At 40.5% G+C, this 57,671-nt stretch carries 55 protein-coding genes (2 of these 55 cut by a window edge); 24 read left to right on the plus strand and 31 right to left on the minus strand.

All coding sequences use genetic code 11. The features are described from left to right. Both AC27JL_RS17680 and AC27JL_RS17685 read right to left on the minus strand, forming a co-directional pair. A protein-coding gene (locus AC27JL_RS17680; protein ID WP_039038180.1) for a tetratricopeptide repeat protein crosses the window boundary here: on the minus strand, window positions 1-164 show its 5' end (the start). Its footprint begins 988 nt before the window's first position; 164 of the gene's 1,152 nt are visible here — the first part of the coding sequence; it begins with the start codon at window positions 162-164; its stop codon lies off the left edge, out of view. A 48-nt stretch (window positions 165-212) separates the two neighbouring features. Then, on the minus strand, window positions 213-1,346 hold the full coding sequence (locus AC27JL_RS17685) for a PepSY-associated TM helix domain-containing protein (protein WP_375276937.1): 1,134 nt from the start codon (window positions 1,344-1,346) through the stop codon (window positions 213-215). 284 nt (window positions 1,347-1,630) lie between these two features. On the opposite strand from AC27JL_RS17685, the gene AC27JL_RS17690 reads away from it, so the two are divergent. From AC27JL_RS17690 to AC27JL_RS17705, 4 genes are all read left to right on the plus strand, one after another. Beyond that, complete coding sequence (locus tag AC27JL_RS17690; protein WP_487196228.1) at window positions 1,631-2,245, plus strand: SemiSWEET family transporter; 615 nt, start codon at window positions 1,631-1,633, stop codon at window positions 2,243-2,245. A gap of 64 nt (window positions 2,246-2,309) precedes the next feature. Next, on the plus strand, window positions 2,310-3,131 hold the full coding sequence (locus AC27JL_RS17695; RefSeq protein WP_487196229.1) for a hypothetical protein: 822 nt from the start codon (window positions 2,310-2,312) through the stop codon (window positions 3,129-3,131). Further along, a complete protein-coding gene (locus AC27JL_RS17700; protein ID WP_006792506.1) occupies window positions 3,128-3,601 on the plus strand; it encodes a pilin in 474 nt (157 codons plus the stop codon). Before AC27JL_RS17695 ends, AC27JL_RS17700 begins: the two co-directional genes overlap by 4 nt. A 16-nt stretch (window positions 3,602-3,617) precedes the next feature. After that, a complete protein-coding gene (locus tag AC27JL_RS17705) occupies window positions 3,618-4,406 on the plus strand; it encodes a PhzF family phenazine biosynthesis protein (RefSeq protein WP_487196230.1) in 789 nt (262 codons plus the stop codon). 65 nt (window positions 4,407-4,471) lie between these two features. On the opposite strand, the gene AC27JL_RS17710 is transcribed toward AC27JL_RS17705, so the two are convergent. Further along, entirely contained in the window at window positions 4,472-6,979 is a 2,508-nt protein-coding gene (locus tag AC27JL_RS17710; RefSeq protein ID WP_424073037.1) for a zinc-dependent metalloprotease, read from the minus strand. A gap of 288 nt (window positions 6,980-7,267) precedes the next feature. On the opposite strand from AC27JL_RS17710, the gene AC27JL_RS17715 reads away from it, so the two are divergent. Together AC27JL_RS17715 and AC27JL_RS17720 are read left to right on the plus strand one after the other, a co-directional pair. Then, window positions 7,268-8,446: an efflux RND transporter periplasmic adaptor subunit gene (locus AC27JL_RS17715; RefSeq protein ID WP_487196231.1), complete on the plus strand. Its 1,179-nt coding sequence runs from the start codon at window positions 7,268-7,270 to the stop codon at window positions 8,444-8,446. A gap of 11 nt (window positions 8,447-8,457) precedes the next feature. Next, window positions 8,458-11,601 carry an efflux RND transporter permease subunit gene (locus AC27JL_RS17720; RefSeq protein WP_138740925.1) on the plus strand — a complete coding sequence of 1,048 codons (3,144 nt, stop codon included), beginning with the start codon at window positions 8,458-8,460 and terminating at the stop codon, window positions 11,599-11,601. 71 nt (window positions 11,602-11,672) lie between these two features. Here the strand turns inward: AC27JL_RS17720 and AC27JL_RS17725 are convergent, their stop codons facing one another. Next, on the minus strand, window positions 11,673-12,125 hold the full coding sequence (locus AC27JL_RS17725; RefSeq protein ID WP_008129412.1) for a c-type cytochrome: 453 nt from the start codon (window positions 12,123-12,125) through the stop codon (window positions 11,673-11,675). 90 nt (window positions 12,126-12,215) lie between these two features. Next, complete coding sequence (locus AC27JL_RS17730; protein ID WP_276753420.1) at window positions 12,216-12,686, minus strand: DUF2721 domain-containing protein; 471 nt, start codon at window positions 12,684-12,686, stop codon at window positions 12,216-12,218. Window positions 12,687-12,922: 236 nt separating this feature from the next. Between AC27JL_RS17730 and AC27JL_RS17735 the strand changes: the two genes are divergently transcribed. Both AC27JL_RS17735 and AC27JL_RS17740 read left to right on the plus strand, forming a co-directional pair. Continuing rightward, window positions 12,923-16,390, plus strand: coding sequence for a S8 family serine peptidase (locus AC27JL_RS17735; RefSeq protein WP_487196232.1), 3,468 nt, complete (start codon window positions 12,923-12,925; stop codon window positions 16,388-16,390). Window positions 16,391-16,520: 130 nt separating this feature from the next. Beyond that, window positions 16,521-18,695: a S9 family peptidase gene (locus AC27JL_RS17740; protein ID WP_487196233.1), complete on the plus strand. Its 2,175-nt coding sequence runs from the start codon at window positions 16,521-16,523 to the stop codon at window positions 18,693-18,695. Between the two features lie 85 nt (window positions 18,696-18,780). On the opposite strand, the gene AC27JL_RS17745 is transcribed toward AC27JL_RS17740, so the two are convergent. From AC27JL_RS17745 to AC27JL_RS17760, 4 genes are all read right to left on the minus strand, one after another. Continuing rightward, window positions 18,781-20,262, minus strand: coding sequence for a sensor histidine kinase (locus AC27JL_RS17745; RefSeq protein WP_243532075.1), 1,482 nt, complete (start codon window positions 20,260-20,262; stop codon window positions 18,781-18,783). Between the two features lie 10 nt (window positions 20,263-20,272). After that, window positions 20,273-20,998 carry a response regulator transcription factor gene (locus AC27JL_RS17750; RefSeq protein ID WP_006792495.1) on the minus strand — a complete coding sequence of 242 codons (726 nt, stop codon included), beginning with the start codon at window positions 20,996-20,998 and terminating at the stop codon, window positions 20,273-20,275. An 89-nt stretch (window positions 20,999-21,087) separates the two neighbouring features. Next, the gene (locus AC27JL_RS17755) at window positions 21,088-21,810 is read right to left on the minus strand and encodes a spondin domain-containing protein (protein WP_487196234.1); all 723 of its coding nucleotides are present in this window, start codon (window positions 21,808-21,810) and stop codon (window positions 21,088-21,090) included. A gap of 10 nt (window positions 21,811-21,820) precedes the next feature. Further along, window positions 21,821-22,522, minus strand: a complete 702-nt coding sequence (locus tag AC27JL_RS17760) for a spondin domain-containing protein (RefSeq protein WP_006792493.1) — start codon at window positions 22,520-22,522, stop codon at window positions 21,821-21,823. 182 nt (window positions 22,523-22,704) lie between these two features. On the opposite strand from AC27JL_RS17760, the gene AC27JL_RS17765 reads away from it, so the two are divergent. Further along, complete coding sequence (locus AC27JL_RS17765) at window positions 22,705-23,070, plus strand: DUF4870 domain-containing protein (RefSeq protein ID WP_006792492.1); 366 nt, start codon at window positions 22,705-22,707, stop codon at window positions 23,068-23,070. Between the two features lie 69 nt (window positions 23,071-23,139). Beyond that, window positions 23,140-23,574, plus strand: a complete 435-nt coding sequence (locus AC27JL_RS17770; RefSeq protein ID WP_006792491.1) for a YqaA family protein — start codon at window positions 23,140-23,142, stop codon at window positions 23,572-23,574. Between the two features lie 12 nt (window positions 23,575-23,586). On the opposite strand, the gene folX is transcribed toward AC27JL_RS17770, so the two are convergent. The 7 genes from folX to ycaO form a co-directional block, all read right to left on the minus strand. Then, window positions 23,587-23,943 (minus strand): dihydroneopterin triphosphate 2'-epimerase, encoded by a 357-nt coding sequence (folX, locus tag AC27JL_RS17775; protein ID WP_006792490.1) that lies wholly within the window; start codon window positions 23,941-23,943, stop codon window positions 23,587-23,589. Between the two features lie 3 nt (window positions 23,944-23,946). Beyond that, the gene (gene folE / locus AC27JL_RS17780; RefSeq protein WP_010557916.1) at window positions 23,947-24,501 is read right to left on the minus strand and encodes a GTP cyclohydrolase I FolE; all 555 of its coding nucleotides are present in this window, start codon (window positions 24,499-24,501) and stop codon (window positions 23,947-23,949) included. 17 nt (window positions 24,502-24,518) lie between these two features. Then, window positions 24,519-25,238, minus strand: a complete 720-nt coding sequence (gene folM, locus AC27JL_RS17785) for a dihydromonapterin reductase (protein WP_487196235.1) — start codon at window positions 25,236-25,238, stop codon at window positions 24,519-24,521. Between the two features lie 135 nt (window positions 25,239-25,373). After that, complete coding sequence (nadE, locus tag AC27JL_RS17790) at window positions 25,374-26,204, minus strand: ammonia-dependent NAD(+) synthetase (protein WP_006792487.1); 831 nt, start codon at window positions 26,202-26,204, stop codon at window positions 25,374-25,376. 68 nt (window positions 26,205-26,272) lie between these two features. Further along, window positions 26,273-26,902 (minus strand): YceH family protein, encoded by a 630-nt coding sequence (locus AC27JL_RS17795; protein ID WP_203985432.1) that lies wholly within the window; start codon window positions 26,900-26,902, stop codon window positions 26,273-26,275. Between the two features lie 51 nt (window positions 26,903-26,953). After that, entirely contained in the window at window positions 26,954-30,310 is a 3,357-nt protein-coding gene (locus AC27JL_RS17800; protein ID WP_487196236.1) for an ATP-binding protein, read from the minus strand. Between the two features lie 111 nt (window positions 30,311-30,421). Continuing rightward, entirely contained in the window at window positions 30,422-32,182 is a 1,761-nt protein-coding gene (ycaO, locus tag AC27JL_RS17805; RefSeq protein ID WP_341219181.1) for a 30S ribosomal protein S12 methylthiotransferase accessory factor YcaO, read from the minus strand. A 147-nt stretch (window positions 32,183-32,329) separates the two neighbouring features. On the opposite strand from ycaO, the gene AC27JL_RS17810 reads away from it, so the two are divergent. The 4 genes from AC27JL_RS17810 (at window position 32,330) to AC27JL_RS17825 (ending at window position 37,456) form a co-directional block, all read left to right on the plus strand. Further along, window positions 32,330-34,612, plus strand: coding sequence for a penicillin acylase family protein (locus AC27JL_RS17810; protein WP_487196237.1), 2,283 nt, complete (start codon window positions 32,330-32,332; stop codon window positions 34,610-34,612). A gap of 57 nt (window positions 34,613-34,669) precedes the next feature. Next, on the plus strand, window positions 34,670-35,518 hold the full coding sequence (locus AC27JL_RS17815; protein WP_006792482.1) for an MBL fold metallo-hydrolase: 849 nt from the start codon (window positions 34,670-34,672) through the stop codon (window positions 35,516-35,518). An 88-nt stretch (window positions 35,519-35,606) separates the two neighbouring features. Then, window positions 35,607-37,139, plus strand: a complete 1,533-nt coding sequence (locus AC27JL_RS17820; RefSeq protein WP_008129436.1) for a bifunctional GNAT family N-acetyltransferase/carbon-nitrogen hydrolase family protein — start codon at window positions 35,607-35,609, stop codon at window positions 37,137-37,139. Further along, window positions 37,139-37,456, plus strand: a complete 318-nt coding sequence (locus AC27JL_RS17825; RefSeq protein ID WP_006792480.1) for a DMT family transporter — start codon at window positions 37,139-37,141, stop codon at window positions 37,454-37,456. The genes AC27JL_RS17820 and AC27JL_RS17825 overlap by 1 nt, the downstream gene beginning before the upstream one ends. Window positions 37,457-37,505: 49 nt before the next feature. Here the strand turns inward: AC27JL_RS17825 and AC27JL_RS17830 are convergent, their stop codons facing one another. Further along, window positions 37,506-38,201: a hypothetical protein gene (locus AC27JL_RS17830; protein WP_006792479.1), complete on the minus strand. Its 696-nt coding sequence runs from the start codon at window positions 38,199-38,201 to the stop codon at window positions 37,506-37,508. A 17-nt stretch (window positions 38,202-38,218) separates the two neighbouring features. Next, window positions 38,219-39,097: an EamA family transporter gene (locus tag AC27JL_RS17835; RefSeq protein ID WP_487196238.1), complete on the minus strand. Its 879-nt coding sequence runs from the start codon at window positions 39,095-39,097 to the stop codon at window positions 38,219-38,221. 255 nt (window positions 39,098-39,352) lie between these two features. Here AC27JL_RS17835 and AC27JL_RS17840 point away from each other — a divergent pair, with 255 nt between their 5' ends. Next, the gene (locus tag AC27JL_RS17840) at window positions 39,353-39,736 is read left to right on the plus strand and encodes an MAPEG family protein (RefSeq protein WP_006792477.1); all 384 of its coding nucleotides are present in this window, start codon (window positions 39,353-39,355) and stop codon (window positions 39,734-39,736) included. A 72-nt stretch (window positions 39,737-39,808) separates the two neighbouring features. Here AC27JL_RS17840 and AC27JL_RS17845 read toward each other — a convergent pair whose 3' ends face one another. The 3 genes from AC27JL_RS17845 to AC27JL_RS17855 all read right to left on the minus strand — a co-directional run bounded on the left by AC27JL_RS17845 (window position 39,809) and on the right by AC27JL_RS17855 (window position 42,199). Further along, the gene (locus AC27JL_RS17845) at window positions 39,809-41,020 is read right to left on the minus strand and encodes a M56 family metallopeptidase (protein ID WP_006792476.1); all 1,212 of its coding nucleotides are present in this window, start codon (window positions 41,018-41,020) and stop codon (window positions 39,809-39,811) included. Between the two features lie 9 nt (window positions 41,021-41,029). Beyond that, window positions 41,030-41,404, minus strand: a complete 375-nt coding sequence (locus tag AC27JL_RS17850) for a BlaI/MecI/CopY family transcriptional regulator (RefSeq protein WP_006792475.1) — start codon at window positions 41,402-41,404, stop codon at window positions 41,030-41,032. A gap of 102 nt (window positions 41,405-41,506) precedes the next feature. Further along, on the minus strand, window positions 41,507-42,199 hold the full coding sequence (locus tag AC27JL_RS17855) for a pseudouridine synthase (protein WP_006792474.1): 693 nt from the start codon (window positions 42,197-42,199) through the stop codon (window positions 41,507-41,509). 92 nt (window positions 42,200-42,291) lie between these two features. Here AC27JL_RS17855 and AC27JL_RS17860 point away from each other — a divergent pair, with 92 nt between their 5' ends. Both AC27JL_RS17860 and AC27JL_RS17865 read left to right on the plus strand, forming a co-directional pair. Next, the gene (locus tag AC27JL_RS17860; protein ID WP_006792473.1) at window positions 42,292-42,597 is read left to right on the plus strand and encodes a DUF6482 family protein; all 306 of its coding nucleotides are present in this window, start codon (window positions 42,292-42,294) and stop codon (window positions 42,595-42,597) included. A gap of 40 nt (window positions 42,598-42,637) precedes the next feature. Further along, complete coding sequence (locus tag AC27JL_RS17865; RefSeq protein ID WP_006792472.1) at window positions 42,638-43,045, plus strand: GNAT family N-acetyltransferase; 408 nt, start codon at window positions 42,638-42,640, stop codon at window positions 43,043-43,045. A gap of 37 nt (window positions 43,046-43,082) precedes the next feature. Here the strand turns inward: AC27JL_RS17865 and AC27JL_RS17870 are convergent, their stop codons facing one another. From AC27JL_RS17870 to lptM, 7 genes are all read right to left on the minus strand, one after another. After that, window positions 43,083-43,439 (minus strand): HopJ type III effector protein, encoded by a 357-nt coding sequence (locus AC27JL_RS17870; RefSeq protein ID WP_487196239.1) that lies wholly within the window; start codon window positions 43,437-43,439, stop codon window positions 43,083-43,085. A 47-nt stretch (window positions 43,440-43,486) separates the two neighbouring features. After that, a complete protein-coding gene (locus AC27JL_RS17875) occupies window positions 43,487-44,197 on the minus strand; it encodes an HAD-IA family hydrolase (protein ID WP_487196240.1) in 711 nt (236 codons plus the stop codon). Between the two features lie 9 nt (window positions 44,198-44,206). Then, window positions 44,207-45,151: a tyrosine recombinase XerC gene (locus tag AC27JL_RS17880; protein WP_008129459.1), complete on the minus strand. Its 945-nt coding sequence runs from the start codon at window positions 45,149-45,151 to the stop codon at window positions 44,207-44,209. Next, a complete protein-coding gene (locus tag AC27JL_RS17885) occupies window positions 45,148-45,759 on the minus strand; it encodes a DUF484 family protein (RefSeq protein ID WP_487196241.1) in 612 nt (203 codons plus the stop codon). Before AC27JL_RS17885 ends, AC27JL_RS17880 begins: the two co-directional genes overlap by 4 nt. Continuing rightward, on the minus strand, window positions 45,756-46,586 hold the full coding sequence (gene dapF / locus AC27JL_RS17890) for a diaminopimelate epimerase (protein WP_010557932.1): 831 nt from the start codon (window positions 46,584-46,586) through the stop codon (window positions 45,756-45,758). The genes AC27JL_RS17885 and dapF overlap by 4 nt, the downstream gene beginning before the upstream one ends. A 64-nt stretch (window positions 46,587-46,650) precedes the next feature. Continuing rightward, complete coding sequence (gene lysA / locus AC27JL_RS17895; RefSeq protein ID WP_487196242.1) at window positions 46,651-47,904, minus strand: diaminopimelate decarboxylase; 1,254 nt, start codon at window positions 47,902-47,904, stop codon at window positions 46,651-46,653. Continuing rightward, complete coding sequence (gene lptM / locus AC27JL_RS17900) at window positions 47,905-48,099, minus strand: LPS translocon maturation chaperone LptM (RefSeq protein ID WP_487196243.1); 195 nt, start codon at window positions 48,097-48,099, stop codon at window positions 47,905-47,907. 157 nt (window positions 48,100-48,256) lie between these two features. Between lptM and cyaY the strand changes: the two genes are divergently transcribed. From cyaY to add, 7 genes are all read left to right on the plus strand, one after another. After that, complete coding sequence (gene cyaY / locus AC27JL_RS17905; RefSeq protein ID WP_006792464.1) at window positions 48,257-48,580, plus strand: iron donor protein CyaY; 324 nt, start codon at window positions 48,257-48,259, stop codon at window positions 48,578-48,580. Next, complete coding sequence (locus tag AC27JL_RS17910; RefSeq protein ID WP_487196256.1) at window positions 48,577-49,233, plus strand: alpha/beta hydrolase; 657 nt, start codon at window positions 48,577-48,579, stop codon at window positions 49,231-49,233. The genes cyaY and AC27JL_RS17910 overlap by 4 nt, the downstream gene beginning before the upstream one ends. 22 nt (window positions 49,234-49,255) lie before the next feature. Further along, a complete protein-coding gene (locus AC27JL_RS17915) occupies window positions 49,256-50,248 on the plus strand; it encodes a DUF2914 domain-containing protein (protein WP_271480479.1) in 993 nt (330 codons plus the stop codon). Between the two features lie 35 nt (window positions 50,249-50,283). Next, on the plus strand, window positions 50,284-51,222 hold the full coding sequence (hemC, locus tag AC27JL_RS17920) for a hydroxymethylbilane synthase (protein ID WP_487196244.1): 939 nt from the start codon (window positions 50,284-50,286) through the stop codon (window positions 51,220-51,222). Continuing rightward, window positions 51,223-53,055 carry a uroporphyrinogen-III C-methyltransferase gene (locus AC27JL_RS17925; RefSeq protein ID WP_487196245.1) on the plus strand — a complete coding sequence of 611 codons (1,833 nt, stop codon included), beginning with the start codon at window positions 51,223-51,225 and terminating at the stop codon, window positions 53,053-53,055. After that, on the plus strand, window positions 53,052-54,164 hold the full coding sequence (locus AC27JL_RS17930; protein ID WP_487196246.1) for a heme biosynthesis HemY N-terminal domain-containing protein: 1,113 nt from the start codon (window positions 53,052-53,054) through the stop codon (window positions 54,162-54,164). The genes AC27JL_RS17925 and AC27JL_RS17930 overlap by 4 nt, the downstream gene beginning before the upstream one ends. 268 nt (window positions 54,165-54,432) lie before the next feature. Beyond that, the gene (add, locus tag AC27JL_RS17935; protein ID WP_487196247.1) at window positions 54,433-55,434 is read left to right on the plus strand and encodes an adenosine deaminase; all 1,002 of its coding nucleotides are present in this window, start codon (window positions 54,433-54,435) and stop codon (window positions 55,432-55,434) included. 93 nt (window positions 55,435-55,527) lie between these two features. On the opposite strand, the gene AC27JL_RS17940 is transcribed toward add, so the two are convergent. The 3 genes from AC27JL_RS17940 to ubiD all read right to left on the minus strand — a co-directional run. Then, the gene (locus AC27JL_RS17940) at window positions 55,528-55,938 is read right to left on the minus strand and encodes a CBS domain-containing protein (protein ID WP_006792457.1); all 411 of its coding nucleotides are present in this window, start codon (window positions 55,936-55,938) and stop codon (window positions 55,528-55,530) included. Window positions 55,939-56,096: 158 nt separating this feature from the next. Further along, window positions 56,097-56,810 carry an NAD(P)H-flavin reductase gene (gene fre, locus AC27JL_RS17945; RefSeq protein ID WP_008129479.1) on the minus strand — a complete coding sequence of 238 codons (714 nt, stop codon included), beginning with the start codon at window positions 56,808-56,810 and terminating at the stop codon, window positions 56,097-56,099. 148 nt (window positions 56,811-56,958) lie between these two features. After that, on the minus strand, window positions 56,959-57,671 hold the 3' end of the coding sequence (gene ubiD / locus AC27JL_RS17950; RefSeq protein ID WP_006792455.1) for a 4-hydroxy-3-polyprenylbenzoate decarboxylase. Its footprint extends 754 nt past the window's final position; the window shows 713 of its 1,467 coding nt (coding positions 755-1,467); the start codon falls outside the window, past its right edge; it ends in the stop codon at window positions 56,959-56,961.

Consider the following 57,671-nt stretch of genomic DNA (forward strand, 5'->3'; position numbering starts at 1 on the left):
GGCAATTCAAAAATACTCAACTCGCTGGGAGTGTCTATTTGTTTAAAGCGGGTGTGATTAATAAGCGCAGTAAGCTGGGGTTGCTCAACTGTAGGCGTTGTTGGAGTGCTTTTACATGCACTTAAAAATACCAAAAATAATGTAACTAATACTATAGATTTCATAAGCCACCTCAATGTGATTTTTAACATTACATTGAGGTGACTTTTTAATCAAGCGGTTATTGTTCGTTGTTTATTATGACGATTTTTTTGCGATTGTTTTTTACGTTTGCGGCGTGTGAACCATAAATAAAAGCCAGTAGCGCTTAGCCATAGTGGGCTTAGGCCTATAAAACTCCAAAGTATTTTACTTATTAGGCCAGCAAAGTAACCAAAATGAAGCTTACGAAAGCTGTCTAGCACTTTCCAGCCAAGACCTACTTGGCGTATATCCCAATTGGCAATATGCTCACCAGTGATTTTGTTATACGAAACGGTATTAGCGTATTCACTTGCCAGTGGGTTATTAGAATTTACTTCACCAAATACAGTAATGTTGTCATCAGGCTCTAATGGCATAACCAAGTAAGTGCTGTTGAACGTGGCTATTTGTCGCTTGCTGTCATCTAAAATATCTTGGAAGGAAACATTTTTGCTATACAGGTTTTTGGTTAGGGCATGATGTTCTTCTTCAGCGTGTTCAAGTACTTCGTGATACCAAACGGCACCATTAAAATATCCACCGGTTATAGCTAAAACAATTAAAATAGGTGAGCCAATAACACCAGTCATTTTATGAATATCACTTAATACGATTTGTAATGTTGCGCGCCAACGCACGGTAAATAGGCGTTGCCAAAACTTTCGGTAAATAATGAGGCCGGTTATTCCAAGCACCAATAAAAATAAAGCAAAAAAGAACCCCAAAACGGTGCCTGTTTGGCCTGGTAAGCTTTTTAAATCATTGAGTAAAAAGGTGTAATGGAGTTCTAAAAACCAATCTGTAAAATAATGGCTCGTTCCCACGGGAGTTGACAAAATATCACCAGTATATTGATTTAAATGAAATTTATACCAAACTTGCGACTCGCGCTCGATTAAGTAAACCCGATCAGCAGTATCGTCGTTAAAAATTTCCCAGCTACCAATGACATACTCAGGGTAAGCGTTCTGAGTGATGGAAATTAACTCATCCATATTCAAACGTTCAGGTTGAGTGCTAATCACAAAATGACTTTCGGGCATAAGTAAGCCATCTATCTCGCTTTTAAATACAAGCACACTGCCGGTAATACTTATTACAATTAATGGAATAATTGCAATGAGAGCAATCCAGCTATGAATTTTGAAAAGTGTTTTTCTCATGGGTTATTATTATCTAAATTATTCATATGCAAATGATATCAATTGTTATTTGTATTTAATAGTGGCAGTACAAGAATTCGGAAAACTGATAAACTGTGCACATTACATAACATATTTTGTAAATATAAGTTTCCAGTTCCTTGAAAGGGTTTTTGCTGTTTAGTTGAGTTAAATTAACTTCACTCTACAATGCCGCGCTCACAGTAAAAGCCTTTTAAAACAGATGTTTAATAAATGTTTTTATTAAGTAATTAAAGTAACCGTTATGTAACAGCGAGGTTGTTTTGGCGCACTATTTGCCTATTTTGTCTTCATTTATTTTACTTTTTAGCTTTTTACCATTGCTAAATAAAATTAGAAAAAACAGAAGTGTTTCTGGTTTATCTTTGCTGATGATGACATTTGGAGTCGCACAGAGTCTCTATTTCATAACGTATAACATTTATTTTGAGCGATACTTTATTGCTTTACCTTTTTTTGTAACAGGCGTATTGAGCGGCTTGATCTTGTACTTTTTTGCCCGTTACAACGCCGCAAAGCAAGAGCGGCTGCAATTAATACTCATGCTTGGCTTTTCGCTTATGCCTTTTTCGCTGTTATTAAGTCCAAACTTTGATACAGCATGGGTGCTCAACGCACTTACTTATGTAGGATTGGTGATGAGCTCAGTGCGTGTAATGCCACAAACCTACAAAACGCTGCGCACAGGTGATGTAAGTAATTTAAGTGCTCGTTACTTTAGTTTGCAGTTCATAGCGGGCATTTGTGGCTTAGTTGTTGAGTTAACTAATACCACACCAAGTACTTCACACTTGCTTATGTTTATCATGTTGTTGCTGACTAATGCCGTGCAATTTGGTTGCATGCAATATTATAAAATGCGACCAGTAATGGCTTAATGTTTTCATTTATATTTAGGTAAATATATGGCATGTTACTTTATCGTTATTCAAAGGATAGAGTATGAATTGGGAGCAATTTGGCTATTTGTGCCGGATAAATAGTTCAGCACAGTTAAGCAAAAGCGATAAGCTAAGGTTAAGTGAAAAGGCGAGCCTAAGCATATACCAAGGCGATAACGACGATAGTGAACTTGCAAAAGCGCTAGTTGTAGGTGTTGTGTCGCAAGACGAAATAGCCGCGCAAAAAAGTGCAACTTATTACCAGTGTTTACCCAAATTAATCAACGATTTTAAATTTGAGCATAAAGGCTGGCTTGTTTATTTGACGTTTGTTTTTGCGTTTTTTTGTTTATCTTCTCTTCTTTACCAATTTTTTGTTGTCCCTGCATTTGTAGACATGTACAGCATGAATCAACAACATGATCACAATATCTTTGATAGCTATTTTCGCTATTGGTATGTTCCGATCATATTATTATTTTTGCTGCTTAGCTTTATACTTAGCGTAATTTTAAAGCTCAAAAACGCCAGTGTATTAAGTGAGCTAAAGCCGTTTTCAGGCTTGTTTAAAGTGTTTTTCCCACGAAAACTAGTCAAAAACTACGAAACACTAACTGCTATTTTATTCTTTCCATTAAGCTCAGTAAATTCAGGTGTTACAACCACAGAAACAAAGCATTTATATGAGTGTGAAGCACTGGGGTTAAATGCTCAAAATGAGTTTGAAGTACTGTTGCAGCAGCAGTTAAAACAGTTTAATCAGCGCGCAAAATACTTTATTAATAAACTTATAATCGTTTATGGTGCAGTGATTGTTGTCTCTATTTATTTGTTTGTATCAGCGGCCTATAAACCACTATTTATGTATGGAGAAGTATTATGAAAGCAAAAGGATTTACGCTCATAGAGTTAATGGTGGTTGTATCAATTATTGGTATTTTGGCTGCTGTAGCATTGCCTCAATACAGTAAATACATGCAAAAGGCAGAGCTTGTTGATCCACTTGCTATGGCGGCTGCAATACGAGAAGACGTAACTGTGTTTTACCTCGAGAATAAACGTTTTCCTAATAATAATGAAGAAGCGGGTGTGCCTGCTAGTCAATACTTAATAGGGAATAGGGTAACGGGAATTACTATTAAAAACGGTGCCATACATATTGCTTTAGGCAACAAAGCATCTCGGCCTTTACAAAATACCACGTTAACGTTTAGACCAGCAGTTGTTGAGGGCAGCCCCTCTAGCCCAATTTCTTGGTTGTGCGGCTTTGATCAGCCAGTCACAGGAATGAAAGCGATTGGTGAAAATAAAACCTCAGTGCCAAAAGATTTATTACCCTCGGCGTGTATTTAAAATACTAGGGAAGCTAATGCAATTAACTATTCACCAAATTGATGCGTTTACACACGCTTTATTTAAAGGCAATTATGCAGCTGTTATCCCACTTGAGTCGTGGTTGGATGATGACCTAATGCTAAACATAGGCGCTGAAAACAACGTATCTGAAACTGCGTTTACCTGTAGGCAAACTGATGGGCGTTTTGCTATTCGTTGGTTTTCACCTTTAATGGAAATAGACTTTTGTGGCCATGCCACTTTGGCTGCTGCGTATGTATTATGTGAAGAACATAATGTATCGCAAATTCGCTTTATCGCTGATGCAGTGGGTGAGCTTATTGTTATTAAAAACAATGATGGCTGCTTTGCTATGACATTCCCTAAACAAGCACCTGTAGAGGTTAAAAACCCGCCAAAGGCACTGTTAAATGGCTTGTCTATACAACCTATTAAGGTACTTAAAAATCGCCAAGCTTACTTTGCTGTTTATGAATCGGCTAAGCAAGTAGAGAGCTTAAATACCGAGTCGCTACTCTTAAAAACATTAGCGCCATACGATGTAGTTGCCACTGCGCCTAGTGATGAATACGATTTTGTTTCTCGTTATTTTTGGCCTGCCAGCGGTGGCGATGAAGATTATGTCACGGGCTCTATTCATACAGGGCTTGCTCCATATTGGTCACAGTTGTTAGGTAAAACACAGTTAACTGCCTATCAGGCATCTAGCCGAGGTGGTCATATACAGTGCGATGTTGGGGAGTCAACGGTAACTTTAACAGGCCATGCTGTTAGGTATTTAAAAGGCACAATTTACCTTTAATGGTGATATGAATTAAGTTTATAAAAAAGGCCACAATCAATGTGGCCTTTTTTTGTTACAACTATTTACGCTTCTAGTGCTTTTGCAATTAAGCGATCAATATACTTTTTATGGGCTTTGGCTGCAGTATCTGCGCCCCATGACAGGCTTGTATCCGCTATTTCGGTTAACTGATAAAGCGCGGCTGTTTTAGCGAGGTTATCGAACTTGCTTGGTTTGCCTAAACCCGCAATTGCAATCAGTTGGTTTACATATTCAATTTGTAAATTGTGACTGATTGAGCTGGCCTCTGCGTCTTTAACAAAAATACTTGCGGTTAAATCCCCCATAAATTGATTTAAGCTATATTCGTTTCCGTATAAAGCGGTATCTGAAATACGCAGTAAAACCGCTGGGTGCAACAGCTGTGCAAGCACAGACTTTTGCATGCCTAAAATCATTTTGTGAGGTTTAGGGTCTTCATTTTTACCATAGTGATTAAACCCGCGGCGCTGTTGCTGCATGAAGTTATAAAGCGGTTGCATGCTTTGTAACACATCAGGTGCAAACACGTACTCGGCTAGAATTTCCATGGCTTGTGTTTGTTTTTCAAGTGGCACCGGGGTGAAAGGTTTGTCGGCGTTTGCATCACCTACAACGGCACGCTCTACATAAACCCCACCAATTTGACGAGATACAATACCTGCCTGCGATCTGTACTGACCAAATAAGCTATTAGCTGAGGTAACAAGTTGCTGGTAAGAATCACCTTCAACAGTGGCTTTATCTTTAAGCTCAGTAAACAGTTTATTAATAAGTGCCATACGGTCTGCACCATACGCTGCTGGGTTTGATGATAAATCGCCAATCATTACGCGGGGATCGATATGACGGCCCGGCGCGCGCATATCGTCTGCATCGTTACCAAACGCTAAAGCATGCTCACTAGAACGCGCAAGAATTTTACTAAGACGAGCTTGCTCGGCAGATGCGTCAGCCAGCGCTACGCTGTATCCGTAGTTAATAGCCCAGTCGTCGTATGGGCCTGGTTTAGTTTGAAAAATATCCCCTTGCTGCATGCCAATTGGTGCAATATTAGCCGGTGCATAGTCCATTACTGAGCCTGTTACGATACCTTGGGTTTTACTCTTATCGTGGACTTCTTTCTCATCCCATAAAATAGATGATTTCATGTTGTGGTTAAGGCCCAATGTATGACCTACTTCATGCAGAATAAGCTGTGTTAACCCTTGGCGTATCATTTCGTTTTCTTCAATGCTATCGCCAGCAGCTAAGCCTTTTGCAAGCATAAGGTTTTGTTGAATTTCATGACCTAATGAGCAGTTTAATTCACCAGTATGTGTACTATTGCTGTGGCTCATAGCGCCTTGTGTATAAAGGGTGTCGTAAATCCAGCGGTTTTTCATAAATACAAACTCAAGCATAATGTCTGAGCCCAGTATTTCGCCTGTTAGCGGGTTGGCAAGTGCAGGCCCGTAGCCACCAAATGGTGGTTTTGGCGATGAGGTCCAACGCAGTACATTGTAATTAATGTCGCCTGCATCCCAGTCGGCATCATCAGGTTGTATTTTTACTTCTAAGGCATTTTTAAAGCCTGCTTTTTCAAAAGAGCTGTTCCATGCAAGTACAGCGTCTTTAATTGTGTCGCGCCACTCTATTGGCGTGGTGTTTTCTATCCACCATGTAATTGGTTTTACAGGCTCTGAAAGTGCAGCGCTAGGGTCTTTCTTTTGTAAATCCCAGCGCTTAATAACATCTTCGTAAGGCGTCCAATCAGTTGACGTCATTTGATCAAATTGGTTTGTGAAATAACCAATGCGCGCATCGTCTAAACGAGGTTGGTAGTTGTTTTGTGGGAGTGCTACAAATGAATGCTGAACCTTCACAGAAACACTACGCGGATCACTTACTGCGCCAGAGCCACGAACGGTTGGACTTGCATTGGTAAATACGTAATCTACGACAACGTCTAAGTTATTAGGGTAAGGACGCTGTTTAATAATGCGCGATTTTTTGCTGTCTAGCTTGCCTACTTTAAAACGTTTTTTCGCATTTTTATCTGCGGGATTTATAGTAGGAGATACTTTATGAAGTGCTTCACTTAAAAATAATTTATTGACGTTAAATGCAATTTTACCGTCTTCTTCTTTTTCTATTTTAATACTCGCAAGTACGGCTTCACTAATGTTTGCATTGCTGGCTTTTGAAATGGCACTGTTTTCGTCAAATTTATAACGAGGTGTTTTACTTATAATATCGATACGGTCGAAGTACTTTCTAAACTCAATGAGTTTGGTTTCACGGTAAGATCCACGAAAGTGTCCAGCATCAGTCACCCCATCAACTGTATGAGCAAAATAAACGAAAGGAGTATCAAGCTGTGATTCGTTAATGACCATTAAGTGCTTACCCGTTTTTTCGTCCTGATAAAGGTTAAATATACCGGCAAATTCGGTTTGACCTTTGATCATTTCACTTAATGTTTTTGGTTTTTTTTCGTCTTTTTTGTCATTGGCAAAAGCATGGCCGCTTAGAGCAATACTGAGCGCAAGAGTTAGGGTGGTTAGTTTCATAATGTCATCTTTTCGTTTGTTAATTTATTTTTACTGTACGTAATTTCAATTTGTTTCGTACAACAAATCGATGAAATAATACCTTTTTTATTTAATGTATTGATTTTAAATAGTAAAATTTTGTAACAAAATATAATTTTATGGCTATATAATCTAATTTATAATTAAGTAATTAATTACGAGAAGTATAATTAATGCACATTTGTAACAGTTGCTTACAAATGTCACGTAATTGTTTAATTAAGCTCTGTTATTATGGCGTTAATAGAAATTTGGGGTAATTAGGATATGCAAACAAATTCACTTAGATGGGTTTTTCCATTTGTTGCGCTTGCTATAGGAGTTGTTGGTTTTAAAGCAATAAACGCTCTTGCAAATGAACAAGAAAAAAAAGCGTTAGTTGATACGCGACCTACTGTTCAAGTTGAGCCGGTTTCGGCTAACGACCATCAGGTTGTAATTAACAGCTATGGCGAAGTAAAGCCGCTGGAAAATACACAACTGTCTGCACAGGTATCGGGAGAGGTACTGAGTTGGCATCCGAGCTTTGTTGCCGGTGGGGTTGTAGCACGTGGTGAAACCTTATTTTCGATTGAAAAAGATAACTACGAAGCTGCAGTGCTTGTGGCTGAAGCTGAACTTGCTCGTGCCCAAGCGGGTTTAATTGAAGAACAAGCGCAAGCAAAAGTAGCTGAAGACGAAGCAAAACGCTTTCCAAGTAAAGCGCGTACTGATTTATTTTTACGCAAGCCTCAAGTACTTAGTGCGCAAGCAAATGTTAAATCAGCGCAAGCAGCATTAAAACGTGCGCAGCGAGATTTAGAAAACTGTGATGTTAAAGCACCTTACGATGCACTTATTGTGAGCCGTAATGTAGGTGTGGGCCAATACGTGACAATGGGCTCGCAAGTCGCTGAGCTAAACAATATAGAAACTGCTGAAGTAATTATTCCTATTGCAGGCTTTGATAGTGTGTTTTTGCCTGAGCGTATTAAAGGGATTACCGCAACAGTTATTCAAAAAGGCCTTAATAGCTTTACTCGTGAAGGCGTTATTGACCGCGATTTAGGTATTGTAGATAACGCAACACGTATGAGCAGTTTAGTGGTGCGAATTGAAGACCCATATGGCCTTAAAAATAAGCAGCCAGCAATTAAATTTGGCAGTTATGTACAGGTTAATTTTGCCGGTACGACATTAAATAATATCTATCGTTTACCCCAGGCGCTTGTTAACAACCAAACCGTTTGGGTAGTTGGTGAAAACCAAACCCTTGAACCAAGAAAAGTAACGGTAATACGAGAAGAAGGCGAGTACTTCTATATTAGTAGTGGCCTAAAAGCTGAAGATAAACTAGTGGTTACGTTACCAGAATACCCTCAAAAGGGAATGGAAGTTAAAATAGCAGGTGCGCAACCGGCACCTGAAAGCTCTGATGTGAGCACCTCAAATACGCAACAGCTTTAAGGTGTAATACAATGAGTGAATCAACACAAACAAAACAAACAGGGTTAATAGCTTATTTTGCTAATAACTCGGTTGCTGCAAACTTAATGATGTTGTTTATTATCGTTATGGGCTTTTTAAGCTACAAAACGATTCAGCGACAAATGTTTCCTAATATAGAAATTAACTATATTAACGTAAACGCTAATTACCCAGGTGCCTCTCCTCAGGAAATTGAAGAAAGTATTCTTATAAAAATTGAAGAATCACTTAAAGATATTACCGAAATAAAAAAAGGCGTGTATCGCGCATTTAGAAACGGCGGCTCTGCAAGTCTTGAAATTCATACAGACGCAGAACTTACCGATGTGCTTGATAAAGTAAAATTGCGTGTTGACGGTATTGCTACTTTTCCAGCTGGGATGGAACCGGTCACCATAAGCCAGATTGAATTTAGACAAGATGTAATAGGCATGACACTGGTTGCTGACTTGCCTTTATTTGAGCTTAAGCCGATAGCAAACAATATCGAAGATGAATTGCTGCAATTATCTAATGTATCGCTTGTGGTCAATGATGTACCGCTTGATGAAATAGCGATTGAAATCGACCCAGATACATTACGCCAGTACAACTTAACAATTTCAGATGTTATGAATGCCGTGCGTCGTTACTCAGCTAACTTTTCGGCAGGTCAGTTAAAAACTGATGCGGGCGTTATATCAGTTCGTGTTGAAAACCAATTTTATTCAGGCGAAGAATTTAGACAAATTCCGGTAAAAATTGGCGAGTATGGTGCCAAAGTTTTACTGCAAGATATTGCCACAATTAAAGATCAATTTACTGAAGGTGAACGTTATTTTAAGTTTAATGGTGAAAATGCCGTTTATTTATCAGTAAAAGCAACGCAATCACAAAATATTATTCCGGTAGCTGAATCGGTTAAAGCGTATATTGATAAAAAGAATAAAGAGCTCCCACCGGGTGTGCGTATAGAGCCTTTAATGGATATGACGTACTACCTAAATGCTCGCTTAGATATGATGAAATTAAACCTTCTTCAAGGTGCGATTTTAGTCGCAATTATGTTGTCGTTATTCTTACGCTTTAAGTTGGCATTGTGGGTAATGATAGGTTTACCAGTGTGCTTTTTAGGCGCGATGATGGTGATGCCACTATTTGGTATTAGCATAAATATCGTTTCGTTATTTGCGTTTATCATGGTGCTAGGGATTGTGGTGGATGACGCCATAGTTATAGGCGAAGCCGCATACAGTGAGGTTGAAAAAAGTGGCGGCGGTGTCGATAACGTTGTACGAGGTGCAAAGCGTGTAGCGACCCCAGCGACATTTGGTGTACTTACTACCATTGCTGTATTTGCGCCGTTTACGCTTTCGAGCGGCCCTGAAAGTGCCTTTTTTTACGGTATTGCTGTTGTTGTAATGCTATGTTTGGTATTTAGCTTAATTGAATCGAAGCTCATACTACCTGCGCATATTGCACATACACATTTTACTCCTATTAAAAAAGGTGGCTGGCGAGATAGATTTAATACCCGCTTTTTTGGTTTTGTAAACGGCCCATATAAACGTTTTGTTTCTAAGTGTGTTGAATGGCGTTGGACTGTTTTATTTAGTTTTATTGCTTTATTAGTCGTGACTTTTGCATTAATTGCTTCAAATCAGGTGCGCACTATTCCTTCACCTAAAGTACCGCATGATTTCCCACAAATTAATATTGAAATGAATGACAACGTATCCGACATTCAAACTATTAATGCTATTCGTGAAATAGAAGCGATGGTGCTTGAGGTAGATAAAGAAACAGAGCGTCAAACAGGTCAAAAAATTATCCGCGATTTACTCGTGTTTAACCAAGGCCGCACAGAGGCGCAATTATTAGCCCCATTAGTTGATGAAGACTTACGTCCTTACGATGCGTTTGAATTATCGCGCCGTTGGCGTGAAGCCATGCCTAATATTGCAGGTGTTAAATCGTTAACTATTCAAGACGACGTAGGCGGCGGTGGCGGCAACGGTGGTGGCGAGTTTGGTTACCTTCTATTTGGGTCTGATATCGATACATTAAACGAAGCTGGGCGCCGTTTTATTCAATTGCTCCAACAGCAAGAAGGCTTGTTTGATATAAGCTCAACCATAGATCCTGCCAGTAAAGAAGTGCAAATGAGTTTAAAACCCGTTGCCTTTGATTTGGGGTTAGATCTTGCCAGCATTGCCAATCAAGTTGGTGCTAGCTTTTATGGTGGCGAAGCACAACGCGTAATTAGAAATGGTGAAGAAGTCCGTGTGATGGTTCGTTACCCTAAACTCACACGCGAAGCATTTTCATCACTTAAACATACAGTGGTGACTACACCAACAGGGCGCGAAGTGTTATTGGGTGATGTGGTTGAGCTAACCGAAACTCCCGGTATTAGCTACATTCGCCGTGAAGGTGGCTATCGAACTGTTTATGTGTACGGCAGTATTGATGAAGAGCAAATTGAGCCGGGCGAAGTGGTTAAACAGGTAAAAGAAAACCTATTACCACAGCTTAAAGAAGAATACCCAAGCGTTAAATCAGAACTTGGTGGTGCTATTGAGGAGCAACAGGCGCAAGCCAATGAGCAAATGTTGTTTTTTATTGGAGGCATGATACTAGTTTATATACTGCTTGCTGTACCACTAAAAAGCTATTCACAACCGCTTATTGTAATGTCGGTTATTCCGTTTAGCTTAACGGGGGCTATTTGGGGGCACTACTGGTTTGATTTGGATATGAGCTTAATGTCTGGCTTTGGTCTTATTGCTGCAGCGGGCGTTGTAATTAATGACTCCTTGGTTATGACCGACTATGTAAACCAGGTACGTAAGCAAGGTGTTAGTGTTAAAAATGCCGTAATTGAAGCCGGCTGTGCGCGTTTTAGAGCAATATTACTCACCTCAATCACTACGTTTGCTGGTGTGTTGCCTATTATGTTTGAAACCAGCCTACAGGCTAAGTTTGTAATACCTATGGCAGTTGCGCTGGGATTTGCAGTTATGTTTGCAACCTTAATTACGCTTATTCTTGTACCTTGTTTGTACATTATATTAGGTGATATTGGGGCATTATTTAAAAACACTTACCGACGTATTTTTAAACGAAGAAGTGTAGAAGTGTCTGTTGATAGCTAATTTTTGCTAAACAATAAAAAAGGACTGAGTGTTAACACTCAGTCCTTTTTTATTTTTATTATGTTTTTTAATTAGTCTTTAAATTGCTTGTGGCAATCTTTACAACCTTTCGCCCAAGCACCAAAGGCTTTACCAATAACCGCTTTGTCGCCAGATTGGGCAGCTAGAGCAAGTTTGTCTGCGTTTGCGGCAAACGCATTGGCTTTTTCAACAAATACCGTATTTTCAGACCAAACAGCAGCTAGTGCCGATGTATCGCCTTTGTCTGTTCCTGCGTAAAACGCTTCCCAAGGCATTTTTGAAAGCGCTGCTGCGTTATTTGCACGCATTTTGAATTGCTCTGCATCAAATGGAACCTTGCCCTTAAGCATTGCGCCCATATCACCAATTTGAACTGATAGCATAGAAAATGCACTTTGACGGTATTCAATAGCATCGCTTGGCTCTTTAAACGCAGAGTTTGCAGATACACTCAGCGCGCATGTTGTTAATAACGCACCCGCTAGAATTTTTTTAAATTTCATATTATTGCCCCTGTTAACTATTTTTTGACTATTGCTTTGTATCTTAGCTGTTGGTTTTATTCAAGCTAATACAGAAAAATTAACTAAAAGTTAATCGTTTATATCAATGTCAGCAAATATCATTCCTCGCCGCATACTGCGAGTTGCTAAGAAAACCTCACCTAATAACGACATAAACGCGCATATTAACAGCGCCATAGCTGCCACAAAACAACTAGCGATAGTAACGCCTAAGTTTATGGATTGAATGTGCGACAAAAATAACAGCATAACCACTGCGCATACAAGCAAAGCGCTCAAAACACTTAAACTAAAGGCTATGTGTATACAACGGGAGCGTTTTAATAACGCACGAAGCTCTGTTGCGAGTGATTTATTAAAATCTTCATCGGTGCTTACTTTTAGTTTGCGTTCCAATTGCCTCGCACGGTCGGTAATACGAGCCAAGCGGTTTGATAAAACGCCAAGTGTTGCAGCAATACCCGTTATTAAAAACACTGGTGCAACAGCTGTTTGTATTACTTTAGCCATAGTTAAAATGTTGATCACATCATTATTCATAAAGTACCTAGTTATTATGCAGCTTTTGTTTACAAATATTCACAAAAGTGAAATGTGGTTTTATTCATTTATATCAGTTGCTTGGTGCTTATTTGATTGTTTTTTTTATGTGCTTAATGCTTATTTGTAACCAAAGTGTTGCTTGGTGGGGGATGAACGTTTTATATTCGTCCATACATTGTAATTTGCTTTATTAATGTGACTACAATAATACATAAAATATCCTAGGGGAACTCATGAGTAACAATATAATAAAAAAGACAGCGATAGCGACGGCTGTTTCTAGCGCATTTGTGGCAACACTTGCAAGTGCCGCTGAATTACCAAAAGCAAATATTAACTACAAACAAGTAGAACAAGTAGTTGAAGTTGCAGCAGACAAAAAAGAGCCTTCAGCTCATATGATCGTTCTTAAAGCAACAACATCTGTGGATGCAGTATCAGCTGGAACTTATCAGGCTTCAAGTAGCCGTGAAATAACAGCTCAGGTTGAGCAGCTTCAAGACATAATGACTGCAGAGTTGAGTAACTTAGATTTTGATGCAAAAGTAATTGGCAAAACAAAGATTCTTGCTCCAACGTTAATAGTTCAAGCAACACCTGAAGCTTTAAAGCAGATTGCAAAAGATGATCGCGTTGCAAAAGTATTACCAATGTTTGACCGTGAACTTCACGTTGCAGCAAGCTCTGATTATATTAACGCTAAACCATTAATTACTGATGGTATTGTAAGTGGTAAAGGTCAGCGCGTTGCAGTACTAGATACAGGTATTGATTATACTCACGTAGCATTTGGCGGTGCGGGTACTGTTGAAGCATACCTAGCGGCACAAGAAGATCCTACAACAGTTACATGGCCGCAAGGCATTGTACAAGGTGGCTATGACTTTATTCGTGATGATGCAGATCCAATTGAAAATGATGCTGCAAATTCACCGTCAACAGGTGATCCAACAAATCATGGTACATCATCTGCAAACTCTGTAAACGGTATTGCACCAGAGGTTGAGCTATACGCATATTCTGTATGTGGCGGTGGTTGTCCAAGTGCAGCACAAGCAGCTGCATTAGAGGCTGCAATGGATCCTAACGGTGATGGCGATATTTCAGATCGTGTTGACGTGATGAACATGTCTCTTGGTGGTGAATTTGGTGATACTTACACTGGTGGTGGTACACAATACCTAGTTCAACGTGCTGTTGAATTAGGTGTTAACATGGTAATTTCTGCCGGTAACGATGGTGATAACCCATTCCGTGTTGGTGGCCCAAGTACAACTCCTAATGCCTTATCTGTTGGTGCAATGACACATCCAACAACAGAAGTTGGTATTGCAAGTGGAACAGTTGCAGGCGTTGAAGGCGATATTCAAGCGTCAGGTTTTGGCCCACAAGATGGCTTTACCCTATCAGGTGCTGATATTGATTTAGTATACCCTACAGCAAATCAAAACGGCTGTGACGCTTTTGCAGACGATGTTGACTTTACAGGTAAAGCGGTACTAATAGATCGTGGTGCCTGTGCATTTACACAAAAAGTACTAAACGCACAAGCTAAAGGTGCAGAGTTTGTATTTATTGCAAATAACGTTGACGATGGCACACCAGCCCCAATGGGTGGTTTTGATGCTGACGTAACTATTAAAAACGTCGGGATTAATTTTGAAGCGGGTGCTGCACTGAAAGCACAGCTAGAAGCTGGCGGCCCTGCAACATTTGATATTAGTGTTGAGATTAAAACGACTGCGGGTGCTGTGGCAACATTCTCTTCACGTGGCCCTTCTATGGATGGTTTACTTAAACCAGAAATTACAGCGCCAGGTACGAGCATTGTCGTAGCAGCAACAGGAACTCAAACAGGTACTAACCCTGTGTCAGGTACCTCGTTCTCAGGTCCAATTACAGCCGGTGCGGTTGCAATGATCCGTGAGGCTCACCCAAACCGTAATGCGTTTGAAATTAAAGCCACTATTATGAACGCGGCAAACCTTGAAGTTACTAACGAGCCATTGGCTATCAATCCTGATTCAGAGCTGGCACCTATTAGTATGATTGGTGCTGGTTTAGTTGATGTGACTAAAGCTGTGAACTTACCTGTTGCAGCATGGGTACATAATGCTGAGTTTGATACAAAACAAGCTGCCCTTTCTTATGGTTTAGTGAGCCTTGCAGAAGCCGGTTCTATCACTAAAACGGTCACTGTTAAAAACTTCTCTGCTGAAGCGAAAACATATAACCTTCGTACTGAAGCACGTTACGAAAGCGACGAAAAAACTGAAGCTGTTAGCTGGGATTTCCCAGAATCAGTAACAATTCCAGCTGGGCAAGCAGTAAACTTTGATATCACAATGATGGTTGACCCAAGTAAACTACCTGCATGGGAATTAGAGAATCCATTTAGTGCTGATGACATTGCTGCTCGCAGTGCTGCACTAACATCGATTGAGTTTGATGGTGCGTTAGTATTTGATGATGCGTCAACAGATACAACTCACGATTTACACGTCGTGTATCATGCAATGCCGAAAGCAGCGACAGAGCTAAGTTATACTGCCGAGCTAATTGACAATAAAGTTGCACTAGTACTTGAAAATACGGGTCAGACTGAAATCACTCCTCAAGCCGAAAGCATCATTGCAGTAGGCACAGAGAAAACAATGGAAGAGGCTGAGTATAATATTCTGTCGAGCACATTCTCTGCATTTGGTGCAGACTTCTGTGATTCAGGTATTTACATCACTTCATCAATTCAATTACGTGACCCGCTAACGCACACTTTCCAAGCTGGTTACAGAGTTGAAATTGATACAGATAATGATGGTGTTGCTGATCAGTTCTTACAAAACTTAAATGACCGTGGCCGTACAACGGCTTCACCAGGCCGTAGCCGTACATTAATTGGTACTACTGACGGTGCTGGTAATGATGGTTGGGCATGGGGTACACCACTTCTTCATTCAGCAGGTGAGGATACAATCACATTTACTGGTTGTTCTGAGCTAATGAATATTGATGGGTCGTTACTTGGTCAGCCAATGAACTTTAGAGTATCTGTTGGTTACCCAAGCTACCAGTCAGGTGTTTTCTCTGAGACAGACAGTGTAACTGGCTCAGTGGTATTTGGTGTTCAGCCAGAAGTTCAAATGACTTCGCTTGAAACTGGCGAAGCCGTTGTTTCACTTCTACCTGGCGAAAAAGCAATGGTATCTGCAAGTGGTCCATTTGTTTTATCTCAAGGTGCTGGCACTAACATCATTAAAGCAATGACAAGTGAAGAGCTTGCATTACCAGCTATTGAGGCGCCTATCTTAGTGGGTGGTGAATTCTCAGTTTCTGAAGATGCAGCCGATGGTACAGTAGTTGGTGCGCTTACAATTGAAGAAGCCGAGTTTGATTTAGCGGTTTCTGAGTACTACGTTCAATCAAACACAAATATTGGATTAGGTGTTGATGAGCAAGGTCAAATTGTGGTTGCTGACACCAACATGCTAGCAGGTGATACTACTGCTGAAATGGAAGTTGTTGCGATTGATATTCGAGGCAATGTTTCTGAGCCTGTAACTGTAACTGTTAATGTAACTGCAGTAGTACCTCCGGCAGTTGTTATTCCAGAGCCAGAGAAGAAAAGTTCGTCAGGTTCATTAGCTTGGTTAACGCTTCTAGTAGCACCGTTCGCATTCATGCGTCGTCGTAAGCAAAAGTAAGCTTAAAAATGATTAAGTACTAAATTAAAGGGAGCTTCGGCTCCCTTTTTACATAGCTTCACAAACTAAATCACAAAAGGTATTAATTTTAGGTATATTTAGGTAACAAAAATAATAAGGACTTTGCCTGATGACACGTACTCCCTTTGCACTTGCTGCACTCTCGCTTGCTATTTTAAGCGGGTGTAATAAAGCCCCCGAAGAAACTCAAAAAAATACGGTTCAAGTTGAGTCAGCTCAAGCTGTAACAGCGGTTGCACCAATTGCTAAAAAAGTACCCCATGAAATGACCATTCATGGCGATACACGTATCGATAATTACTACTGGCTCAGAGATGACGAGCGAAAAGCACCTGAGATTATTAACTACTTAGAAGCCGAAAATGCGTATTCTGACGCTATGCTTGCGCATACTAAAAAATTACAAAGTAGTTTATTTGAAGAGCTTAAAGGGCGAATTCAAAAAGATGATGACTCTGTTCCGGTAAAAGACGGCCAGTACTATTACTCGTCGCAAACTCGCGGCGATAATGAGTACGCTACTTACTTACGCAGTAGTGATTTTGCAGGCACCGATCAGGAAGTTATTTTAGACGTAAATGAATTGGCTAAAGGTCATGACTATTTTGCGGTGAGTGGCCTAAATGTCAGCCCAAATGACAACTTAATGGCGTATGGGGAAGATACGGTGAGTCGCCGTGTTTACAACATAAAAATTAAGGATTTAAGCACTGGTAAATTATTAGACGACACGCTTGAAGGCACCAGTGGTTATGTTGTGTGGGCGAACGACAATAAAACAGTCTATTACATCAAAAAAGACGCGCAAACCTTACTTGGGTATCAGGTTTATCGTCATACGCTTGGTACACCACAAAGCGATGACGAGCTTGTTTACGAAGAAACAGACACAAGCTATTACACAGGTATGAGCAAGAGCAAAGACGGCTCAGAAATTTATATTTGGCATAGCAGTACTGATGCATCGGGTTTGTCAGTACTTAATGCAAATGATGTAAACGCTAAGCCTAAGCGCTTAATTGAACGTGAAGCCAACCTTGAATACAGCATTTCCAAATTAGGCAATACTTATTACATTGTTACTAATTTAAATGCCGTTAACTTTCAGCTTATGAAAGTAGATATTGATAAAGCCGGTGATAAAGCAAATTGGCAAAGCGTGATCCCTGCGCGTGAGGGTATTAAACTCGAAGGTGTTGAGTTGTTTGATGACTTCTTAGTATACCAACAACGCAAAATGGGCCAATCAACACTGATTGCGCGTAATTTAACATCGGGCAAAGAGTTACCACTAAGCTTTAACGACAGTGCATATACAATTAATGCGTACGGTAATAACGAATTAGACAGCGATACGCTGCGTGTTTACTACACCAGTATGACGACGCCGGGTTCATCTTATGATGTTAATTTGGCCACTGGCGAAAAAACATTATTAAAACAACAAACAGTATTAGGTGACTTTAACGCAGACAACTATGCCTCAGAACGTATTTTTGTAACAGCACGCGATGGCGTAGAAGTACCGGTGAGTTTGGTGTATCGAAAAGAGTTATTTAAAAAAGATGGCACTAACCCATTATTGCAATACGGTTATGGTTCGTATGGTGCAACAATGGATCCGAGCTTTTCGTCTGCACGATTAACGTTGCTTGACCGTGGTTTTGTATTTGCAATTGCCCATGTACGTGGTTCGCAAATGTTAGGTCGCCCGTGGTACGAAGCAGGTAAGCTACTTACCAAAAAGAACACGTTTAACGACTTTGTAGATGTAACTAAGTCATTAGTTGAGCAAAAGTATGGTGCAAAAGACAGCATATTTGCACAAGGCGGCAGTGCGGGTGGACTATTAATGGGTGCAGTGGCAAACCAAGCCCCTGAGCTTTATAAAGGCATGGTTGCACAGGTTGCGTTTGTTGATGTGGTTACCACTATGCTGGATGAAACGATTCCGCTTACAACTAACGAGTATGGCGAGTGGGGTAACCCTAACGAGAAAGAATATTACGATTATATGTTGTCGTATTCACCGTACGATCAAGTCAGTAAGCAAGACTACCCTAATATGTTAGTTACTACAGGCTTACACGATTCACAGGTTCAATATTTTGAGCCAGCAAAATGGGTTGCTAAGCTGCGTGACTACAAAACAGATGATAATAAACTATTATTTAAAATAGATATGGAAGCCGGGCACGGCGGTGCTTCTGGCCGTTTTAAACGCTTAGAAGATGCCGCGTTAAATTATGCATTTATGCTTGATTTAGCGGGTATAAAAAAATAACAAACCCTAGGGGCTGTTTATTTAATTTGCAAAGGTCAGCGGTCCCACAATTCAACTAAGTAATGAGCTAAGGCGTAACGTTAAGTTACGCCTTTTTTTGTGGCAAATTAAAGCTAAACATGGTGCCTTTGCCTAGTTCACTTTGTACATTTATTTCACTGTCCATGAGCTTTAATAGCCCGCGGCAAATAGCAAGGCCCAATCCCCCTTGTTGTCGGCCGGCTTTGTTAGAATTACTAGCTTGGTAATGAGGATCAAAAATGGCATTTAACTCTTCGTGTTTAATACCCACGCCGGTATCAGAAACCTGCACAAATAATTGATTGTCATCACCGCGTTTTACACGTACAGCAATACTGCCGTCACGCGGGGTATGCCTAATTGCGTTATCGATTAAGTTACTTAAAACACGCTCAAGTTTGGCTATGTCGGCAATGACAGGAAAGTCACAAATTTCTGGCTCAACCGATAAATTAATGCCTTTTTTCTCTACGGCCAAACTAAACTTAGCAATACAATCGTAAATAAGTTCACCTAGGTTAAATGTTTCTTTGTTAATACTTATTTCGCCATTTTCGAGGTGTGCGAGTTCAAAAATTTGCTCTATTAGTTGCTTAAGTTGACCACAGTTATTCAGTGATACTTGCAAGTACTCTTGCTGCTCTTGCGCACTTAGTTTGTCACCTGACTGATTTAACACCTCTAAAAAACCTTGTAACGAAGCCAGTGGTGTACGTAAGTCATGAGATAAGTGAGTAAGTAGCTCTTTGCGTTGTTTATCGCCTTGCTCTAGTGCTTTAAATTGCTCATTTATACGTGTGAGCATTGCTTGAATAGTTCGGCTTAAGCTATGGACTTCATTACTTTTTTGAGTTGAATAAATACTCAGTTTTGTGTCGTTTAGGCTGTAGTTTGCAGCCTCAATTTTGCTTACATCTTTTGCAAGGCGTTGAATAGGGTTTGTAAAAAATCGCAGTAAAATAAGCATCGCAATAAATAAAAAAACGAGTGCTGAGCCTAACCATATGGCAGCCAATAATAACGAGTCGTTACTTTTTATATGATTAAGAGAGGTGTCGTATGCCTCACCACCAATAATCACATATAAATACCCTTGCAATGTGTTGTTATTAAAAACAGGCGCCACAGAAAATATTTTTTGTTGATCAGGGTTTCTTGGGTTGTCGCCATAAACTGGTGTAGCACTTGGGTTAGCTATAAGGTGCTTTAATGGCGTTAAATTAATATGTGTACGCTTCACTTTTCCGGGTTCTGCGGAGTAAGTTAATATTTTTCCGTTTTCGTCTACAAAGTAAAATTCAAAGGCGGGGCCGAGTAACATTAAGGTATGAAATAGGTTTTCAAGGGCTTCGTAATCGTATACGCCTTCTTTTATCAATGGGTTATCTTGTACTAAATGCTCAGCTAGCGCTAAATGTAAATTTTGTTCTCCATGATGTTTAGAGTTGAGTTCTAGCTGTTTACTCCAGCTATAAACCAGCGCGCAAATAAAACAAAAAATAACGGCTAACGACACTGCTAATTTTTGGTACAAAGAAAGTCTCATAATAAAAATCTTAATTAAGTTGGCTTGGATTGAGTTTGTATCCCACACCCCAAACGGTTTCTATAATAGGTGTCGATTGGTGCAATTCAAGCTTTGCGCGTAACCGATTAATATGTGAATTAACAGTATGTTCGTAACCGCTATGTTGGTAGCCCCAGACTTTATCAAGTAGTTGCTGGCGACTAAATACATGGTTAGGGTGGCGTGCAAAATACACCAGCAAATCAAACTCGGTGGCAGTTAGGTTAATTGCCTGTTCGGCTAAATACACTTGATGAGAGTCAAACTCAATGTTTAATGAGCCAACTTTAAGGGTTTGTTCACTTGCAACAGAGGGTTCATCGGTATTTTGGCTGGCGAGTAACTGTGCTCTGTGTCGAAGTTGGGTTTTTACTCTGGCCTGTAGTTCACGTGCAAAAAAGGGTTTACAAATATAGTCGTCTGCGCCCATTTCTAGGCCAATAACCCTATCCATGTCACTACTTAGTGCGGTGAGTAAAATAACGGAGGTAGTTGGGTAGTGCTCTTTTATTTTACGACATAAACTTAATCCATCCATTTGCGGCAGGTTTATATCCAGTAAAATAAGCCCGTACGGATGCTTGGCAATTTTTTTTAGAGCCAGTTCAGCACTTATAACATGATCCACATGTAAATTTAGCGATGTAAGCTGTGTGGTAATTAACTTACCAATTTCTCTGTCGTCTTCAACTATGAGTAATTTTTCATGACGCATTGTTTATCCTCGTAAAAAAAAGGGGGCTTCCGTGCGCCCCTACTTCCCCATTACAAGCTGGTATATCAAGGTCAATACTGATAAACGAATTACTGAGTGCGGGTAATAACCACTTTTGCTAATGGGTTATCAAACTTATGTTCAGGGCTAAGTACTGAACTAGATAAGCCATCTTCATTTGTAACTACACCTGGGTGTCTTGCTACAAAATTAACATCATCACGGGCTTCATTAAAACCTTCTCCGCCATCAGCAGGACCGGGTATCGTACCAGCTGCTTCTGTATTTGCTTCAGTACCTGCATCATAAGCAACAGTGGTGCGAATTAAAGAGTCACCCACGGCTAATGAAGATACGTCTAAAGCACTAAGACCGGTAAATCCATCATTTGTGTTCACCATCATAGTGGCAAGTGAAAGCTTGAGTGCTTCAAGTGAGTCTGTCGTTAATGTAATCGTGGTATTTACGCCAGGTCCAACAGCGCCTTCGCTTGATGCATTTGCAATGGCGTTTTCTAATGCAAGTAGTTGGCTGTTGTCGCCTCCTTCAGCCATTGTTTCTAATGCAACCGATGCAGGACTACCTATTTGCCAAAGTGTGCCTTCTGTATGTGCAATAATGGCAATAGGCGATAGTGGCTGCCCTGCGGTTAAATTACTGACGGTTACATCAAATGTATAGCTTACAGGCTCAGGAGTCGGCGGTGTGACAACTTGAACAGGATCGTTACTGTCGTTGTCGCCACAGGCTGCAAGTGAAGCTGCAAGTGCAACAACCACGATGCTTTTTTTAAAGTTATTTAAAGATGCCATGATTACGCTCCTACTTAACCGTAACGGTTAGTTTAGCTACAGGGTTTAACCATCTGTGAACCGTGTTGCTTAAATCACTATTACCAGCGGTTAAGTCGTCGTCACCTAGTGTACCAGGGTGAATATGCACATTAATGTTGCTATCGGTGCTTGTTAAGCCTGCGCCACCTGTACCCGCATCACCACCTGGTGCTGCAGGAATACCTGGCGTACCAGGTGCTCCAGAACCTTCAACCACGAGCTCATTATTTTGCTCAGTGCCCGCATCGTATGCATTTAAATAAACTGTGTAGGTACCGGCTTCGGTTGGTATTTTCCAGCTATCAAGGCCAACAAAGCCATCGTTTGTAGGTAGTAACATAGCGGTCACTGATAAGTAATCGTTACCGTCTGTCGTCATTAGTGTTGTCATGGTTGATGACGATGGTGCTAATAGACCTTCTGCTGGGTTTGCAGCCATATCGCTACCAGCTGCAGTGGCTTGTGCCATTAGTTCAGCAATGTTGCCGCCTTCAGCCATTGTTTGTAATGCGGTAGAAGCTTCAGTTGCAACTTCAAAAAGCTTATCTTCACTGTTGTGTGCTGTAACGAGTAGCGGAGTGAAGTGAATGCCTTGGGTAAGGTTGGTTATTGTTAAGTCTAACTCTGCAGCCATGGTTGACTGGCTAGCTACCGCTAAAAGAGTTGCAAGTGTAAAAGTTGAAGCTTTCATTTTTTATTTCCTGTAAGTGATGATTCGAGATAAGTATTGAACAATCGTCTCCAGAAACTCTCACAAACTTATCACTTTTTTATCACAGGAATGTAGGCTGTGATTTTTGTAAATAAATACGCCAGAAAATTTATAGACCTGTGTATAATTAAACCGCATTATAAAAATTATAGGATTGTGTTATGGAAGAAAATCAACAGGTTAAAGTAGTAAATAAAGATGAGCGCACATGGGCAATGTTGTGCCATTTAAGCGCGTTTGCTGGATTTATTGTGCCGTTTGGTTCAATAATAGGACCATTAATTATTTGGTTAATTAAAAAAGATGAAATGCAAATGGTTAATGAGCACGGTAAAAAAGCGCTTAATTTTCAGATAACCATGGCAATTGCCTATATTATTTGTTTTGTATTGATGTTTGTTGTGATCGGTGTAATTTTATTACCAATTGTGGCTATCTTTTCTTTTATTATGGTGGTTTTAGCGAGTATTAAAGCCAATGAAGGTAAAGAGTTTAATTATCCACTGAGTTTAAATTTGATAAAATAAACGCTCAATTATTTATATAAACAGACCCTAGCCTAAGGCTGGGGTTTTACCTTTCCCCGCAAGGTTATTATGCTTTATCTAACGCTGTTTTTAAGCGCATTTATTTCAGCTACGCTATTGCCGAGTTCTTCGGAGGTGATCATGGTGGGAATGATCACACAAAGCCAGGTTAACCTTTGGCTTTTATGGTTGGTTGCAACACTAGGTAATGTATTGGGAAGCTGTGTTAACTACTGGTTAGGCACGCAAGTTTTACGTTTTAAACATAAAAAGTGGTTTCCGGTATCAGAACAAGGGCTTGAAAAAGCACAAAATCAGTTTAATAAATATGGCGTATACAGCTTATTGTTTGCATGGCTGCCTGTTGTTGGCGACCCATTAACAGTTATTGGCGGTATTTTTAAAGTGAGGTTTAGCGTGTTTTTACTTTTAGTAACACTTGGCAAAGGCGCACGCTATTTAGCGGTTATTGCCCTTGCCGTGGGAGTAGAAGCTCTTATTTAAGCTATAAGCACACTACTTTTTCCAATCAAGTGTTAACGATACAGAGTCAGCAAAGCGAAGCGCATGCGGTTTATCTACACGGGCTTTGGCATAATTTACACTCGGGTGTGAATGACAAACAGCAAGAATTTCAGCGACTAGCTTTTCTAGCAATAAAAAGTGTCCTTGCTCAACTAAACTAATCACCTCTTTGGTGATCACTTTATAGTTAAGTGCTTGGTCTACTTCATCGGTTTTACATGCGTTGTCGGCAGGGTAGTGAATCTCAAGGTTGATCACTACGTCTTGCTTTTTTTCACGCTCTTCAGGATTAAAACCAATAAATGTACGTAAGCGTAAGTTAGTAACATTAATAATTGCGTTGGCCATAGATTACCCTTTAATAAGCTGCAAAAATTCGTTGCGTGTTTTAGGGTCGCTTCTAAAGTTACCCAGCATTACTGATGTACGCATGCTTGAGTTTTGCTTTTCTACACCGCGCATCATCATGCACATGTGCTTAGCTTCAACAATAACGCCTACACCTTTTGCACCAGTCACTTCTTCAACGGCTTTGGCAATTTGATGTGTTAACTGTTCTTGTATTTGAAAACGACGCGAAAACATATCAACAATACGCGCAAATTTAGATAACCCCAGCACCTTGCCGTTTGGAATATAAGCAATATGGCAGCGCCCAATAAATGGTAGCAAGTGATGCTCACACATAGAGTAAAGTTCTATATCTTGCACAAGTACCATGTCGTCTGCATCAGAGGTAAATACGGCATTATTAGTAATTTCATCAAGCGTTTGGCGATACCCTTGTGTTAGGTATTCCATTGCTTTTGCAGCACGTTTTGGTGTGTCTAATAAACCTTCGCGTTCAGCGTCTTCGCCTACGGCGGTTATAATTTTTTGGTAGCTGTCTTTTAATTCGTTATGCATAGGTGTCTCAGTGTTTTTTACTTTAAATGACGTCCGCCATCAACAGGGATAGAGCGCCCTGTTATGTACTGACTTTGTAATAGTAAATCAATGCTGTTTATAATTTCTTGGCACCCAGGTTCGATGCCCATCAATGATTTTTTAAGTGTTTTAGCGCGGTATTGTTCGTCGTCGTGCTCGTTAAAAATAATAAGCGAAGGCGCAACCGCATTTACTTTTATATTTGGTGCGTATTTAGCACTAAACGATTTTGTTAGATTATCAAGTGCGCCCTTGCTTGCCGCATATGCCAAATGCTTAGGGCTTCCTGTTTCAACCACATAGTCAGTAAGGTGTACAATATCAGCCGCAGCACCGCTAGCTTGCTGGTACGCTAAAAGTAAGTCAGCGCACTGCATATTAATTAAGTAGGGTGTTTTGGCATGAATGCGCATCATGTTATCAAAAAGCTTGGCGTGGTCTGGGTTATTTGCTTCACAATCCCAGCTAGACGCATTGTGTATAACAGCCTTTAAGGATTGGGTATGTGCTTTCAATGTATTAATAAACTCATTAATTCCTGCATCAGTACTGAAATCGGCATGGATACAAGTCAATCCCTGCTGCGCTAGTTTTTCTACGGCATCATGGCGAGTACGATAAGTAATAATCACTTTTTGCCCTTGGGTTAAGTAATGCTGAGCAAGGGCTAGGCCGATTCGTTGGCCTGCGCCAGTAATTAAAATAGGCGATGTCATATAATGCAGTGTTCTCTTTGGCAAGTTTTTAATAAATATTAGTACGTTAAGTGCAATGTGTACGTAATATTTGAGTAGGGCGATCAAAAAAGCAATTAAACTAGATGCTGTTAATTGCTTTTTATATCACTCATATCAATCGTAAATTGTTGGTATTGGCTGGCGTTTATGTTGCGTGCGCAGGTATATACCGATTAACTTTTGCTCCACCTCTTCAGAGACAGGTTTGCCCTCTAAAAAATCATCAATTTGATTGTAACTTAAACCGAGCGCTTCTTCGTCGGTGAGGCCCGGTCGGTCGCTTTCTAAATCGGCTGTAGGGGCTTTTTCAACAAGCACAGCTGGCGCACCTAGGGCAGTCGCTAGTGCGCGAACTTGGCGTTTAGATAAACCAAAAAGAGGCGCTAAATCACAAGCACCATCGCCAAATTTAGTGTAAAAGCCTGTAATGTTTTCTGCACTATGATCGGTACCTACAACTAAGCCTTGGCTAAAACCTGCAATTTCGTATTGAGAAACCATACGTTGGCGTGCTTTAACGTTACCTTTAATAAAATCTATTTGAGCTTGCTCTGGTAATGCGTCACCGCTGCTAGTCATTGCGATTAACACTTGCTCATGTAACGCATCAGCAGCAGGCTGAATATTAACGGTCATACGCTTACTTGGCTGAATAAAATCTACCGCCATTTGTGCTTCGTCTTCATCAGCTTGCACGCCGTAAGGTAGGCGCACAGCAATAAATTGATATTTGTTGGTGCTGTGTTCTTCATTTAATTCGTTAACAGCTAATTGGCATAAACGGCCGCAAGTTGAAGAATCAACCCCGCCACTAATGCCAAGCACAAGCGAGCGTGAGTGGGCTGCAACTAAACGTGCTTTTATAAAGTTAACTCGACGAGAGATCTCAGCGTTTACATCAATGGTTGGCTGAACTTTCATTTCAGCCATTATTTCGGCGCGCATTGCCGGCTCCTTGTAAGATTTTAAATGTGATACGCAATAAACTTATTATGTGATTTAGTTTTACTTATTTAAAGCCCTAAATGTGCTTTTATCTGGTTAAGTTCTGCTTTTAACTCTTCTACTTCGCGTAATAAATCGTTTAGCTCTTTATCTTTAATGGCTTCGCTGGGTAAATTAATGGTATCGCTATCAGGCGTAATTGGTTGCTCACCAAATAAATGAATATATCGGCTTTCACGTTTACCTGCTTCGCGCGGTAACTTTGCAACTTGCTCATTTTCAATTAATTTATTTAGCGCATTTTCAACTTCATCTACATTATTAAAATCAGCGAGACGAGCGCTGCGTGTTCTTAATTCACCGGGTGTTTGGGCGCCGCGTAACAGCAATAGGCAAATAATGGCACGTTGTTGTGCTGAAAACTGTAAGCTACTAAATTCGGTATTACAAAAGCGGTGGTCGTATTTATTTACTCGCCCCGAAAGTGCTTCATCAACAGTAACTAGGCGCATGTCACTAAGTTCATCTAGCGCAACTTGCACATCACTTTCGGTTAAATTAAGAACAGGATCGCGATTCGATTTTTGATTACATGCATTGGTTAACCCATTCAGTGACAAAGGATAATGCTCTGGTGTAGTGCTTTGTTTTTCTAGGAGACAACCAATAACACGTTGTTGGTGTGGTGATAACTGCATAAGTACCCTTAAAAATATTAATTGTTAATGCTAATTAGTGGTAAGCCTTATTTAACTGCCAAGCCAGTGCTGCAACTTGGGTTTTAAGGCGGCCATATCAAGCGGCTTAGTTAAGTAATCGTCCATGCCCGCAGCAATACATTTTTCTCTATCGCCTTGCATGGCATTAGCCGTTAAAGCAATAATTGATACAGCATTATATTTTTCACCTGCTCCGCCTTGTCTGATTGCCTGCGTGGCTTGATAACCATCCATTATTGGCATTTGGCAATCCATTAAAATAAGTTTATACGGGTTATTTTGTTTGGCGTTTAGTTTGCTAATTGCTTGCTCACCATTTTCAGCAATATCAAAGATCACCCCGGCCTCTTTTAACAATGCAGAGGCCACAACTTGATTTATTTTATTGTCTTCTACTAACAATAAAACGGGCTCTGATGAATCTTTAATAGGTGCTTTTGTAAGTGTATTAGTGAGTTGCGCCTGATTTAATTGCTGCTCTAAAAATTTTTCATTAGTGAGTGAATCAAACAAATCTGATGGCGTAAGAGGTTTAAAAATCATGCAGTCGACATTCATTTTAAGCGTTGATTCTTTTTGTGAATAACTCATTGGCGCCATAATTACTGATTTACATTTAAACTTTTTAATAAAGTTTTGTAAGGCGGTTGTTTGCGTTTTTGCAGCAACAGAAAAAAAGTGATAATCAACTAAAATTGCATCGTACGAATGAGTCGTCTTTTCTAAATGTGTCAGCACCTCACTATAGTCATTAATAAACTCGACATGGGCACCCCAAATCATCAGCTGTTTAGTGGCTATACTGGTATTTAAGTGGCATTCATCAATAATTAAAATACGTTTGTTGTTTATTAGGTGGCTTGGTAAATCTTGTTCTTTACTTAATCTAGGCTGTATTTTTACACTAAATGAAAACGTACTGCCTTCGCCTTCAACACTGTTGACACTGACGCTTCCGCCCATTAATTCACATAGTTGTTTTACTATCGTTAGCCCAAGGCCTGTACCGCCAAATTGGCGCGTAGTTGAAGTGTCGGCCTGTGTAAATGAATTAAATAATGATGTTTGCTGGTTTTTATTAATACCAATACCAGTATCAATTACTGAGCACTCTAAAAAGGAGCCATCGGTAGAGTCGTCCACTCTGGCTATAATAATAACGTCACCGTTTTTAGTAAATTTAACAGCATTGCCAATCAGGTTATTAAGAATTTGCCTAAGCCTATTCGGATCACTAATTATTTCACTTACTGTAATTTGGGTTGCGTCTAAAATGAGTTTTGTATTGTTTTGCTCTACTTTTAGTGCAAACGATTCAACCACTTCACCTAATAATTTGGGGAGATTAAACTGAATACTATCAATATTAAGTTTACCCGCTTCCATTTTAGAGAAGTCTAATATGTCATTAATAATATTAAGCAATGATTCGGCAGATGATTGCGCAAGCTCTATATGATGTGCTTGTTGTTGATCTAACTTTGTTTGCTTAATTATATTTAGCATGCCTAGCACCCCATTCATAGGAGTGCGAATTTCGTGGCTCATAGTTGCTAAAAATTCACTTTTTGCTGCCACCGCTTGTTCGGCTAATTCCTTAGCTTCTACTAATTCTTGTTCTGCTTCTATGCGTTGCTGGCTTGAATGTAAACTGCCTATAAGCGTAGCCACTGTGATTAAAAAACTTTCTTCGTTTTTTGTCCACAAGCGTGTGGTTTTGCATTGCTCAGCACATATTATTCCTAATACTCCGTTGCCGGCAGGGATTGTTACGCACAGCATCGATTTTATTCCCAGTGGCAATAAGTAATATGGCGACAAAGGAGATAGCGCTGAATTATGAATAACGTCGGGAATATTAAAAACAGCTTGGTGATCAAGCATATTAAAAAAGTCAGGAAGGTGTTTTCTAAGCCAAGTAAGTTCAACGCTCTCGGCCTGTGTTAATTCGCTATGAAGTGCAAACGGTATTAACTGTGTTTGGTCTTCGTTATAAAAACGAATGCTGGCACGCTCAATTTTTAAAGCATGGCAAATAGCCTCAGTGAGTATGTCTTTTGATTGGCTAAGTTTACCGTTTAAAATGAGCTTATTAACCGTTAATGAGGCTAACGTTTCATTGTGTAGTGCTGTAAAGCTGTTTTCTAATTCAATTTTTTTACGGGTATCAATATTTTGTAGCGAACCAAAAATACGCACACATCGACCATTTTTATGTTCAGCTTCTGCGTTAACCAGTACCCATACAGCTTTCCCTTCGCCGTTTATTACTTCTATTTCAACTTCGTAACTGTGGCCATATTTAATAGCACGTTCGAGTAGAGGTTTGATCGTTTCTCTGCTTTCGCCCTCTTTAAAATAGCTTAAATCTTCAGGCCATTGTGGCTGGGTATTGAGTGGGTATTTAAACAGTTTTTTAGTCATATCTGACCAATAAACTTGCTTGGTTTCTAAATTAAACGACCACGCACCTATTTGCGCCAAATCGCTCATGGTTTCTAGCATTCTTTCGTTTTTTTGCTGACGGTCAAGCATTTTTAAAAAGAACAAAAATGCCCATGTAAGTAACGCACAAATAATAATTATTGCTAAACGTAATGGCCAAACTGCTGAGTTGGGTGGGCTCCAGCCCTGCTTGGGTGCAACGTATAACTGCCAGCTTCCGCCTTGAAAGTTTAACGAAAATGCGAGGGGATCTTGATTTAATATTGCGGCGTCACCAAAAAAAAACTCGCCTTTATCGCCCAGCCCATTTCTGCCTTGGAGTGCAACGTTATATTTTTCTTTAAGATCTAAAATTCCGGCGTTTTTATAAATTTTATTAATATCTAGAACAACAGAAAGTAATCCCCAAAAATTTTTATCAGGCGGGGTATAGACTGGCACACGCGCTATGAGTGCCTCACCTCCTTGCACTAGCGTTAACGGGCCAGCCATTATAATTGTGTTGGTGTCTCGCGCTTTAATAGCGTCAGCGCGTTGATTTTTATTCGCCAGCAAGTTGAGGCCCAGAGCCGCTTCATTTCCTTCAAGCGGGTAAGTCATTTTAATAATCATATTGGGTGCACCGCCAATATTTCTAAGCTCTTTTGATGTATTAAAAAGGGGGGCTGCAATTTGTGCAAAGCGTTCTTGATTTAAGTTAGGCTCTGCAGAAACAGCCACGCCTAAGCCGCGTACTAACTGAATGTTAGAAATTAAAATGGCTTCTAGTTGTGCTCTATAGGTGCTTACATCGGAGAGGATTTGAAGGCGATGAGCGTCTTTCACGCGAGTGTAATTAATGCGCTCTAGTACAACACTAATAAGCAGTAGTAGTGTCATCGATAACCAAAAAGTTCGGTTATAGTTGTGCGCACTTGCTTTTTTATTGTTAGTTGGTGGCATTAGCTACTATTGGCTTGAATTTAGGCTATTCCACTATAGCTATTTATTGCACAAATTAAAATGACGCTTATGCATAAGCGCCATTTTATTTTTATAGATAGTATTTTAAAACTATGAGTCGCTTACTTCACGCGCCCAATGATTTTGCTTAGCTACATGTAACTTACGGTAGCCATCAAGTAGCGCTGCATGCTTTTTAAAGCCTTCAAGCGATAAACCTGGGAAGGTTAAACCATTAAATAATGTACGGCCTTCAGCAATTTCAATTGCAAGCGCTACGTTGTCGCTACCAAACATTAAACCCAGTGCATCTTGGTAGTCGGCGTATTCACGCTCGTCATCGTATTTAATTTCGAGAATGGCTTTTAAGCAGCGGAAATGGCGCATTGCCTCTTCGTTTACTTGGCCTGTATGCAGTATCCAGTCAACCCAATCGATTGCTTCTTCGCTGCCTGCGGCTAAACATAGGTGCGCTTTAAGCTCACCAATACGCAGCGTATGCCAAGGTGTATCGGCATCGGTTGCAAGGCCAATAAACTCTGCTGCGCGAATAATATCGCTGTGGCCGGCTTCCTCTAAGCTATCGTAAATGTCCATCCATTGCTCAGCATCGTACTGATCAAGCGATAGGAATGCTTCACGGAATTTAGCGCCTTCGTTGTTGTTACGCCAAATCAGCTCATCTACTGGGTAAATGTCTGACATGCCCGGTACTAAAATTCGACATGCATACACGTTTAAGTGCGTGTAATCCATAATGTAAATGTCGTGGTTCATGCTGTGGATTAAGTCAGTACAGAAGTTATATTCTTGCTCTGTTGTACCGCTGAAGTCCCAGTGTACAAAGTCAAAATCAGGCGTTGCACGGAAAAAGTCATGCGATATTAAACCGCTAGAATCAATAAAGTGCAGTTCAATGTTTTCAGGCGTTGCTACTTCGTCGTTATCAAACGTGGCTGGTTGAAACACATCAAGCTGATCAAGGCGGCGACCTTGTAAAAGTTCTGTAACGGTACGCTCAAGGGCTACTTCAAATGAAGGGTGAGCACCAAACGAGGCAAATACAGAGCCATCTGTTGGGTTAATCAGCGTTACGCTCATTACTGGGTATTTACCGCCTAGTGATGCATCGGCAATACGTAAATGAAAACCATGGCTACGCAGTTCTTCACATGCTTCGTGAATTTGTGGGTACTGCTTAACAACCTCTTCAGGCACGATTGGTAAACAAATGCCTTCAGCAATAATACGGTTTTTTATTGCGCGTTCAAATACTTCAGACAAGCCCTGAACTCGCGCTTCAAACTTGGTGTTACCTGCGCTCATACCGTTAGATACAAAAATATTACCAATCACGTTTACTGGAATGTACACGTCTTGGTTATCGCGTTGGCGCGTGTATGGCAATGTACAAATGCCGCGCTCGTTATTACCAGAGTTAAAATCAAAAAGGTGTGATGCATTAAGTTCGCGCTCTGGATCAAAGTAATCCCACAGGCTTTCATCCATTATGCCCTCAGGCACTTCTTCACCTTCAACTTTAAACCATTTTTCGTTTGGGTAATGAGTAAACTCACCGTTGGCAAATTCTTCACCTAGGTAAAAGTCAGCAAAAAAGTAGTTACAGCTTAAACGCTCAAAATATTCACCAAGTGCAGAAGCAATAGATGCTTTATCAGTTGCACCTTTACCATTAGTAAACATAACACCGCAGTCGCTATCTTTTATATGAACCGAATAACAGTTAGCTACAGGGTTAAGCCAAAGCGCCTCTTCAACATTAATGTTTAGGGCTTTAAGCTTGTTTTGCATGGTAGAGATTGACGATTCTAAATCGCGGTCTTTACCTTTGATAAACGTTTTTTCAGTCATATTGATCTCAACTAGTTCTGCACGATGTGTGGAAGTGACATTATCGTGGATTTTGATGTTTATTTCATCCTTTGCGAGCAAGATCATGATTATTTAATAAATCTGTGGTTATTATATAAGCAACGCAAAGGGTGGAAGGGCAACTCAATGTATAAACTAATCAAACGCTTGTTGTTATTAATTGTAATTTTAGGGCTGAGTGGCACCGCTGTTGTGTATGGGGTACTTAGCTTAAGTTTACCTGCACTTGATGGCAACGGGCGCAGTATGGCAGTGAATGACCCCGTTAAAATTTCCCGTGATACATTGGGCCAAGCTGTTATCAACGCTAAAAGCCGTAACGATGCCGCTTATGGCTTAGGGTATGCGCACGGACAGGACCGATTTTTTCAAATGGACCTACTTAGGCGTAATGCTGCAGGAGAGCTAAGTGAATTATTTGGTAAAGCCGCTGTTGAGCTTGATAAAAAAATGCGTTTTCATCAACTACGAAAACGTAGCCTCGCTATTTTAAATACCTTACCAGAGCGCGATAAACAGCTGTTAAAAAGTTATGCTCAAGGCGTAAACGAAGGTTTAGCCCAAGTAGGGTATGCAAGCTTTGAATATATACTTACCGGCGCAACTCAAAAACCGTGGCAAAGCGAAGACAGCTTATTAGTGATTTTTAGCATGTACTTAGATTTACAAAGCATGACATTTAATCGCGATCAAACTTTGATTCAATTAGAGCAAATATACAGTAAAAATATGGTTGATTTTTTAACGCAACCTAGCCAATACCAAGCTGCGCTTGATGGTAGTAAATTAGCCCCATTTGCAGGTGAATTACCCATTCTTGCATCGCAAACGACTCATGTTGCAAGCCACATTGAAGCCCCTCAAGAGCTTGGTAGTAATAATTGGGCCGTTACCGGAGAGCTTACAAAAACAGCTGCAGGTATGGTGTCTGACGATATGCACTTATCAATGGCGGTGCCGGTTATTTGGTACAGAGCGCAGCTTAATTACACACAAAATGGTAAACAATCTCAAATAACAGGCGTATCACTTCCTGGCACTCCTGCCATTGTAGTGGGAACCAATAATAAAATTGCATGGGGTTTCACTAACGGTTATTTAGATACTGCCGATTGGATTGCGCTAAATAGCGATAGCAAAACATGGCTTGTTGATGAGCCTATTTTATTACCTGAAGGAGGCGTTGAAACTTACTCGCTAATAATGAGCGAATACGGCCCAGTAAAATACATTAACGAAAAGCCTTATGCACTTAGTTGGGCAGCGCATCAACCTTATGCGGTTAACATGCAGCTATTAAAGCTTGAGCAAGCAGATACTGTGGACGATGCGCTCGCCCTTGCAAGTAATGTGGGTATACCTGTACAGAATTTAATGGTTGTTGATAGCCTAGGTAATGCGGCATGGAAAAATATAGGCGGTATTCCGGCGCGTACAAATGTCAGTGAGTTAAGTGTAAATGCACAGCACTACTCTGCACTTTTTGAGCAAAACGAAATTAATCGCCCATTTGTTAAAAACCCACCCAGCGGGCGATTATGGACAGGAAACTCTCGGGTTGTATCTGCCAGCGACAACGCACGTTTTGGTAATGGCGGCTACGCATTAGGCGCACGTTCAAGCCAAATTCGTGACCGTTTATTTGAAAAACAAACCTTTGCCGAGAGCGACTTTTACGCACTACAGCTTGATAACCAAGCCCGCTTTTTAATGCCATGGCATGAGTTGTTACTCAAGCAGTTAAAAACCAATGAGGTTAAAAATGCGAAGTACATCACAGAGCTTGAAAACTGGCAGCAATGCGCATGTGCTTCTTCGGTAGGCTATACCCTGGTTAAACGCTATAGAGACGAAGTTATTAACCTTGTGTTTAACCATATTGAAGTCACTCTTAATGAGCATGAGGGCACACTTAAGCCTATCAAGCGTGGGTTGGAGCCGGCGCTGTGGCAACTTATTAATAATAGACCTGCATCTTGGATTAACCCTCAATTTAATAGTTGGGACGAACAATTAGCGGGTGCTTTTGATCACACTGTAAATAAATTGAGTGAGCAATTTGGCACTAATATAAAACAGTGGCAGTGGGGTAAAGTTAATGAGCTGGTAATCGAGCATCCCTTTGCAAAACAAATCCCTTTATTGGCAAAGTTACTTAATATGCCAACCGCTGCAGGATTTGGTGATTCCTATATGCCTGCGGTGCAGGGGCGGAGTTTTGGTGCATCACAACGTTTTATTGCTCAGCCAGGGCATTTAGAACATGCTATTTTAAGCGTGCCAGGTGGCCAATCGGGTCACCCGCTATCAGAGTTTTATAGAGCTGGTTTTAGGGACTATATTGAAGGGAAGCAAACTGCGCTATTACCACAAACGTTAATGCATCAAATCGTTATCTCACCAAAGTAGTGTGAGCCAAAATGTAAGTAATCACGTTCTATATAACTCTAACAATGGAGAACTAAAATGAAAAAATTACTACCCGCGTTAATAACTGGTTTACTACTGAGCGCATCGGCTCATGCAGACGATAACCCCGTTACCGCAGAAAAACTAAGTGAAAGTGTCTATGTACTATTTGGGCAAGGTGGCAACATTGCTGCGAGTGTGGGTGATGACGGCATTTATATTATTGACGATCAGTTTGCTAAGCTCTCAGATGATATAAAAAAAACCATCAGCGACTTAAAGCCTGGTAGCGCCGAATTTGTAATTAATACCCATCACCATGGCGACCATACCGGCGGCAATGAAAATTTTGCAAAAGCAGGTGCACATGTCATTGCGCACGACAATGTCCATAAGCGTTTGAAAGAAAAGCATGGTGAGGGTTCTAAATTTTTACCTCGTATTAGTTTTGGTCACGATTTAAAACTTCATTTTAATAACGAACACGCACACGTTGTGCATTACAAACATGCCCATACCGATGGTGACTCAGTTATCTTTTTTAGTAACGACAACATAGTTCACATGGGTGATATTTATTTTAATTTTGGTAGCTTACCGTTTGTTGATGTAGATAGTGGCGGCAGTGTTGATGGAGTATTAGCTGCGGTTGACGATGTTATTAACCAAATTGACGATAATACACAAGTTATTCCGGGGCATGGTCCAGTAAGTGACCGTTCAGGGCTTATAACGTATCGTAAGCTGGTGCAAAAAGCCAAAGATGTTATGCTTAAGGCAATGCAAAACGATGCAAGTTTGCAGCAAGTACTTGACGCCGACCCATTATCAGAGCTGGGTCTTAAATATGCAAAATGGCTACCAAAAGAGCGAGTAACCACATTGTTTTATCGTAGCTTAAAGTAACTTGCAAAGTGAGTTAGCACGCATAATATAGTTTATTAAGCTGAGCATTTGTTCAGCTTTTTTGTTCCCATGCCCCAAGGAGTTGTGTATGTCGGCAGAAAAAACCCACCTAGAAATTTGTAACTTGACCAAAGAGCAGTACCCACAAATAAAAACGCTAATGGATCAAGCTTACCCAGACTTAGGTGGCGCATGGCCAAGCCATACCATTTTTAGATTAATCGATCAGTTTCCAGAAGGGCAAATAGGCATAGTAGATGACGGCGTGCTGGTGGGTTTAGCACTCAGCGTGCAAGTAGACTACGCCCGCTTTTCAAATCCGCACACCTACGAAGACATTGCTGACGGCCATGACCGTGTATTCAGCGATACCGATGGCGATGCGCTATACGGTTTGGATGTTGCCATTAGCGAAACTCACCGAGGTATGCGTTTAGGGCGTCGCCTTTATGATGCCCGTAAAGAATTGTGCCGCCAATATAACTTACGCGCTATTTTAGCGGGTGGCCGTATTCCGCGTTATTACAATCACAGCAGTGAAATGACGCCAATGGAATACATTGAAAAGGTTGACCAAAAAGAGCTTTATGACCCAATTTTAAGCTTTCAGCTTTCTAACGACTTTCAGGTAAAGCGATTACTAAAAAAGTACCTACCAGAGGATCAAGAGTCTGTAGGTTATGCCACCTTACTTGAGTGGAATAACATAATGTACGAGCCAACCGACACTGTGCTCGAATCGACTAAATCGATAGTACGAGTAGGGGCCGTGCAATGGCAAATGCGTTGTGTTGAATCGGTTGAAGAAATGCTCAAGCAAGTAGAGTATTTTGTAGATACGGTATCTGACTACAAAAGTGACTTTATTTTATTCCCTGAATTTTTTAACGCGCCGCTGATGGGATTAACCGAGCAAAGCAATCAAACTGAAGCAATCCGCTATTTAGCCGAATACACCGAAACGTTTAAAAACGCCATGTCGCGTATGGCAATAGAATATAACGCCAATATTATTACTGGCTCTATGCCACTTGCCGAAGACGACAAAATTTATAACGTAAGTTATTTATGCCACCGTAGCGGTAAAATAGACGAGCAGCGCAAAATACATATAACCCCGCATGAACAAAATGATTGGGTTATTCAAGGCGGCGACAAAATTGCCGTATTCGATACTGATGCTGGGCGCGTTGGTATTCAAATTTGTTACGATGTAGAGTTCCCAGAGCTTTCACGCATATTAGCTAAGCAAGGGCTTGATATACTGTTTGTGCCGTTTTGGACCGATACTAAAAATAGTTATTTACGGGTTCGCCATTGTGCACAAGCGCGGGCAATCGAAAACGAATGTTATGTGGTTATTGCAGGTTCAGTGGGTAACTTACCACAAGTAGAAAGCCTAGACGTACAGTACTCGCAATCGGCAGTACTGACGCCATCTGACTTTTCGTTCCCGCACGATGCAACATTAAATGAAGCCACACCTAATACCGAAATGTTATTATTTAGCGACCTTGATATGGATAAGCTAAAAATTCTTCATAGCGAAGGGACAGTGCGTAATTTAAAAGATCGCCGCGAAGATTTATACGACGTAATTTTGAAAAAGAGAGATGTTTAATGGCTTGGGTTTATTTAGTCATTGCCGGCTTGCTTGAAATAGGCTGGCCAATTGGTTTAAAAATTTCACAGAATCCCGACACACGCTGGCAGGGAATAGCAATGGCCATTGCATTTTTAACAGCCAGTGGTTTTATGTTGTGGCTTGCACAAAAGCAAATATCAATGGGGACTTCCTATGCCGTATGGACAGGTATAGGTGCTGCGGGTACGTTTTTAGTGGGTATATTACTTTACGGTGATGCAGCCACGTTTGGGCGTATTGCGGGTGTGTTAATGATTATTTGCGGTGTGATCACCCTAAAAATTAGCTCTTAATTAATATTTTATGGCGGCGCCTGATTTCACTAGCGCCGTTTTATTTAAATTAAAAATATTGAGTCGATTTATTCTCATATATCTCTTTTTTTATAATGTCTGCACATTTAATAGGGTTTGTCTGAGCAATAAAATGCCCACCGGATATTGTGATTACCTTTGTATTATTAAATACGCTTTTAACCTCATCAACAGCACGGTTATTAACTAATATGTCGTTTGTAGGCTTAATATACACCACAGGTGTAGCGTGTGGGTTTTGAGGTTTACGTAATCGAGATATGTTCTGTAATCTATTTTTTAGTTTAGCTTTATTTGCGAAGCTAATTGATTTAAATACATCTAGAATTTGACTGTCACTTCCCGCACCTGCAAATCCTATTTTATTTAATAACCACATATTTAATTCTGATGCCTGCAAAGCAAATGTAGGGATTAGATGGGCACACCGAGATAATGAACTAGGCGCCGAAATAAAGCTTGCCAGAAATACAATCTGCTTTACATTACTACCCAATATATTACATAGCTCATATGCGATTGGCCCAGAGTATGACTCCGCTACGATAAATAATTCAGTACTTTGCAAATGTTCAGCTAGGTATTGTGCTTTTTTAGCATAGCTATCGCCTTCGAGTTCATCTAAACAAAACACTTGAATATTTAAAGCCTTAGGAAGTACTTCGAGTATTCCTTTAAAAAGCATTCCTGTTCCATCAAGCCCAGGTAGTAGTATTATTTTCAATTAAAACCCTTTTTTATTTATAGTGGTAACATCACCAAAATAGCGGCAACGGCTATAAGTATTAAGCCCGCGGTGTCTTGTTTTTTAAGTGGCTGTTTTAACCAAAGTACGGCAATTAACATGGTAAAAAATACTTCAACCTGCCCAAGCGTTTTAACATACGCCACATGCTGTAAACTCATTGCGCTAAACCAGCCAATAGAGCCTACACAGCTAAAAATACTAATTGCGGCAGTAGTGCCTTTATATTGCCAAAGTTTGCCAACTGTGTGTGGCTCTTTTAGTAATAAATAGCCAAGTAATATAAGCGTTTGTAGGCTTATTACAAACAGTAAAACCCATGCAGCCGAGTGCGGAAATAATAACCCTGAGTTTAAGCTCGCTTCACGTACCCATAGCGATGTAAGGGCAAAGCTGGTACCACAGGCAAGGCCCAGTAACGCTGTTTTAGCATCAAAGTGTTTTACGCTGGTTATACCGCTAAGTAAAAGCACCGCAATAGCGCCTAAAAATACACCCAGCCAACCAAGTAGGCTAAGCGCAGAGCCAAAAAACAATACCCCTAAAATAGCCGCTACTAAGGCTTCACTCTTGGCAAGGCCTGCACCTATGGCGTAATTATTCATTTTAAACAGTTTTACCATTAAGCCGGTGGCGAGTATTTGCATAATACTTGCGCCAATAACAAATCCCCAAAAGGCATTATTTAAGGTAGGCATGGCGGTATCTTGATATTGATACAAGCCGCACAAATACACGGCAGCAATGGGGCCGGCTAAAATAAAGCGCGAAAGCGTTACGCCAGCCACACTTGCATGTGAGCTTAAATTACTTTGCAGGGCATTTCGCCATGCTTGCATAAAAGCGGCTAAAAAAGTGAAAAAGATCCAGGTCATGGTATTCGTCGATAAAAAATAAGGTCTTTACGTTAGCAATCTTTGATTATTAAAGCGACGCATTAAAGGTGATAGTGAATATTCATCACCTGCGACATTATGCCGCACTGCTTTATGAGTAAACTTAGCTATAGTAAGTGTGATGTTATTGTTTAGCCGCCAGCGTTTGTCATAAAACGTATTGGCGGCTTTTTTTGTGCGTGTATGGTATATGTATTGCTCAAATTATCAGATTTTATAATAAGAGAATAAACTATGACGACATTAGTAGTATGCGCATTATTGGCTGTATTAATGCCTTACTTTGCAAAAGTGCCGGTTGCGATGGCAATGGCAAAATTAGGTCGATACGATAATAAACATCCTAGGGCGCAACAAGCAAAACTAACTGGCTTTGGTGCTCGGACGCTCGCTGCTCATCAAAATTGTTTTGAATCACTCGCTGTTTTTGCTGTTGCTATTGCAGTGGTATTTGGTACTAACTCGGTAAACGCAATAACCGAAACCTTGGCGGTTACTCATATAGTCTCACGCATTTTGTATTGTATTTTTTATTGGTTGAACTTAGATATTATACGTTCGCTTGTATGGTTTATTGGCTTAGGTACTACCATTGCCATGATTGTAGTGAGTATTTAATTTTATTGTTAAAACCACAAAGCAAGCAGCCTAAAAGGGTGCTTGCTTTATAGTCTTAAACACTTATTCCCATTAATGCGATATGTTAACTCGCTCTATTAAATCACTTTTTGTAACTGTACTGTTGAGTGCAAAATCAAGTTGTATTAGTACGTTTTGTTGTCCCATTGATGAAGGTGTATATTGCCATTGCATCAGTGCTCTTTTTGCTTCTTTGTTAAAGACTGCTTCTGGTTCAGCTTTTACAACAGTAATGTTAGCTGTTTTGCCTGCTGGGGTTATGTCGTATTTTAATACCACTGAACCGCTAATGCCTTGTTCCGCCGCTTGTTTTGGGTAAAGCGGTTCGATTCGCATTACGGGAGCGATAGATGTTTCTTTTTTAGCTGATGCTTCAGGTTGCTTTGCTACTGCTAAGCCACTGAGCAAGCTTGCTGCTATAAGTAACGCGCTTCCTTTTGCTAGGCGCGAATGTGCGCCGTTATGTTTGATATTAGTAAGTCGTTGTAACATGGTTTTTTTATCTCCGTAGTGTGAATAAGCCATCAGACCCGCTGGCGCATTGGCAGCGCAGTTTACTAAGGCTTTGCTGTATAAAATTTGTTGCTGTGTGGTTTTATTACTTAGTACCCGTTCATCACAAGTTAGCTCCTGCAAACGTCTACAGCTTGCGTATGCCATCCAAGCTAAAGGGTTAAACCACATTAAAATTGTAGCCAGTAATAGCAGCGCATTTGTTAGGTTATCTTTGCGTTTTATATGCACATTTTCGTGCTCTAAAATAAGCGCCAATGTGGCTTTATCAAACAGAGTATTGTAGTTGTGTGGTAAAACTAGCTTGCTATTTAGTACCCCAATTACCATAGGTGTTGCCACTTGATGACTAGTAAAGGTTTTTACCCCTGAGCTTATTTCTGCTTGTAAATTTGTTACTTCACAAAGCTGTAGGTTGCTTACAAATCGGCGGTGAATAATCCAAGTGGCGAATAAAAGCAGTGCCATAATAACTACATAAAATAGCGCCCAGTTAATACTAATAGTGCTTATTAATGGTTGATTTGGAGTAATGATATAATGACTAATTGGACTGTTTTGTAATGGCCTAATTGCATTGGGTAAATTAGCGACAAGCAGCGAGGCTGGTATTAACCACACTAATTTATAAATAAGCTGCGAACCAATTGCTTTTAAGCCAAAGCGCTCAAGTAAAACAAATCCTGCAAACAACAGACTCAATAATAGTTGTTGCTCTATTAGCCAATTAAAGCTTGTTTGAATAACCATGAGAATCCCTTACTTTTGGTTTTTTTCCCAGTCATCTATGACTTTTTTAAGCTCGTTTATATCTTGTTGAGAGAGTTTTTCTGATTTTGCAAAACCACTTACCAACGGAGCTATGCGGCCACTAAAAAAACGCTCAATAAAGTTCTGGCTTTCTTTTTGAGTGTAATCAGCACGATTTATACAGGGGGTATAAATATATTGGCGGCCGTCTTTTTCAAAGGTCAGTGCGCCTTTTTTAACTAATCGACCCAGTAGGGTTTTAATGGTTTTTTCGTGCCATTGCTTATCATCGCTTAAGCGCTCAATAATTTGGCTCGCGGTGGCAGGGTAGTTAATCCAAAGCGCATCAAGCACGTCGAACTCTGCTTTTGATAACTCAATCATTTTATTGCCTACAAATGTAATCTTTAAGTTAAGACTACACCTGTAATCTATTTTTGCAAGGTTATTTTTTAACTTTTTGCGGTGTAATTAAGCGATTTGGTATTAGATTTTCGAAATATCAGTTTTATTAATTTGTATGGAGTGGTTTTCAGGTAGGTTTAGGTTTGAGAGGGCGAGTTCGCTAAATTGCACTCTAAATAAATCAATTACTTTAAAGCCGCAGTAATGCGCCATTTTACGTATTTGTCTGTTAAGCCCTTGTTTTAAAATAATACTAAATTGGTTGTCAGCTATTTTAGTTACTTCACACGGTAAAGTAATTTGTTTATCAACGGGGATACCTGCTGCCATTTTTTCACAAAACGCGTTATTAATCGGTTTATCTACCGTGACTAAATAACGTTTAGGCTGGTGGAAGTCAGGGTGAATAAGTTGATTACAAAAGTCACCGTCGTTGGTCAAAATAAGCAAGCCGCGTGAGTCTTTATCTAATCGGCCAATGGGGTAAACCCGGGTGAGAGTAGGTAAATGGTGAATAAGGCTGGCGGGGTCATTTTCATTTAATTTGCAGTCAATACCAACAGGCTTGTGGTACGCAAAATAAACTAAATCGGCTGCCCCTTTAACTACTTGGCCATTAACTATTATGTCGTCTTGCTCATCAACGTGATCAATATGATTGGCTGGGCGATTATTTACCGTTACTACCCCTTCATCTATTAAACGCGATGCCTGTTTACGCGAGCACACGCCTGCATGAGCAATGTATTTAGCAAGGCGGATTTTGGTGCTCATAAAGTGTTCTCGTTAGTTGGCAATAAAAAACTGATCGCGATTATAGCAAAGCTGCGTATCGATAGAGCGATATTTAATTAAGGTGAACAAAAATGGGTATGAAATTTTCTGAACTAAAAAATCATGAGCCGCTACAAAAAGTAGTTGTTCACTCACTTGAAATGGCGCTTTATCAGGTTTCTGTGATCATTAATAATGTTGAATACTATGTAACAGAGGAAGACGGCGAATTTGTAAGAGCTGTAAGCCCACTGCATGTACAAAAGCGGTTTGAAAAAATAGCGTACGCACAAATGATGCTTCGCCACACAAGCGCATACGATGAAATGTGCGGGCAGCCCGAAAAAACTTCAAGCAACTTACTTGAAGTGCCTTTCGGTAAAAATAATCTTTTTTAATTAAGTGTGTTTGCTAATATCGCTTTTTTAGGAGCGGTATATGTATCAATTAAAATCTGATAACAGTGATGCGTTAAACTCAACTTTACGGAATAAAATAGTTGATTTTAATGCCAAGCATTTTGATGCGCAAAGAGTGCCACTCGGCTATAAATTTGTTGATAATAATAACGAACTAATGGCTGGTATTAGTGGTTGCGTATTTGGCAATTGGCTAATTATAAATTGGCTTTGGTGCAGTGAAATCGCTCGTAATGAAGGCCTTGCAGGGCAGTTGCTCACAGAATTAGAGCAAGCTGCAATATTGCTAGGCGCTAAAAAATCCCAGCTAGACACTCTCGACTTTCAAGCAAAACCTTTTTATGAAAAACGCGGATACAGCGTAAAGTATCAACTTGATAACTACCCACTTTGCGGCACCCGCTATTTTATGGAAAAACCACTTTAATTTATAACATAACTCAAGTTTTTTAATCGGAGCCCAGTTACTTCGCTGTTAAAGGCTCGCCCTCAAACGTAACACCTAAAAATGGTGTCGCCTCTGGCGCTAACATAAACGTGCGAATGTTCATATGATCGTCGCCGTTAGGGTTTTTAAGCACCTCATCGCGGTAAAACTTACCAAAGCAATCAAGAGTGTTTTGCTTGCTAAGCCCATTGAGTTTTGCAAACGCAAAAATTTTACATGAACCGTTATTTTCACTCGCTGAGCTCAGCAACCCGTGGTTATTAAAGGCATAAGCAGTAAAATCGTAATTGGCTTCAATCACCGCCATTGTATCGGTAAATTGAATGCTTTTTGGGTTCTCAGCAAGTGATTTAAGGTATTCGTTTAAAGTCATAATTGTTCCCTAAATTTAATTTATAAGGCTAATTTACTCGTAGCAGCTTATGAACGAATAAAATGCGTTAATGCGTGAATATTGGTGATTTCTACGTCAGCTAGGCCTTTGTAGTTATACTTAGCGTTTTGATCGTTTAACCACACTGATTGGCAACCTGTGTTATTGGCGCCTTGTACGTCGGTATCTAGGCTATCACCAATATGAAGTATGTCGCTTTTGGTGACTTTTAAGTGCGCAGCTGCTTTGTCAAATAAGGTGCTATGAGGTTTAGCTTTACCGTGCATGCCCGCTTGTAGGACTAGCTTAAACTTATTGTGTAAATTAAAGCGTTCTATTTCAACATTGCCATTGGTTATGGCGATTAAGGTAAAATGTTGCGCTAAGTTATCAAGTAGCACTAATACGTCGTCGCTGACTACAATGTTACTGCGTGCATCGGCAAATGCGTTATAGGCGTTACTAGCGTGCAGTGCTACTTCTTGTTCAGTAAATCCTAACTTTGATAGTGCTAAACGCAATGTGTGCTTGCGCCACTGCGTTACATTGTCTTTTAGATCGGGCTGTTGCAGAGCGGCAAGTTGCCGGCATTGTTGCCAGTATTGAGGGCCTTGTTCTTGGTAGCGTGGTAATGCATTTAAGTAATTTTGTTGGGCGCTAACGGCTGCTTTTATAATTGGGTGGTTGTTGTATAGCGTGTCGTCTAAATCAAAGCTCATGACAGAAAAAGGGCGTATTGCACGATTAAATCGGATCATTATAATTTCCTAATCAGTTTGTTTTTTAGCGCGCGGGTGGGTGTTGTCGTACACTTTGGCTAAATGCTGAAAATCTAAATGGGTATACACTTGTGTGGCCGACAAGCTACTGTGGCCAAGCAATTCCTGTACAGCACGTAAATCACCCGACGATTCTAAAATATGTGATGCAAATGAATGGCGTAATTTATGCGGATGCACCTGTGAGCTAATACCTTGCTTTATTCCCCACTCTTGCATACGCAAACGCACTTGGCGAATTGAAATACGATTTTTTTGGCTACTTAAAAATACACCTGGCTCGTCTGGCTTTGCAAACTGAGGGCGCACGGTTAACCATTTTTTTAATGCGTCTAATGCCTTTGTTCCCACGGGAATAAGGCGTTCTTTGTTACCTTTACCGCGAACTAATATTTCGCCACTTTTGGCATTAATATCTTGCATGTTAGCGCCAACTAACTCGCTAATACGTAAACCTGATGAATACATAAGTTCCATCATAGCTTTGTCTCTTATTGCCAAAGGGTCGTCGTCAGGAATTTCGAGCAAGCGAGCCATTTGATCAACGTCGAGGTTTTTAGGTAAAGGCTTGGCAAATTTGGGGCCTTTAATGCCGGTAGCAGGATTGTGATAATGCGATTGCTGCGCAATATTTTTAGCTTTTAAAAACTTATATAAACTTCTGATACAGCTCAATTTTAAGCTAATGGTTCGGCCACTTAGTTGTTTGGCGCGTAAAGCCATACTGTAACGGCGAATATGCTCTGCTTGTACGCCAAACCAGTCATCGCATAATTTATTAAAATAAAGGGCTGCAAAACCAAGTTGGCTAACATACTGATTTACAGTGTGCGCTGAATATTGTTTTTCAAATTTTAGGTAGTCGCTAAATAGCGTAATGGGTGTGCGCCAGTTGTCACTTAATTCGCTTATATTAGGCGCATCATCACTCATGCGAGTTTTTGTAACCTTAACTGCAGGGCACTAATAAAATCCAAAACGAACAGGTTGTCTTGTGCGGGTTCAAAATGGTTCACGTTGTTGCTGCCAAACGCGAGTATGGCAATAGGTTGTTTTTCATCACCGATTAAATAGATAGCCGCAGATTGCGTGTCATCACTAAATAACAGAGCCCGTTCTTGTGCTGTAATACGACCTAAGTAATGGCCAGAGTTTGTGAGGCGGTGTTCAATAAGCTCATCGTAGTCAGGGGTGTATTTTATTAATTTAAAGTCACTTATGTCGTTATTTGAACACACAATAGCGTGTAAATTTTTAGCGATGGTATCAAAGTCGTCATGGCTCCAAAGCTGACGATGGCATTGGCTAAGGAGACGGTATACGAGCTCATTTTGAACTGCGTGCTGGCTCATTGTATCGATTTGATTTTTTAAACGCGTATTGTGTTCACGCAATTGGCGCTGTTGAATATGTACTAATGACGTTGCCCCTTGCGCTTGCTGCTGAAGGTCTAGCTGAGCAAGCACGTTTGGGTGTGTAACTAAAAAGTCAGGATTTGCGAGTAAGTAGCTAGTAATTTGCTCTTCATTTAGCTCGCTCATAACGCTACTTGTCCATCGAATACGTGTTCAGCAGGGCCTGTCATTCGTACTGGATGGCCTTCTCCACTCCAACGTATTTGAAGTGTCCCACCAGGTAGGTCGACTTGTACCGCGCTTGAAAGTTTGCTTTGCATATGGCCAATGACCATCGCTGCACACGCGCCAGTGCCGCATGCGAGCGTTTCATTTACGCCGCGCTCCCATACTCTTAGCTTTATATGCTCTTGCGATATAACTTGCATAAACCCAATGTTAGCGCGCTGTGGAAAACGTTCGTGGTTTTCAAGCAGTGGACCCAATACATCGACCTGCGCTGTCGTAATATCGTCAACTTCAAGCACGCAGTGTGGATTTCCCATAGATACTGCGCCACTAAATACGGTGTGTTCTTCAGCCCTTATAATGTAGGTGAGTTCACGTTTGCTGGCTTTAAGCGGTATTTTGCTTGGCTCAAAATTAGGGTGCCCCATGTTAACCGTAACTTGGCCGTCTTTTTCTATATAGAGCGTTAAGTTACCTGATTTGGTTGATACACTAATTTTATGTTTGTTAGTCAGGCCTTTCATACGCACAAAACGTGCAAAGCAACGTGCACCATTACCGCATTGTTCTACTTCGGTACCATCGGCATTAAAAATACGATAATGAAAATCAAGATCGGGAGAGTATGGTGCTTCAACCATGAGTAATTGGTCAAAGCCAATGCCAAAGTGGCGATCAGCCAGTTTTTTTATTTGATCTCGTGATAAAAATACATTTTGTGTAATGTTATCAATAACAACAAAGTCGTTGCCTAAGCCGTGCATTTTGGAAAAATTAACTAACATAGCGCTCTAATTCGTGTTTGCTCTGTAGTAATCATGCCACAGAGCAGCTAGTTGGCAAAAACGTTTATGGTAAAATTTTCTCACCTTGATAAAGACTCTCAATGGTTTCACGTTCGCGAATAAGATGGTGCTGTTCACCGTCTACCATTATTTCAGCTACGCGTGGGCGAGAGTTATAGTTTGAACTCATAGTAAAGCCATATGCCCCAGCACTTCGCTGCGCGAGTAAATCGCCTTGTTTCAGCGCCAGTTCTCGGTCTTTTCCTAAAAAGTCACCGGTTTCGCACACGGGGCCAACAATATCAAAGTTGTGAGTTGGCGTATCGTCATCACGAACCGACACAGGTATAATTTTTTGCCACGCTTGATAAAGAGAAGGGCGAAGCATATCGTTCATGCCAGCATCAACAATGGCAAAAAATTTACTTTGGTTTTGTTTAATAAACTCAACTTGCGTAATTAATACCCCTGCGTTTGCAGCAATGGCACGACCTGGTTCAAAAATAAGTTCTAAATGGCGGTAGTTTTCTAGGCGAGCCGTTACTTGCTCTGCGTATTCACTAGGATGAGGTGGTTGTTCGTTGTCGTAAGGAACACCTAAACCGCCACCTATGTCTAAATGGCTTAATTCTATCCCGACATTTTTTAGTTCATCTATTAGCGCAAGGAGTTTGTCGAGCGCTTCTAAAAAAGGCTTTACTTCGGTTAACTGCGAACCAATATGGCAATCTACGCCTATTACGTTTAAGCCAGGTAAAGCAGCGGCTTGTTGATAAACACTTACAGCGGTTTGAATATCAATGCCAAATTTGTTTTCTTTAAGGCCAGTAGAAATATAAGGATGCGTTTTTGCATCTATATCGGGGTTAACGCGAATAGAAATTGGTGCTACTAAGTTAAGCTCACACGCAACCTCTGAAATACGCTCTAATTCAGAGGCCGACTCAACGTTAAAACATTTAATCCCTAATTTTAATGCATACGCTATTTCGTCAGCGGTTTTAGCAACGCCTGAAAATACTACTTTACCGGCGTCTCCTCCTGCTTTAACTACACGCGCCAGCTCACCTTTAGATACAATGTCAAAACCCGAACCAAGGCGCGCTAGAATATTTAATACAGCAATATTAGAGTTTGCTTTTACGGCATAACATACCAAGCTTTTATGGTTTTTAGTCGCATTGGCAAACGCAAGATAGTGGCGCTCAAACGTTGCACGAGAATACACATAGCAAGGCGTGTCGTATTGCTGAGCAATAGCGGCAATACTCACATCTTCAGCAAATAATTGATTGTTTTTATAGTTAAAAAAATCCATTTATTGCTCCTGTTTTACTGGTGTTGTAGGTTGCTTGGCCTCTGCGGCAGGCACCATAGTGTTTTCTGGTTGGTTTTGCTCGGCCTGTTGTTCAGGCAAATATAATGGGCCGCTTTGTCCGCAGCCAGCTAATGCGCTAAATAGGGCCGTGCAAATTAATAGTTTTTTTAATTGTAAGGTATGTGTCGCTTTCATTAGATTAATATTGTTGCTGGCTTTATAATCGCAGAGTAACAGAATATCTAAAAAATGCAGCTATTCGCGGATGATTTTATTCCTGTTACACTAGCTGCATATTTTTAACGCAATTACGTACCCAATATTAGGCGGCCCGCCTGCAAAGGAATCAACAATGACTGAACACGAATATCACCAATTAGCCGAAGCTCTTATGTTCACAATTGAAGAGCAAATTGATGATTGTGAAGCCGATTTAGATTACGAATCAGCGCAAGGTATTTTAGAAATTATTTTTCCTGATAAGAGTAAAATTGTCATCAATAAGCAAGCGCCTCTTCATCAAGTGTGGGTAGCAACTAAATTCAATGGTCACCATTTTGAAATGCGTGACGGTCAATGGATTGATAACCGCTCTGGTGCAGAGTTTTGGGAATTCATTAACGAAGCGTCAACTCGCCAAGCTGGCCAAGAAATTAAGTGGCAATCATCATTATGAGTTTAGAGTTTGTTCAATACCCCGCACAGAGCGCGCATAAAGCAACAGTTATTTGGTTACATGGCTTAGGTGATTCGGGTGATGGGTTTGCCCCTGTAGCGCCGCAATTAAATTTACCAGCCGAGCTGGGCGTGCGTTTTGTTTTCCCACATGCGCCTGTGCAACCGGTCACCATAAATGGTGGTATGGAAATGCGTTCTTGGTACGACATTAAGTCAATAGAGCTTGATAAACGTGCCGATGAAGAAGGGGTGAGGGAGTCTGCCGAGAAAGTAGAGGCGTTAATAAATACAGAAATAGCCAACGGAATACCTGCTAACAAAATTATTTTGGCTGGTTTTTCACAAGGTGGTGTTGTGTCGCTTCACTTAGCTCCGCGCTTTGAACAAAAGTTAGCGGGTGTTATGGCACTGTCTACTTATATGTGCGCGCCGCATAAATTTACAGATGAAGCAATGCATACCGATTTAAATGTATTTATGGCACATGGTAGTCACGATAATGTGGTACCAATGAGTGCAGGTAAAAGTGCATTTGATGTATTAACAGCACATAACATGGATGTAAGCTGGCAAGAATACCCAATGGCACACCAAGTGTGTGCAGAAGAGTTACACGCTATTCGCCAATGGTTAATTGCCCGTTTAAGCTAATTTTGGAGCCGCTGAGGTCAATATGAGTCAAAAAATAGTTATTAAAGCAAATGTAAAACGCGAACCACAAAACAGCCTACCTACGGTAAGCTATGAATGGCATTGGCGTCGAATTGTGAGTTTGGCTATGTTGATAGTAATGACGTCTGCGGCTGTGATATATGGTTTAACCAGCTCAGTAAATGCAGATCAGGGCGCACATCCCAATGAACAAACAGAGCTTTTAATTACTGATAGCATACAAGGTGATGAAGTAACTGAAAGCGAAACACATAATGCACCCAGCAACCAATTGCATATAGAGACTGAGTATGCTGAAACATTGCCTGCAGAGCAACTACCAACAGCTCAAGAGGCGGACATTACCAATGCCTTACTTGAAAACGCTGAGTCAGTAACCGTTGCGCCAATCTCAGATGAGCCGACAGTAACCCAATCAACAGTTGACTCAATAACTGAAAAAACGAATACAGTTGATAACAGTAAAAACGATGCGTTGATCACTAATGCAATGAGCGCTGATACAACAAGTGAAACTGTATCTGTACCTGCGTCAGAGCAAACTTCTGAGCTTGGCACAATCGCATTAGAGCCAGAGAGTAATATTGATGCACAACCTGTTACAGAGCAATTTGCTGAAGATGCCCATATTGCTAGCGTAGCACTCGGTGCTCAGATTGATACCAGTAAAATAAGCCGCGCAGTGCTTACACGCAGTGTAGCAAAACGCGAACCTACTAATGTGTTTGCAGCCGACGTGCGTTTAAGTCAATTTGAAGGTTCGTTATCATTTTTTAGTGAGCTTAAAGGGCTGCAAGGCCAGCGCGTAAAACATGTTTGGTCTTTTGAAAGTGAAACAATGGCCGAAATTTCACTTAATGTTACTTCGCCACGCTACAGAACTTATTCAACAAAAAATATTATGAACACGCAAACAGGCCATTGGCGTGTAGCTGTTGTTGATGAGCAAGGTAATTTAATAGCTCAAAAAGAATTTAGAGTGTTAGCTAACTAAATAATGCTAACCGCAGTAATTAATTGGATACCCCTATGACAGAAAAAACAAAATTAGTACGTATAGCAACCCGTAAAAGCGCTTTGGCGCTATGGCAAGCCGAATTTGTAAAAGCGCAGCTAGAGCATTTTCATGATGACGTGCGTGTTGAGTTAGTCCCTATGTCGACACAAGGGGATATTATTTTAGATACACCACTTGCTAAAATTGGCGGTAAAGGCTTATTTGTTAAAGAGCTTGAGCAAGCTATGCTAGATGGTCGAGCTGATATTGCCGTACACTCAATGAAAGATGTGCCGGTGGAGTTTCCAGAAGGATTAGCCCTTCATACCATTTGTGAGCGTGAAGATCCGCGCGATGCGTTTGTATCAAATCACTTTGCTAACTTGAATGAGTTACCAGAAGGAGCGGTAGTAGGTACATCAAGCTTACGCCGCCAATGCCAAATTAGAGCGCTGAGACCTGACTTAAAAATTCGTGATTTACGCGGAAACGTAAATACACGCCTAGCTAAATTAGATGCTGGGCAATACGATGCGATTATTTTAGCAGCGGCAGGGCTTATTCGTTTAGAAATGGGCGAGCGTATTGCTGACTATATTGAACCAGAAGTATCGTTGCCTGCAAATGGGCAAGGTGCTGTAGGTATTGAGTGTCGGATTGAAGATGAAGTAACTAAAGCGTTATTAGCACCGCTTGAGCACACACATACACGTATTCGTGTTAATGCAGAGCGTGCAATGAACCGCCGTTTAGAAGGTGGTTGTCAGGTGCCAATAGGTGCCTATGCGTTAGTTGATGGCGAACAGGTCCATTTACGAGGGCTTGTAGGCGCAATCGATGGCAGCGAAATTTTACGTGACGAAGTTGCGGGTCATATTAACGATGCCGAAAAACTCGGAATAGAGCTGGCTGAAAAATTACTTGCTCAAGGCGCAGATAAAATTTTAGCTGACGTATACAGAGACGCATAAATGACACATATTCTGATAACTCGGCCCGAAGGAAAAGGCGCAGCCCTTGCAGAGCAACTTGAGCAAGCGGGTTATCAGGCGTCATTGTTTCCTGTTTTAAATATTAACTATTTAACGCCCTCTAGTACTCAACTAAGCCCACTTATTAATGCAGATAAAATTATTTTTATCTCTCAGGACGCTGTTAAAGCACTGGCACAATTAAAGCCCGATATAAACATTAAAGCGCAGTTTTATGCTGTAGGGCAGCAAACTGCCGATACAATATATGAATTATTTGGTGTGCGTGCAGCCACGCCTAAGCAGTTCGATTCAGAAGGGATATTGGCTCTTAAGTCGTTGGCTCAGGTTGATGGCAGCAATATTGTATTGGTTAAAGGGCAAGGTGGTCGCCCAGACATCGCCAAGGTACTTAAAGAGCGTGGCGCGTTTTTAAATAATTGTGTTGTTTATGAACGTGAGCCAGTGCCAGATTTAACCAGCAACTGGACTGACCACTGGAAAAGCAGCAATGTACACGGTATAGTCATAACAAGTAATGCAGCAGTTGATGCCATGTTTACCCCCCTTGCTGCACAACAATTACAATGGTTACAACAGTGCCACTTTTATGTTGCCAGCGAGCGCATAGCCGCATATTTACAGCAACAACATGTTAGTTTGGCAAATATCCATATTGCAGCAGGGGCTAGCGATAACGCTATGTTTACCTGTATTAATCAGCAAGGTAGCAGCATGAGTGAACAATCTAAGTCAATAACAACAGAAAACACAACATCAACAGCTTCGAGTTCAACATCAGTTAAAAATGAGCCAGCAAGCGTAAAAAACAAACCCGCAAATGACAAACAAAAAGTAAGTAAAGTGGCTTCACTTGCATTGTTAATATCGTTGGTTGTGGCCTCTGGAGTTGGCTACGAGTTTTATCAAAAGCTAAATGCAGGTAAAGCGCAAAACACAATTGTTAACGAGCTAAGCGAGCAAAACAAGCTGCTCCAGCAAGAGCTTGCTGCACTTAAATCTTCTCAAATGAGCTTACAACAAGCGTTATTTAATAGCGAAGAAAAAGTATCTGAGGCATTAACGCAAAGCACTCTTGAAAATCAGCAAGCATTAAAAGCTGCGCTGCAAAAAGCGCAGCAGCAAGGTTCATCTTTAAACCCACAAGAGGTCACCAGCTTACAACGAATGGCTGAGTTTAAACTGTGGGCCGAAAAAGATTACCAAGGCGCAAGCGCTGTACTAAAACGTTTAGACGGACTGTTAAGTGAGCACCCTGGCACAATTGAAGTTCGCCAAGCCATTATGCAAGACATACAAACGCTTGATAGTTTAAAACCGGTTGCTACCGAGGCTATTTATTTACAGCTAAATAGTGTTATTAACCGAATTGACGAATTGGTGTTTAATGCGGTCAATTTACCAGAGGAAACATTGGTAATTGATGAACATGCACTCAGCGAAGATATTAACGACTGGCAGCAAAATATCAGTAATAGTTGGAATAAAATTGTTGATAGTTTTATTACTATTAGGCGCCATGAAGGGATTGCTATTGAACCTTTACTAACCGACCAAGAGCGCAATTTAATTAATCAACGAATTAAATTAAATATAGCACAGGCGCAGGACGCATTATTAAGTAAGCAAGCGAGTATATACTTTAGTGCGTTAAGCGAAGCTAAGCGCTTAACTGGCGAGTACTTTAAGCAAGACGATGACGCCACAAAATCAGTACTAAATACGCTATCTAAATTAGAAAAAGAGCAGCTCAATTTTAGCCAAGAGGTCACTCTGCAAAGTACACAAACGGTTAAGGAGTGGGTGCAATGATAGGCCTAATAATTTTAATTGTAGCTATTGTTGTTGTACTTGCGGTTACCCCTTTTGTACTGGACGAAAAAGGCTACGTGCTTATCTCGTTTAATAACACAACAATTGAAGGCACCATTGTTTCGTTTTGTATTATGGCTGCAATGACTGCAGCAACTTTATACTTTACGTATAAACTAATACGCTACTTATTATCAATTTATAGAAATACCAAACATGGTTTTTTTGCCCGCAGTGAAGAGCGTAAATTTGCCGCAATTGAACAAGCCCTTTTCAGTGCTATAAACGACGATTACGATCAGGTAGAGCGCGCACTTTCTGGTAACAGTGTGCCAGATAAATTTGATGATATTCGTTTAGCACTATTGGCTAAAGCGGCACTTGCTAACAACGAGGCAGATAAAGCACTAGAACGATTATTTGAAATAAGCCCTGAGCAGCAATTGAAAGTAGCAAAACTATGGTTGGCAAGTGGCGATAGCAGTGCAATTGAATCGCAGTTGCGCGTTAATGCAGAAGCTAAAAAAGCTACTGCACTTGAGCTTAAACTGTACACTGAGGTATTGGTACAACAGCAGCACTTTAGCGTGCTAGAAGAGTTTTTACCCAAGTTACTGCGTAAAAAAGTGTTTTCAAGTGATCAGTGGACGCGTGTATTTACTGCCTATTTTTCGGCTCAATCAGCTGATGAACTAACAAATAAATACAAACAATTACCACGAAAACTTCAAACTTATGCGCATACGGCGTATTTAACTCAAATGGCTGCAACTGGTCAGCTTGCCGTTATTGAGGGCGATTTAACTAAAATGGTTAAGCAAGCCAGCCAACATGATGAGCTTGCTGCTATTTTAAATAATGCAAACCATGGCGAAGCGCACAAATTACAAGCCACTATTCAAGATCGCCTTAAAAAAGACGACACTAATACAGCACTGCTGTTGTCGCTTGCGTGCCTTGCTAATGCACAAAGTGACTATGACTTAGCAGCACGTGTGTTTGATAAAGCACTTAATGGTGATAATAAACACCATTTTGCAGACCAAGCAGCTTTGAGTTACAAAAATACGGCACAGGCTGAAAAGGCGCTCGTTTTATATAACAAATAAGTTTACTAGCTGATTAGTTATATATTTAGGCACAGGTTATAGGCGTTGTATAAATGCTTTGCCTGTGCTTTTTTATAGGTATTTTTTAAATTTAGCGAAATAATAAAAAGTAAGGCGATACTATTTTATACAGATTCTTGTTAAGTGCGCGAATATTTGCACAAAAAGCAGACATATGACCGCTTAATAATATTACAAAGCGTATAGACTTGAAAAATAACTCTATCTGCGTATTATGCGCAAAAATTTAATTAAACTGGGTGCTACTATGATCAATAGAAAACTACCTTTGCTAGATATTCACCGTCATTTAGATGGTAATGTTCGCGCGCAAACCATACTAGAACTTGGTCGTCAGTTTAATATTGATTTACCCGCAGATAACGTTGAACAATTAATTCCTCATGTTCAAGTGATAGATCCAGAGCCAAACCTTGTCGCTTTCTTACAAAAGCTAGACTGGGGTGTTACAGTACTTGGCGATTACGATGCATGCCGCCGTATAGCTATTGAAAATATTGAAGATGCACAAGCACAAGGTCTTGATTACGTTGAACTTCGTTTCAGCCCTTACTACATGGCTCAAAGCCAAGGCTTACATCCACAAGGTGTTGTCGAAGCTGTGGTTGATGGTATTAAATCAGCAACAAAAAATGCCAATATTAAAGCTAATTTAATTGGTATCTTATCGCGTACTTATGGTGTTAAAACGTGCCAACATGAGCTTGATGCATTACTTGCGTTTAAAAATGACTTAGTGGCTGTTGATTTAGCGGGCGATGAAATTGGCTTTCCGGGAGAGTTATTTATTGAGCACTTTAAGCAAGTGCGTGATGCGTATTTAGCGTCAACCATTCATGCCGGTGAAGCACTTGGTGCCCCCAGTATTTGGCAAGCGATTAACGAGCTAGGTGCAAGTAGAATTGGCCATGGTGTAAAAGCAATTGAAGACCCAACGTTAATGGATTACCTGCGTGATAACCGTATTGGTATTGAGTCATGTTTAACCAGTAATATTCAAACTAGCACAGTCACCGACCTAGCTAAGCATCCGCTTAAACAGTTTTTAGATCATGGCATTCTTGCTTGCCTTAATACAGATGACCCGGCTGTTGAAGGTATAGAAATAGAGCATGAATATACTATTGCAGCACCAAAGGCTGGCTTATCTCAGGCTGATATAGAAAAAGCCCAAGCGAATGCGTTGGAAATTGCATTTTTAAGCGACGGCGATAAAAAAGCATTATTAGCACAAGTGAGTGCACGTTAAGCAATACAAATAAATATGCCGCTTTAAAGCCGCATATTTATAGACTTAACTTGAGCGCTAGTTAAGAGATTTACTGTCTAACGCTCAGGTTTATTAGTGCTCTTGGCAGCTAAGGTAGTTATCGTAGAGCGCTTTGAGCACATCGGCACGATTTATCATTCCTACCACTTTTACGCCTTCTACCACAGGGTAGTTTTTTGGCTTACCTGGCTGCATTTGTTCAGCCAGTTCAATAATATTCAAATCGCTACTTACTGTGACTACATTGGTTTGCATAAGCTGCGACACTTTTACAACCCCTTCGCAAAAATAACTGCTCTGCATTAAAGGCTTTAATAACTCTTGCTCTGAAATAAATCCGACAAGGCACTTTTCGTTGTCGAATACAGGCGCACCAAGTAATTTAAATTTTTGTAACTCGGCTATGGCTGTCGTCATTTCGGTGTCTGGTGTTATGTTTGGCAACTTACGTTGCATAAAATCTTTTACTTTTGTATTTAGCATTTGGGTCTCTCCCGCTGATGTTCTGTACAAAGTATGGTTTATAGATTGGATTTTAGGAAATTGTTTATATTGATGAATGTGATAGGTTTAAACTATTAAAAATTTAAAGTCATAAAAAAAGCACCCGTAGGTGCTTATTATTAAACTATGTGATGAGTTTACTTAATAAATGCAAACGCATCGGCGTACATGTTTTCACGAATAGCGCCATGAGCTATAAAGTCGTCACGTACAATCCCTATCATGTCAAAACGACCCGCCATGTAAATGTCGTAAGGTTCAAGTGATACAATATCTTGCATTACTGCTTTGTGCACAAAACCAGTGTGACCTTGCCAATTTGCTGATGGGTTTTCGACAACAGGAATAAATTCAAAATGTTCATGGCTCTCTGCCCATAATTTCATTTCTTCATGTGCGTACAAAGCAGACTCTTCTTTAACACCCCAATAAAATAATACAGGGCGGTCACAGTTTATTTCAGCCAAGTGATCAGCCATTGATTTTACATACGAAAAGCCAGTGCCACCGGCAAGTAAAATAATAGGTCGATTACATTGTAATCGAAGTTGAGACACACCTAACCCGGCTTCTATATCAACCATTGTGTTGTTTGCATGTGCATTGCGTAGGTGTTCAAGCGATTGCATTGCGTATGAGTCTGCACCCGAAGCACCAATGTGTAGTTCTATTTCGTCACATTGAGATGGGCGGCTAGCAATAGAAAAAGCGCGTTTGTCTTTTTCACCTAACACCAGTTGCATGTATTGGCCCGCTTCAAAGGTCACAGGTTGTTGTGGCTTTAAAATTACTTTGTTAACAAATTCTGTAAGTGGGCTGATAGCTACAACTTCAGCTTTTAATGTTTGCATTTTTTACCTTTTAGCAGCGCTTTTGACAGCAGATACGCAATTGAATGAGTCGATTCTAGCATATCTACAGGGTTATTTTATAGCCTGTTTATAGCTTGTCCGAATGGTGGCAAATAAATTATTGGCCACCGCTTGGTTTGTTGAGTTGTTAGAGAATTTTAAGGCTATCCCAAATATCATCAACACGTTCTTTGGTGGCTTTGTCCATCACTATTGGTTCACCCCATTCGCGGTCGGTTTCGCCTGCCCATTTGTTGGTTGCGTCCATCCCCATTTTAGAGCCAAGTCCCGATACCGGAGAGGCAAAATCTAGATAATCTATTGGGGTGTTTTCAATTAACGTAGTATCACGCGCTGGGTCCATACGAGTTGTTATGGCCCAAATAACATCTTCCCAGTCGCGTGCATTTATATCGTCGTCGCACACAATTACAAACTTGGTATACATAAATTGGCGTAAAAAAGACCATACTCCCATCATTACGCGCTTGGCGTGACCAGGGTATTGTTTTTTCATTGTGACTACTGCCATGCGGTACGAACAACCTTCAGGCGGTAAATAAAAATCAACAATTTCGGGAAACTGTTTTTGTAATATTGGAACAAACACTTCGTTTAGTGCAACACCCAGAATAGCCGGCTCATCAGGCGGACGGCCAGTAAATGTACTGTGATAAATAGGATCTTTACGGTGTGTAATGTGAGTTACGGTCATAACAGGGAAGTCATCTACTTCGTTGTAGTAACCAGTGTGGTCGCCATAGGGGCCTTCTGGCGCCATTTCGCCTGGCATAATATGGCCTTCTAGTACTATTTCGGCACTGGCAGGTACTTGCAAGTCATTTGAAATCGACTTTACTA

It is taken from the genome of Pseudoalteromonas sp. 4NS20-0020 (genome assembly GCF_057554385.1).

Coding starts and splice junctions, on each gene's coding strand:
- AC27JL_RS17685 (WP_375276937.1), bottom strand. CDS start 1,346: ATGAGAAAAACACTTTTCAAAATTCATAGCTGGATTGCTCTCATTGCA.
- AC27JL_RS17695 (WP_487196229.1), top strand. CDS start 2,310: ATGAATTGGGAGCAATTTGGCTATTTGTGCCGGATAAATAGTTCAGCA.
- AC27JL_RS17700 (WP_006792506.1), top strand. CDS start 3,128: ATGAAAGCAAAAGGATTTACGCTCATAGAGTTAATGGTGGTTGTATCA.
- AC27JL_RS17705 (WP_487196230.1), top strand. CDS start 3,618: ATGCAATTAACTATTCACCAAATTGATGCGTTTACACACGCTTTATTT.
- AC27JL_RS17710 (WP_424073037.1), bottom strand. CDS start 6,979: ATGAAACTAACCACCCTAACTCTTGCGCTCAGTATTGCTCTAAGCGGC.
- AC27JL_RS17715 (WP_487196231.1), top strand. CDS start 7,268: ATGCAAACAAATTCACTTAGATGGGTTTTTCCATTTGTTGCGCTTGCT.
- AC27JL_RS17720 (WP_138740925.1), top strand. CDS start 8,458: ATGAGTGAATCAACACAAACAAAACAAACAGGGTTAATAGCTTATTTT.
- AC27JL_RS17725 (WP_008129412.1), bottom strand. CDS start 12,125: ATGAAATTTAAAAAAATTCTAGCGGGTGCGTTATTAACAACATGCGCG.
- AC27JL_RS17730 (WP_276753420.1), bottom strand. CDS start 12,686: ATGAATAATGATGTGATCAACATTTTAACTATGGCTAAAGTAATACAA.
- AC27JL_RS17735 (WP_487196232.1), top strand. CDS start 12,923: ATGAGTAACAATATAATAAAAAAGACAGCGATAGCGACGGCTGTTTCT.
- AC27JL_RS17740 (WP_487196233.1), top strand. CDS start 16,521: ATGACACGTACTCCCTTTGCACTTGCTGCACTCTCGCTTGCTATTTTA.
- AC27JL_RS17745 (WP_243532075.1), bottom strand. CDS start 20,262: ATGAGACTTTCTTTGTACCAAAAATTAGCAGTGTCGTTAGCCGTTATT.
- AC27JL_RS17750 (WP_006792495.1), bottom strand. CDS start 20,998: ATGCGTCATGAAAAATTACTCATAGTTGAAGACGACAGAGAAATTGGT.
- AC27JL_RS17755 (WP_487196234.1), bottom strand. CDS start 21,810: ATGGCATCTTTAAATAACTTTAAAAAAAGCATCGTGGTTGTTGCACTT.
- AC27JL_RS17760 (WP_006792493.1), bottom strand. CDS start 22,522: ATGAAAGCTTCAACTTTTACACTTGCAACTCTTTTAGCGGTAGCTAGC.
- AC27JL_RS17765 (WP_006792492.1), top strand. CDS start 22,705: ATGGAAGAAAATCAACAGGTTAAAGTAGTAAATAAAGATGAGCGCACA.
- AC27JL_RS17770 (WP_006792491.1), top strand. CDS start 23,140: ATGCTTTATCTAACGCTGTTTTTAAGCGCATTTATTTCAGCTACGCTA.
- folX (WP_006792490.1), bottom strand. CDS start 23,943: ATGGCCAACGCAATTATTAATGTTACTAACTTACGCTTACGTACATTT.
- folE (WP_010557916.1), bottom strand. CDS start 24,501: ATGCATAACGAATTAAAAGACAGCTACCAAAAAATTATAACCGCCGTA.
- folM (WP_487196235.1), bottom strand. CDS start 25,238: ATGACATCGCCTATTTTAATTACTGGCGCAGGCCAACGAATCGGCCTA.
- nadE (WP_006792487.1), bottom strand. CDS start 26,204: ATGCGCGCCGAAATAATGGCTGAAATGAAAGTTCAGCCAACCATTGAT.
- AC27JL_RS17795 (WP_203985432.1), bottom strand. CDS start 26,902: ATGCAGTTATCACCACACCAACAACGTGTTATTGGTTGTCTCCTAGAA.
- AC27JL_RS17800 (WP_487196236.1), bottom strand. CDS start 30,310: ATGCCACCAACTAACAATAAAAAAGCAAGTGCGCACAACTATAACCGA.
- ycaO (WP_341219181.1), bottom strand. CDS start 32,182: ATGACTGAAAAAACGTTTATCAAAGGTAAAGACCGCGATTTAGAATCG.
- AC27JL_RS17810 (WP_487196237.1), top strand. CDS start 32,330: ATGTATAAACTAATCAAACGCTTGTTGTTATTAATTGTAATTTTAGGG.
- AC27JL_RS17815 (WP_006792482.1), top strand. CDS start 34,670: ATGAAAAAATTACTACCCGCGTTAATAACTGGTTTACTACTGAGCGCA.
- AC27JL_RS17820 (WP_008129436.1), top strand. CDS start 35,607: ATGTCGGCAGAAAAAACCCACCTAGAAATTTGTAACTTGACCAAAGAG.
- AC27JL_RS17825 (WP_006792480.1), top strand. CDS start 37,139: ATGGCTTGGGTTTATTTAGTCATTGCCGGCTTGCTTGAAATAGGCTGG.
- AC27JL_RS17835 (WP_487196238.1), bottom strand. CDS start 39,097: ATGACCTGGATCTTTTTCACTTTTTTAGCCGCTTTTATGCAAGCATGG.
- AC27JL_RS17840 (WP_006792477.1), top strand. CDS start 39,353: ATGACGACATTAGTAGTATGCGCATTATTGGCTGTATTAATGCCTTAC.
- AC27JL_RS17845 (WP_006792476.1), bottom strand. CDS start 41,020: ATGGTTATTCAAACAAGCTTTAATTGGCTAATAGAGCAACAACTATTA.
- AC27JL_RS17850 (WP_006792475.1), bottom strand. CDS start 41,404: ATGATTGAGTTATCAAAAGCAGAGTTCGACGTGCTTGATGCGCTTTGG.
- AC27JL_RS17855 (WP_006792474.1), bottom strand. CDS start 42,199: ATGAGCACCAAAATCCGCCTTGCTAAATACATTGCTCATGCAGGCGTG.
- AC27JL_RS17860 (WP_006792473.1), top strand. CDS start 42,292: ATGGGTATGAAATTTTCTGAACTAAAAAATCATGAGCCGCTACAAAAA.
- AC27JL_RS17865 (WP_006792472.1), top strand. CDS start 42,638: ATGTATCAATTAAAATCTGATAACAGTGATGCGTTAAACTCAACTTTA.
- AC27JL_RS17870 (WP_487196239.1), bottom strand. CDS start 43,439: ATGACTTTAAACGAATACCTTAAATCACTTGCTGAGAACCCAAAAAGC.
- AC27JL_RS17875 (WP_487196240.1), bottom strand. CDS start 44,197: ATGATCCGATTTAATCGTGCAATACGCCCTTTTTCTGTCATGAGCTTT.
- AC27JL_RS17880 (WP_008129459.1), bottom strand. CDS start 45,151: ATGAGTGATGATGCGCCTAATATAAGCGAATTAAGTGACAACTGGCGC.
- AC27JL_RS17885 (WP_487196241.1), bottom strand. CDS start 45,759: ATGAGCGAGCTAAATGAAGAGCAAATTACTAGCTACTTACTCGCAAAT.
- dapF (WP_010557932.1), bottom strand. CDS start 46,586: ATGTTAGTTAATTTTTCCAAAATGCACGGCTTAGGCAACGACTTTGTT.
- lysA (WP_487196242.1), bottom strand. CDS start 47,904: ATGGATTTTTTTAACTATAAAAACAATCAATTATTTGCTGAAGATGTG.
- lptM (WP_487196243.1), bottom strand. CDS start 48,099: ATGAAAGCGACACATACCTTACAATTAAAAAAACTATTAATTTGCACG.
- cyaY (WP_006792464.1), top strand. CDS start 48,257: ATGACTGAACACGAATATCACCAATTAGCCGAAGCTCTTATGTTCACA.
- AC27JL_RS17910 (WP_487196256.1), top strand. CDS start 48,577: ATGAGTTTAGAGTTTGTTCAATACCCCGCACAGAGCGCGCATAAAGCA.
- AC27JL_RS17915 (WP_271480479.1), top strand. CDS start 49,256: ATGAGTCAAAAAATAGTTATTAAAGCAAATGTAAAACGCGAACCACAA.
- hemC (WP_487196244.1), top strand. CDS start 50,284: ATGACAGAAAAAACAAAATTAGTACGTATAGCAACCCGTAAAAGCGCT.
- AC27JL_RS17925 (WP_487196245.1), top strand. CDS start 51,223: ATGACACATATTCTGATAACTCGGCCCGAAGGAAAAGGCGCAGCCCTT.
- AC27JL_RS17930 (WP_487196246.1), top strand. CDS start 53,052: ATGATAGGCCTAATAATTTTAATTGTAGCTATTGTTGTTGTACTTGCG.
- add (WP_487196247.1), top strand. CDS start 54,433: ATGATCAATAGAAAACTACCTTTGCTAGATATTCACCGTCATTTAGAT.
- AC27JL_RS17940 (WP_006792457.1), bottom strand. CDS start 55,938: ATGCTAAATACAAAAGTAAAAGATTTTATGCAACGTAAGTTGCCAAAC.
- fre (WP_008129479.1), bottom strand. CDS start 56,810: ATGCAAACATTAAAAGCTGAAGTTGTAGCTATCAGCCCACTTACAGAA.